55 protein-coding genes and 2 pseudogenes (2 of these 57 only partly in view) are annotated in these 56,047 nt (G+C 60.3%); 22 read left to right on the top strand and 35 right to left on the bottom strand.

Annotated elements, in window-relative coordinates; genetic code table 11:
* From ACR0AO_RS09420 to ACR0AO_RS09410, 3 genes are all read right to left on the bottom strand, one after another.
* Nucleotides 1-1,974, bottom strand: the 5' portion of a protein-coding gene (locus ACR0AO_RS09420; RefSeq protein WP_480602824.1) for a DNA translocase FtsK. 936 nt of this gene lie to the left of the window's left edge; only the first 1,974 of its 2,910 coding nucleotides appear in the window; its start codon is at nt 1,972-1,974; the stop codon falls past the left edge of the window.
* A 14-nt stretch (nt 1,975-1,988) separates the two neighbouring features.
* The gene (locus ACR0AO_RS09415) at nt 1,989-3,170 is read right to left on the bottom strand and encodes an aminotransferase class I/II-fold pyridoxal phosphate-dependent enzyme (RefSeq protein ID WP_480603166.1); all 1,182 of its coding nucleotides are present in this window, start codon (nt 3,168-3,170) and stop codon (nt 1,989-1,991) included.
* A gap of 109 nt (nt 3,171-3,279) precedes the next feature.
* The gene (locus tag ACR0AO_RS09410; RefSeq protein WP_480602822.1) at nt 3,280-4,608 is read right to left on the bottom strand and encodes an amidase; all 1,329 of its coding nucleotides are present in this window, start codon (nt 4,606-4,608) and stop codon (nt 3,280-3,282) included.
* 84 nt (nt 4,609-4,692) lie between these two features.
* Here ACR0AO_RS09410 and ACR0AO_RS09405 point away from each other — a divergent pair, with 84 nt between their 5' ends.
* Nucleotides 4,693-5,919: an FAD-dependent monooxygenase gene (locus ACR0AO_RS09405; protein ID WP_480603164.1), complete on the top strand. Its 1,227-nt coding sequence runs from the start codon at nt 4,693-4,695 to the stop codon at nt 5,917-5,919.
* Between the two features lie 27 nt (nt 5,920-5,946).
* On the opposite strand, the gene ACR0AO_RS09400 is transcribed toward ACR0AO_RS09405, so the two are convergent.
* The 5 genes from ACR0AO_RS09400 to ACR0AO_RS09380 all read right to left on the bottom strand — a co-directional run bounded on the left by ACR0AO_RS09400 (nt 5,947) and on the right by ACR0AO_RS09380 (nt 9,484).
* A complete protein-coding gene (locus ACR0AO_RS09400; RefSeq protein WP_480602820.1) occupies nt 5,947-6,132 on the bottom strand; it encodes a Trm112 family protein in 186 nt (61 codons plus the stop codon).
* Complete coding sequence (locus ACR0AO_RS09395; RefSeq protein WP_480602818.1) at nt 6,129-6,770, bottom strand: LON peptidase substrate-binding domain-containing protein; 642 nt, start codon at nt 6,768-6,770, stop codon at nt 6,129-6,131. Before ACR0AO_RS09395 ends, ACR0AO_RS09400 begins: the two co-directional genes overlap by 4 nt.
* Nucleotides 6,771-6,797: 27 nt before the next feature.
* On the bottom strand, nt 6,798-7,715 hold the full coding sequence (gene trxA, locus ACR0AO_RS09390; protein WP_480602816.1) for a thioredoxin: 918 nt from the start codon (nt 7,713-7,715) through the stop codon (nt 6,798-6,800).
* 85 nt (nt 7,716-7,800) lie between these two features.
* The gene (locus ACR0AO_RS09385; protein WP_480602813.1) at nt 7,801-8,589 is read right to left on the bottom strand and encodes an exodeoxyribonuclease III; all 789 of its coding nucleotides are present in this window, start codon (nt 8,587-8,589) and stop codon (nt 7,801-7,803) included.
* Nucleotides 8,590-8,797: 208 nt separating this feature from the next.
* Entirely contained in the window at nt 8,798-9,484 is a 687-nt protein-coding gene (locus ACR0AO_RS09380) for a response regulator transcription factor (protein ID WP_480602811.1), read from the bottom strand.
* Nucleotides 9,485-9,644: 160 nt separating this feature from the next.
* Here ACR0AO_RS09380 and ribA point away from each other — a divergent pair, with 160 nt between their 5' ends.
* Both ribA and ACR0AO_RS09370 read left to right on the top strand, forming a co-directional pair.
* The gene (gene ribA, locus ACR0AO_RS09375) at nt 9,645-10,739 is read left to right on the top strand and encodes a GTP cyclohydrolase II (RefSeq protein ID WP_480602810.1); all 1,095 of its coding nucleotides are present in this window, start codon (nt 9,645-9,647) and stop codon (nt 10,737-10,739) included.
* Nucleotides 10,736-11,236: a L,D-transpeptidase family protein gene (locus ACR0AO_RS09370; protein WP_480602808.1), complete on the top strand. Its 501-nt coding sequence runs from the start codon at nt 10,736-10,738 to the stop codon at nt 11,234-11,236. The genes ribA and ACR0AO_RS09370 overlap by 4 nt, the downstream gene beginning before the upstream one ends.
* On the opposite strand, the gene ACR0AO_RS09365 is transcribed toward ACR0AO_RS09370, so the two are convergent.
* Together ACR0AO_RS09365 and ACR0AO_RS09360 are read right to left on the bottom strand one after the other, a co-directional pair.
* Nucleotides 11,220-11,879 (bottom strand): YggS family pyridoxal phosphate-dependent enzyme, encoded by a 660-nt coding sequence (locus ACR0AO_RS09365; RefSeq protein ID WP_480603162.1) that lies wholly within the window; start codon nt 11,877-11,879, stop codon nt 11,220-11,222. The two genes, ACR0AO_RS09370 and ACR0AO_RS09365, sit on opposite strands and share 17 nt — an antisense overlap.
* A 109-nt stretch (nt 11,880-11,988) precedes the next feature.
* Entirely contained in the window at nt 11,989-13,020 is a 1,032-nt protein-coding gene (locus tag ACR0AO_RS09360) for a porin (RefSeq protein WP_480602806.1), read from the bottom strand.
* 296 nt (nt 13,021-13,316) lie between these two features.
* Here ACR0AO_RS09360 and ACR0AO_RS09355 point away from each other — a divergent pair, with 296 nt between their 5' ends.
* From ACR0AO_RS09355 to ACR0AO_RS09335, 5 genes are all read left to right on the top strand, one after another.
* A complete protein-coding gene (locus ACR0AO_RS09355) occupies nt 13,317-13,802 on the top strand; it encodes a DUF3576 domain-containing protein (protein WP_480602804.1) in 486 nt (161 codons plus the stop codon).
* A 72-nt stretch (nt 13,803-13,874) separates the two neighbouring features.
* Nucleotides 13,875-16,412 carry a leucine--tRNA ligase gene (gene leuS, locus ACR0AO_RS09350; protein WP_480602803.1) on the top strand — a complete coding sequence of 846 codons (2,538 nt, stop codon included), beginning with the start codon at nt 13,875-13,877 and terminating at the stop codon, nt 16,410-16,412.
* Entirely contained in the window at nt 16,399-16,890 is a 492-nt protein-coding gene (gene lptE / locus ACR0AO_RS09345) for an LPS assembly lipoprotein LptE (protein WP_480602802.1), read from the top strand. The genes leuS and lptE overlap by 14 nt, the downstream gene beginning before the upstream one ends.
* Nucleotides 16,887-17,915 (top strand): DNA polymerase III subunit delta, encoded by a 1,029-nt coding sequence (gene holA / locus ACR0AO_RS09340; protein ID WP_480602800.1) that lies wholly within the window; start codon nt 16,887-16,889, stop codon nt 17,913-17,915. The genes lptE and holA overlap by 4 nt, the downstream gene beginning before the upstream one ends.
* A gap of 81 nt (nt 17,916-17,996) precedes the next feature.
* Complete coding sequence (locus ACR0AO_RS09335; RefSeq protein WP_480602798.1) at nt 17,997-18,593, top strand: glutathione S-transferase family protein; 597 nt, start codon at nt 17,997-17,999, stop codon at nt 18,591-18,593.
* On the opposite strand, the gene ACR0AO_RS09330 is transcribed toward ACR0AO_RS09335, so the two are convergent.
* The gene (locus tag ACR0AO_RS09330; protein WP_480602796.1) at nt 18,560-19,777 is read right to left on the bottom strand and encodes a TIGR03862 family flavoprotein; all 1,218 of its coding nucleotides are present in this window, start codon (nt 19,775-19,777) and stop codon (nt 18,560-18,562) included. The genes ACR0AO_RS09335 and ACR0AO_RS09330 overlap by 34 nt on opposite strands.
* Before the next feature lie 284 nt (nt 19,778-20,061).
* Between ACR0AO_RS09330 and ttcA the strand changes: the two genes are divergently transcribed.
* The 9 genes from ttcA (at nt 20,062) to ACR0AO_RS09285 (ending at nt 28,823) form a co-directional block, all read left to right on the top strand.
* Nucleotides 20,062-20,931, top strand: coding sequence for a tRNA 2-thiocytidine(32) synthetase TtcA (gene ttcA / locus ACR0AO_RS09325; RefSeq protein WP_480602795.1), 870 nt, complete (start codon nt 20,062-20,064; stop codon nt 20,929-20,931).
* 71 nt (nt 20,932-21,002) lie between these two features.
* Nucleotides 21,003-22,544, top strand: a complete 1,542-nt coding sequence (locus ACR0AO_RS09320) for a putative bifunctional diguanylate cyclase/phosphodiesterase (RefSeq protein ID WP_480602794.1) — start codon at nt 21,003-21,005, stop codon at nt 22,542-22,544.
* Between the two features lie 126 nt (nt 22,545-22,670).
* Nucleotides 22,671-24,497, top strand: coding sequence for a membrane protein insertase YidC (yidC, locus tag ACR0AO_RS09315; protein ID WP_480602793.1), 1,827 nt, complete (start codon nt 22,671-22,673; stop codon nt 24,495-24,497).
* Nucleotides 24,494-25,231 carry an MOSC domain-containing protein gene (locus ACR0AO_RS09310; protein ID WP_480602792.1) on the top strand — a complete coding sequence of 246 codons (738 nt, stop codon included), beginning with the start codon at nt 24,494-24,496 and terminating at the stop codon, nt 25,229-25,231. Before yidC ends, ACR0AO_RS09310 begins: the two co-directional genes overlap by 4 nt.
* Complete coding sequence (yihA, locus tag ACR0AO_RS09305; protein WP_480602790.1) at nt 25,228-25,881, top strand: ribosome biogenesis GTP-binding protein YihA/YsxC; 654 nt, start codon at nt 25,228-25,230, stop codon at nt 25,879-25,881. The genes ACR0AO_RS09310 and yihA overlap by 4 nt, the downstream gene beginning before the upstream one ends.
* A gap of 82 nt (nt 25,882-25,963) precedes the next feature.
* Nucleotides 25,964-26,827, top strand: coding sequence for an acetylglutamate kinase (argB, locus tag ACR0AO_RS09300; RefSeq protein WP_480602788.1), 864 nt, complete (start codon nt 25,964-25,966; stop codon nt 26,825-26,827).
* A gap of 57 nt (nt 26,828-26,884) precedes the next feature.
* Nucleotides 26,885-27,679, top strand: a complete 795-nt coding sequence (locus ACR0AO_RS09295) for a sterol desaturase family protein (RefSeq protein ID WP_480602786.1) — start codon at nt 26,885-26,887, stop codon at nt 27,677-27,679.
* Complete coding sequence (locus ACR0AO_RS09290) at nt 27,616-28,329, top strand: ferredoxin (RefSeq protein WP_480602784.1); 714 nt, start codon at nt 27,616-27,618, stop codon at nt 28,327-28,329. Before ACR0AO_RS09295 ends, ACR0AO_RS09290 begins: the two co-directional genes overlap by 64 nt.
* Nucleotides 28,326-28,823: a SixA phosphatase family protein gene (locus tag ACR0AO_RS09285; RefSeq protein ID WP_480602782.1), complete on the top strand. Its 498-nt coding sequence runs from the start codon at nt 28,326-28,328 to the stop codon at nt 28,821-28,823. The genes ACR0AO_RS09290 and ACR0AO_RS09285 overlap by 4 nt, the downstream gene beginning before the upstream one ends.
* 68 nt (nt 28,824-28,891) lie before the next feature.
* Here ACR0AO_RS09285 and ACR0AO_RS09280 read toward each other — a convergent pair whose 3' ends face one another.
* The 22 genes from ACR0AO_RS09280 to ACR0AO_RS09175 all read right to left on the bottom strand — a co-directional run bounded on the left by ACR0AO_RS09280 (nt 28,892) and on the right by ACR0AO_RS09175 (nt 48,375).
* The gene (locus tag ACR0AO_RS09280; protein ID WP_480602780.1) at nt 28,892-29,683 is read right to left on the bottom strand and encodes an amino acid ABC transporter ATP-binding protein; all 792 of its coding nucleotides are present in this window, start codon (nt 29,681-29,683) and stop codon (nt 28,892-28,894) included.
* A 10-nt stretch (nt 29,684-29,693) separates the two neighbouring features.
* Nucleotides 29,694-31,001 carry an amino acid ABC transporter permease gene (locus tag ACR0AO_RS09275; RefSeq protein ID WP_480602778.1) on the bottom strand — a complete coding sequence of 436 codons (1,308 nt, stop codon included), beginning with the start codon at nt 30,999-31,001 and terminating at the stop codon, nt 29,694-29,696.
* Between the two features lies 1 nt (nt 31,002).
* Nucleotides 31,003-32,271, bottom strand: coding sequence for an amino acid ABC transporter permease (locus ACR0AO_RS09270; protein WP_480602776.1), 1,269 nt, complete (start codon nt 32,269-32,271; stop codon nt 31,003-31,005).
* A 133-nt stretch (nt 32,272-32,404) separates the two neighbouring features.
* Nucleotides 32,405-33,421, bottom strand: coding sequence for an amino acid ABC transporter substrate-binding protein (locus ACR0AO_RS09265; RefSeq protein ID WP_480602775.1), 1,017 nt, complete (start codon nt 33,419-33,421; stop codon nt 32,405-32,407).
* Between the two features lie 210 nt (nt 33,422-33,631).
* Nucleotides 33,632-34,339 carry an ATP12 family chaperone protein gene (locus ACR0AO_RS09260; RefSeq protein WP_480602773.1) on the bottom strand — a complete coding sequence of 236 codons (708 nt, stop codon included), beginning with the start codon at nt 34,337-34,339 and terminating at the stop codon, nt 33,632-33,634.
* Between the two features lie 4 nt (nt 34,340-34,343).
* Entirely contained in the window at nt 34,344-35,015 is a 672-nt protein-coding gene (locus ACR0AO_RS09255) for an HAD-IA family hydrolase (protein WP_480602770.1), read from the bottom strand.
* The gene (locus tag ACR0AO_RS09250) at nt 35,012-36,055 is read right to left on the bottom strand and encodes an RluA family pseudouridine synthase (RefSeq protein ID WP_480602769.1); all 1,044 of its coding nucleotides are present in this window, start codon (nt 36,053-36,055) and stop codon (nt 35,012-35,014) included. The genes ACR0AO_RS09255 and ACR0AO_RS09250 overlap by 4 nt, the downstream gene beginning before the upstream one ends.
* Nucleotides 36,052-36,432: a fluoride efflux transporter CrcB gene (gene crcB / locus ACR0AO_RS09245; protein WP_480602768.1), complete on the bottom strand. Its 381-nt coding sequence runs from the start codon at nt 36,430-36,432 to the stop codon at nt 36,052-36,054. The genes ACR0AO_RS09250 and crcB overlap by 4 nt, the downstream gene beginning before the upstream one ends.
* A 304-nt stretch (nt 36,433-36,736) precedes the next feature.
* Complete coding sequence (locus ACR0AO_RS09240) at nt 36,737-38,062, bottom strand: replication-associated recombination protein A (RefSeq protein ID WP_480602766.1); 1,326 nt, start codon at nt 38,060-38,062, stop codon at nt 36,737-36,739.
* A gap of 111 nt (nt 38,063-38,173) precedes the next feature.
* Nucleotides 38,174-38,311 carry a hypothetical protein gene (locus tag ACR0AO_RS09235; RefSeq protein ID WP_480602765.1) on the bottom strand — a complete coding sequence of 46 codons (138 nt, stop codon included), beginning with the start codon at nt 38,309-38,311 and terminating at the stop codon, nt 38,174-38,176.
* Between the two features lie 3 nt (nt 38,312-38,314).
* Complete coding sequence (locus ACR0AO_RS09230; protein WP_480602763.1) at nt 38,315-39,700, bottom strand: trypsin-like peptidase domain-containing protein; 1,386 nt, start codon at nt 39,698-39,700, stop codon at nt 38,315-38,317.
* 67 nt (nt 39,701-39,767) lie between these two features.
* Nucleotides 39,768-40,175, bottom strand: a complete 408-nt coding sequence (locus tag ACR0AO_RS09225) for a hypothetical protein (RefSeq protein ID WP_480602762.1) — start codon at nt 40,173-40,175, stop codon at nt 39,768-39,770.
* Between the two features lie 20 nt (nt 40,176-40,195).
* Nucleotides 40,196-41,086: a DUF2950 family protein gene (locus ACR0AO_RS09220; RefSeq protein ID WP_480602761.1), complete on the bottom strand. Its 891-nt coding sequence runs from the start codon at nt 41,084-41,086 to the stop codon at nt 40,196-40,198.
* Nucleotides 41,087-42,397, bottom strand: a complete 1,311-nt coding sequence (locus tag ACR0AO_RS09215) for a DUF3300 domain-containing protein (protein WP_480602760.1) — start codon at nt 42,395-42,397, stop codon at nt 41,087-41,089.
* A 118-nt stretch (nt 42,398-42,515) separates the two neighbouring features.
* Nucleotides 42,516-42,938 carry a 50S ribosomal protein L17 gene (gene rplQ, locus ACR0AO_RS09210; protein ID WP_480602759.1) on the bottom strand — a complete coding sequence of 141 codons (423 nt, stop codon included), beginning with the start codon at nt 42,936-42,938 and terminating at the stop codon, nt 42,516-42,518.
* Between the two features lie 118 nt (nt 42,939-43,056).
* Nucleotides 43,057-44,073: a DNA-directed RNA polymerase subunit alpha gene (locus ACR0AO_RS09205; RefSeq protein ID WP_480602758.1), complete on the bottom strand. Its 1,017-nt coding sequence runs from the start codon at nt 44,071-44,073 to the stop codon at nt 43,057-43,059.
* Between the two features lie 114 nt (nt 44,074-44,187).
* Complete coding sequence (gene rpsK / locus ACR0AO_RS09200; protein WP_170462414.1) at nt 44,188-44,577, bottom strand: 30S ribosomal protein S11; 390 nt, start codon at nt 44,575-44,577, stop codon at nt 44,188-44,190.
* A 14-nt stretch (nt 44,578-44,591) separates the two neighbouring features.
* Nucleotides 44,592-44,960: a 30S ribosomal protein S13 gene (gene rpsM / locus ACR0AO_RS09195; RefSeq protein WP_480602757.1), complete on the bottom strand. Its 369-nt coding sequence runs from the start codon at nt 44,958-44,960 to the stop codon at nt 44,592-44,594.
* A 203-nt stretch (nt 44,961-45,163) separates the two neighbouring features.
* Nucleotides 45,164-45,808 carry an adenylate kinase gene (locus ACR0AO_RS09190; protein ID WP_480602755.1) on the bottom strand — a complete coding sequence of 215 codons (645 nt, stop codon included), beginning with the start codon at nt 45,806-45,808 and terminating at the stop codon, nt 45,164-45,166.
* Entirely contained in the window at nt 45,805-47,169 is a 1,365-nt protein-coding gene (gene secY, locus ACR0AO_RS09185; RefSeq protein WP_480602753.1) for a preprotein translocase subunit SecY, read from the bottom strand. Before secY ends, ACR0AO_RS09190 begins: the two co-directional genes overlap by 4 nt.
* 109 nt (nt 47,170-47,278) lie before the next feature.
* Nucleotides 47,279-47,752 carry a 50S ribosomal protein L15 gene (rplO, locus tag ACR0AO_RS09180; protein ID WP_480602751.1) on the bottom strand — a complete coding sequence of 158 codons (474 nt, stop codon included), beginning with the start codon at nt 47,750-47,752 and terminating at the stop codon, nt 47,279-47,281.
* 182 nt (nt 47,753-47,934) lie between these two features.
* Complete coding sequence (locus ACR0AO_RS09175) at nt 47,935-48,375, bottom strand: GFA family protein (RefSeq protein ID WP_480602748.1); 441 nt, start codon at nt 48,373-48,375, stop codon at nt 47,935-47,937.
* 141 nt (nt 48,376-48,516) lie between these two features.
* On the opposite strand from ACR0AO_RS09175, the gene ACR0AO_RS09170 reads away from it, so the two are divergent.
* Both ACR0AO_RS09170 and ACR0AO_RS09165 read left to right on the top strand, forming a co-directional pair.
* Nucleotides 48,517-49,668, top strand: a complete 1,152-nt coding sequence (locus ACR0AO_RS09170) for an adenylate/guanylate cyclase domain-containing protein (protein ID WP_480602746.1) — start codon at nt 48,517-48,519, stop codon at nt 49,666-49,668.
* Nucleotides 49,669-49,892: 224 nt separating this feature from the next.
* Nucleotides 49,893-51,158, top strand: a complete 1,266-nt coding sequence (locus tag ACR0AO_RS09165) for a DEAD/DEAH box helicase (protein WP_480602744.1) — start codon at nt 49,893-49,895, stop codon at nt 51,156-51,158.
* A 55-nt stretch (nt 51,159-51,213) separates the two neighbouring features.
* Here the strand turns inward: ACR0AO_RS09165 and ACR0AO_RS09160 are convergent, their stop codons facing one another.
* On the bottom strand, nt 51,214-51,429 hold the full coding sequence (locus tag ACR0AO_RS09160; RefSeq protein WP_480602742.1) for a DUF1127 domain-containing protein: 216 nt from the start codon (nt 51,427-51,429) through the stop codon (nt 51,214-51,216).
* Between the two features lie 220 nt (nt 51,430-51,649).
* On the opposite strand from ACR0AO_RS09160, the gene ACR0AO_RS09155 reads away from it, so the two are divergent.
* Entirely contained in the window at nt 51,650-51,964 is a 315-nt protein-coding gene (locus ACR0AO_RS09155) for an IS66-like element accessory protein TnpA (RefSeq protein ID WP_480603181.1), read from the top strand.
* A 44-nt stretch (nt 51,965-52,008) separates the two neighbouring features.
* Here the strand turns inward: ACR0AO_RS09155 and ACR0AO_RS09150 are convergent.
* A pseudogene (locus ACR0AO_RS09150) lies at nt 52,009-52,134 on the bottom strand (IS3 family transposase); the annotation flags it as partial.
* A gap of 560 nt (nt 52,135-52,694) precedes the next feature.
* Here ACR0AO_RS09150 and ACR0AO_RS09145 point away from each other — a divergent pair.
* Both ACR0AO_RS09145 and ACR0AO_RS09140 read left to right on the top strand, forming a co-directional pair.
* Nucleotides 52,695-53,266, top strand: a pseudogene (locus ACR0AO_RS09145) (transposase); the annotation flags it as partial.
* A gap of 118 nt (nt 53,267-53,384) precedes the next feature.
* A protein-coding gene (locus tag ACR0AO_RS09140) for a tetratricopeptide repeat protein (protein WP_480602740.1) crosses the window boundary here: on the top strand, nt 53,385-56,047 show its 5' portion. It continues 190 nt past the right edge of the window; the window shows 2,663 of its 2,853 coding nt (coding positions 1-2,663); its start codon is at nt 53,385-53,387; its stop codon lies off the right edge, out of view.

Genomic DNA, 56,047 nt, shown 5'->3' with positions numbered 1-56,047 from the left:
GAGTTCCAGCATCTTGGGGTCGATCATGATCAGGCGGCATTCATCCGGCGTCAGCTTGTAGAGCAGCGACAGGATCATCGTGTTGATCGCCACCGACTTACCCGAACCGGTCGTCCCTGCGATCAGCAGGTGGGGCATCTTGGCCAGGTTGGCCACGACCGAGCCACCACCGATATCCTTACCGAGCGCCAGCGGCAGGGCGTGATTGCCATCGCCGAAATCGCGGCTGGCGAGGATTTCGCGCAGCACCACCATCTCGCGGTTGTCATTGGGCAGTTCGATGCCGATGACCGAGCGACCCGGAACGGTCGAAACGCGTGCCGACAGCGCCGACATCGAGCGGGCGATGTCGTCGGCCAGGCCGATAACGCGGCTGGCCTTGAGACCCGGAGCCGGTTCCAATTCGTACATGGTGACGACGGGGCCGGGACGAACGCTGACGATCTCGCCCTTGACGCCGTAGTCATCGAGAACGCTTTCGAGCATACGCGCATTTTCTTCCAACGCCTCGTCGCTGAGATGATGGCGCTGGATGCTGGAGGGGCTGGTCAGCAGGCCAAGTGGCGGCAGCTCGAAATCCGAATGTTCGTCTTCAAAGGACAAGGCCGGTTGCGCCTCGGCCTGCGCCCGGCGCGAAGGCTGCGGCGCACGGCGGACCGGTTGCGCCACAACCGGCTTGCGCGGTTCCGCAACCGGAATTGCCATCCGGGGAGCGGGGGGCTGAAATCCGGCCTCCTCATCGATTAGCGGTTCATCGTCGGCCTCGTCTTCGATGTCTGTCGCAAAACCGTCACCGGCCTCTCCCCGGCCCGGCGCCTCGGGCGCCAGCGCGTTCATGTGCGGTTCAGACTGAAAGGTTTCCGGCGCGGTCACCGGCGGCTCGGGCGGCAGGTCTCCACCGCGGTTCACATTCAGAATCAGCGGGTCCGGGCCGCGGCCACGCCCCTTGGTCAACGGCCGTTCGGGATCGGGCTCGGGCTCCAACGCGCCCGCCGCAACCTTGCGGTTCCGCACGGCGGCGGCAATCTTGGAGCGGATACGGTCATCCCCCGGCATCTCTTCAAAGCCTTGCACCGGCTCGGCTTCGACAAGTTCCGGCTCTGGCATCGCCACCGGGCGGCGGACCAAGCCGGGCATGCGCGCCAGCAGCCCCTGCTTCGGTACCGGTTCCGGTGCCTGCACGTAGTTCTCTTCGACAAGCTCGTCCGTGAATACAGAGTCATCGGCAACGGAAATGTCGGCCGCCATCGCCTGCGTGGCGGCGCGACGCTCGACCCATTGCGCCCGACGGTCGCGCGCCGCCTGCGCGGTCGCCGAGGCACCGCGCCCCAAAAGGGTCATCAGCGCATCATAGCTCATCACCAGGCCCAGCAGAAACGCCCGGAAACCACGTCTTACATCGACCGTCGTGAAGCCAAGCACAAAGACGCCCAGCGCCAGCATGCCGGCGGCCATCGCAAGCGACATCAACTTGACCATGAAGTGTGACGAGATCGGCAGCAGCGTCAGCAGTGCGCCCATCACGGTATCCCCGAACAGACCGCCCAGACCAAAACTGTGCGTCGCGCGCCATGCTTCGCCCGGAACGAGCGTGGCGGCGTAAACAGACACGACGGCGATCCAGATCGGGGCAAAGATCAGACGTGCAATCGCGCGGTCCTCGCCTGAATGAATGGCGAACCGGACGCCCCAGCCGATCAACACCAGCGCCACACCCCAGCTGCCCCAGCCCACGATCATGAACAGGGGCGCGGCAATGGACGCTCCGATCCGCCCCATCCAGTTCTGGACCGGCGCATCCGTCGACACCATCCAATTCGGATCGTCAGGCGTGTAAGAGACGATCATCGCGGCGGCGGCCAGACCCATCAGGACCAGCACGATCCCGATCAACTCCTTGCTCCGTCTTTCGATCGCTGCCTGCATCTTGCTGTCCAGCAGTGGATCGCGGCTGCGCGTGTTGTATGATGCCATGCTACCCTCGTACCTCACGAATAGATGCAGTCGCGGAGTGTGATCAGCCCGCGCTGCAACTCTGTTTTTGGGGTCACCATCGCGACCCTTATGTATCCTTCACCCGGATTTTCGCCGGGCTGTCCCTGAGCGAGATATGCGCCCGGCAGCACCCGGACACCAGTTTCCCGCCAGAGTTTCAGAGCGGCCTGCTCGCCATCGTCCACTGGCAGCCACAAAAAGAATCCGGCTTCGGGCGGCATGTACCCCTGAACGCCCGCGAAAACCTGATCCGCAATGCGATACTTTTCCTGATACAGTGCACGGTTTTCCGTCACATGCGTCTCGTCGGCCCAGACCCGCGCCGCTGCCGCCTGAAGCGGAGAAGGCAAAGGCGCGCCCGAATAGGCCCGCAGCTGTTTCACCCGTTTTATGGTCTCTGGCCCCGAGGCAATCAGACCCGACCGTAGACCTGCAAGATTCGACCGTTTCGACAGCGAGTTGAACAGCGTGATCCGCTCAAGGTCCGCCCCCAACTCCTGCGCGACCGTCAGTATGCCCGCTGGCGCATCGTTGCGGTAAATCTCGGAATAGCATTCATCCGCGAAAATACGGAAATCGTAATGCTCGGCCAGGCGGATAAATTCGGCCCAGTAATCGCGCGAGGCGACAGCCCCCTGCGGGTTGGCGGGCGAGCAGATATAGGCAACAGCGGTACGGTTGAGAACGTCCTCGGGCAGACCCGCATAATCCGGAAGATGCCCGGTTGCGGCCGTCGCCGGAACGAACCGGGGCTCTGCGCCCACGGAAATCGAGGCGACCATGTAGACCTGATAGAACGGGTTCGGGCACAAAACGACCGGGCGCTGACCGTTCTTCTGCTCCGGGCACAGCGCCATGGCCGCGTTATACAGCCCCTCACGCGTGCCATTCAGCGCCATAACGTTGGTCTGAGGGTCCATCGCAACGCCATAGCGGCGTTCGATCCAGTCGGTGATCGCGGTACGCAATTCGGGCGTTCCGTCATTGTCGGGATAGCCCTGAAACCCGGCGGCATTCTCCAGAATCACATCCGTAACCCATTGGGGAAATGCATGTTTCGGCTCGCCAATTGTCATATGCACGGCATCACCGCCCGGCTCGTGATGATCGAGCAAGGCGCGAAGACGCGGGAATGCATATGCCGGTAGGTTCGAAAACCGCTCGGGGAAATCCATCATTACTGCCTCAATACCGGGATCGTTGATCGCCCCGTTTGCCCTCAAATTACAGACCCGGCCCCGGCGCGTCCAGCGAAAGCGGTTTCGAAACAGGGAATTGTGGCATTCAGGCCAAAGCAGTTTCCGCAGCGGCGCCAAGGCGCAACAACATTTCCTCGGAGTTCGGGTGCCCCAGAAGCATCAGCCCGCATCCCGGAGTACCGGTTGGCAGCGTCAGCGCGGCCAGCCCCATCAGATTGCCAATGCGCGTATTGCGCAGCGCCAGCAGGTTCTCCGTCACGTAGTAGTCATGATCATTCATCAGCCGGTCCAGATTCGGCGGCATGATCGGGGCCGTCGGCGCCAGCACCGCGTCAAACCCGGCCGTGGCCGCATCCCAGGCGGCCCTGCAGCCTTCCAGCTTGGCCCAGGCCGCAACATAGTCGGAGCCCGAAAAGTTCTTTCCTTGCCGGAACCGCTCCAATATCTCGGGGTACATCGCCTCGGGATTGGCCTCGATCACATCGCGCCAGAGGCCATAGGCCTCGGTGGTGTAAAGCACGCCGGCCAGAGGCATGACATGCGGCAATTCCGGTACTTCCAGTGGCACGACCTGCGCCCCGGCATCCGCCAGTTTGCGCAGCGATTCCTTGTATGCCGCGCGTGGCGCATCGCGCAGATCATCCAGCGCAACGGTTTGCAGGCTGGCGAACCTGCGCCCTTTCAGGGTCGCCTCCCGCAAATCGGCGGGTGAACCATTTTCCAGAAGCGCCAGCATCTGCGCCGCATCCTCGACGGAGCGCGCCAGCGGACCCACAGTGTCAAATTTCAGGCAAAGCGGAACGGCACCTTCCAGGCTCAGCCGCCCCGCGGTCGTCTTCAACCCGACCAAATCGTTCCAGGCCGCCGGAATGCGCACCGAGCCTCCGGTGTCAGAGCCAATACCGCAAGCCGCAAGACCCCAAGCCACCGACGCCGCCGCGCCTGAGGATGAACCGCCGGAAACAGCGGCCTCGTCATGGATGCAGGGCGGTGTTCCCATGACCGGATTCAGACCCAGGCCGGAAAAGGCCAGTTCGCTCATGTGAGTCTTGCCCAAACAGACTGTACCCATCGCGGAGGCATTGTGCAAAACAACCGCATCCGCATCCGGCACCCGGCCCGTCAACAGGGCGGACCCTGCTTCGGTCGCGATGCCAGCCGTGTCGAACAAGTCCTTCCAGCTGATCGGCACGCCGTCCAGCAGCGACCGGCGCAGGCCGAGATTGGCGCGGTCCCTGGCGGCCTTGGCTTCGGCGCGGGCGCGGTCATGCGTCACCCGCGCATAGATCCGGTCGCGGAAAGGATGCGCGTCGATGGCCGAAAGGTAGACTTCGGTCAATTCAACAGGATCGATCGCGCCCTTGCCGATCCCACGCCCCAGATCGCTTGCCGTCATGGTCAGCCAGTCGCGCATTTCATCCTCCCGGTTTACTTGCTGGCGACGGTAGCGACAGGACAACCCATGGACAATCCCGTTCGCGCACGCATATTGCGGGCCATGACAGAAGTTTCGGATATCCTGATTGTTGGCGGCGGCCTGAATGGCCCGGCATTGGCATTGGCACTGGCCCAGACCGGGCATTCAGTCACACTGATCGATGCCTTGGCTGAAGACATTCGACAGGATGCCGCTTTTGACGGCCGCGCCTATGCGCTGGCTCTGGCATCGCAGAGGTTGCTCAAGGTAATTGGCGTCTGGGATCGAGTGGCGCAGCACGCGCAACCCATGCTGGAAATCAAAGTAACCGATGGCAATGCCGGGGCCGGCCCCTCGCCATTTTTCATGCATTTCGATCATGCCGAGATCGAAGAAGGCCCGATGGGCTATATGGTCGAGGACCGCCATCTGCGGCAGGCTTTTCTTCGGGCGGCTGCGGAAGAAGCCCGAATCACGCAAATCAGCGGCAATGTCGTCGTGTCGCAGGAAACCGGCCCAAACGGCGCCGCCGTGTCATTGGACGACGGCACCCGATTGAGCGGCAGGATGCTGGTTGGATGCGACGGGCGTCGCAGTGGAACCGCCCGGCGCGCCGGCATCAAGCGCACCGGGTGGGATTATGGCCAGACCGCACTGGTCTGCGCCATTGCGCATGAATTGCCGCATCACGGCATCGCGCATCAGTTCTTCATGCCGCCGGGGCCGCTGGCCATTCTCCCGCTGAGCGGCAACCGCAGTTCCATCGTCTGGAGCGAGCGCACCGAAATGGCGAAACGGATCAACGCCATGTCTAATTCGGACTATTTGCAGGTTCTGCGCCCCCGCTTCGGCGATTTTCTGGGTGAGATCAGCCTGGCGGGCGACCGGTTCACCTATCCCCTGAACCTGACCATCGCCAATTCCTTTGTCAGCGAACGTCTGGCGCTTGTGGGAGATGCCGCCCATGGAATGCACCCGATCGCGGGTCAGGGCCTGAATGCGGGTCTGCGGGATGTAGGGGCGCTGGCCGAGGTTCTGACGCTGGCGGGCCGACGTGGCGAAGACATCGGCGCAACGCTGGTGCTGGAGCGATATCAGGAATGGCGCCGGTTCGATACCGCGACGCTGGCGCTGGCGACGGATGTGTTCAACCGGCTGTTTTCCAACGACAACCCGGTCCTCCGACTGGGGCGGGACATCGGCATGGGCATCGTGGGGTCGCTGCCCGGCCTGCGCCGGGGCTTTGTGCGCGAAGCGGCCGGGTTGACCGGCGACCTGCCAAAGCTGTTGCAGGGCCGTGCAATCTAGGCGTGCTTCGCCAAATTGGGTGTCCGGTCACTCCAGAACCCGCGCCTCATCCACCAGCATGACCGGAATGCCGTTGCGGATCGGAAAGGCCAGCCCTGCCGCTTTCGAGACCAGTTCCTGCCGCGCCGCATCATATTCCAGACCCGCGTGGGTCTGAGGACAGATCAGCGCCTCTAGCATGCGACGGTCGAAGGAAGGCTGGGTTTCGGTCATTGCAGTGTTTCCTCGTTGGAGCCGCCGCGCAGGGCGAATTCGATCAGTGTGACCAGAGTTTCACGGCGTGTCGCCAGACAAGGCGCTTCGAGAAGCGCCTGCTTGTCTTCCGGATCGAAATCCAGAAGCATCGACAGCGAGTTGACCAGCAACTCGTCATCGGCGTCTTTCAGAGTTTCCCAGTCGGTCGACAACTGCCGGGCGGCAAAAAAGCGTTCCAGCAAGCGCAGAAAACGCGTCCGGTCAAATTTCTGATCCCCTTCGGCGCGGCCAAGATCGCGCTCGAACCCGTCCCAGGACACCGAGCAGCGGCGGTACGGGGAAAAGGCATCCAGTTCGGATTTGATCCGGAACCGGGAAATCCCGGTCAGCGTGATCAGATAGCGGCCATCCTCGGTCTCCGAGAATTGCGTGACGCGCCCCGCACACCCGATCAGATGCAACTTGTCGGCCTTGCTGTGGCACGGGTTCGGTTGCACCATGCCGATCAGCCGTTCGGAGGTCTTGAGCGCATCATCCAGCATCTGCAGATAACGCGGTTCGAATATATGCAGCGGCAACCGCGCCCGGGGCAGCAGCAGCGCGCCCGGAAGCGGAAATACGGACACCGTGTCCGGCAGGTCGGCAGGGTGCATCATGTACCCGAGTGTAGCTCTGAACGGAAATTAGGCAAATATCATCGAGCTGAGTTTGCGCCGCCCGTTCAGAACAACAGGATCGTTGGGCTTCAGCGCGTCGAAGATCGTGAAAAGCTGGGTCTTGGCCGCCCCGTCGTTCCATTCCCGGTCCCGGCGGAACAGTTCCAGCAGTTGCGCCACCGCCTCTTCGACATTGCCGTTGGCGTGCAGCGCCTGAGCGAGATCGAAACGCGCCTGATGGTTGCCGGGCTCAGCCTCGACCACTGCATTCAGTTCGGCAACAGGGCCGGCATCGGCGGCCTGACGCGCCAATTGCAACTGGGCGTGCGCGGCCTCGATCTCGGCCGAATTTGAAATCTCGGCGGGCGCACCGTTCAGAATCGCCTCGGCCTGATCCAGATCGCCCAGCGCGATATGGGCACGTACGAGACCGCCATAGGCGCCGGCATGTGCCGGATCTTCGCCCAGAATGGCCGCAAAGGTTTGCGCGGCATCCACGGCCGCGCCTTCGGCCAGCATCTCTTCAGCCGCCTGAACGGCCTCATCGAGTTGGCCACCCGGACTTTCGCCACCGGCCTTTTCGATGACCTTGTCGACGAACCCCTTGATTTCAGACCCGGGAAGCGCCCCCTGAAAGCCGTCAATCGGCTGACCTTTGTGAAAGGCATAGACGGTCGGGATCGATTGAACACGCATCTGCGCCGCAATCGTCTGGTTTTCGTCCACATTCACCTTGACCATCTTCACCGCGCCTCTGGCGGCAGTTACGGCATCTTCCAGCGCCGGACCCAGCGTCTTGCAGGGGCCGCACCACGGTGCCCAGAAATCGACGATGACCGGAACCTCCTGCGATGCGTCAACGACATCGGCCATGAACGTGGCCTCGGTTCCGTCCTTGATCAGATCGGTTGCGGCAGGCGCACCTGCGCCGTTCAGTATGTCCATGCTTTCACTCTCCGGTTCGAACTTGGCTCTTATATGCCGCCGCGCAATACGGAAACCAAGAGCAGAGTCGCATTCTCTGCATCATTCACAAATCAAATGTTGCGAATACCGGGGCATGATCGCTGGGTTTTTCCCATCCGCGCGCGTCGCGCAGGATGCGGCTGGAATGGCCCGCGTTCGAAATGTCCGGCGTCGCCCATACGTGATCGAGCCGGCGCCCTTTATCCGCCGCATTCCAATCTCGCGCGCGATAGGACCACCAGCTGTAAAGCTGCCCTTCGGGGATATCCTGCCGCGTGATGTCGACCCAATTGCCCGCATCCTGTGTCTCGGCCAGGTGCTCGACCTCGATCGGCGTGTGCGAGACGATCTTGAGAAGCTGCTTGTGTGACCAGACATCGTCTGCGCGCGGGGCAATGTTCAGGTCACCCACGAGGATGGATTTTTCCGGCCGGTCCGTGCGGAACCAGTCGCGCATGCCGGTCAGATAGTCGAGCTTTTGCCCAAATTTCTCATTGACTTCGCGGTCCGGCACATCGCCGCCCGCAGGAACATAAAAGTTTTGGATCGTCACGCCGTTTTCCAACCGTCCGGCGATATGGCGGGCATGGCCGAGTTCCGCAAAATCCTTGTCGCCCACATCTTCGATCGGCAGGCGCGACAGGATCGCGACGCCGTTATACCCCTTTTGCCCACGCGCAATCATGTGATTGTAACCCAGTGCGGCGAACCCCTCCGAGGGTATCTTTTCCACAGGTGATTTGCACTCTTGCAGGCACAGAACATCCGGGGATTCCTCCTGCAGCAACTTCAAAACGATAGGTTCGCGCAAACGCACCGAGTTAATGTTCCATGTGGCAAGTGTGAAGGGCATCGGCCGGCTCTCCTGAATTAGCGTTCGCGCAACTTATCGCGCCGACCACCGGCGTGCCACCGGAAACGGCGTGACCAAAAAAAACCCCGGCACTAGGCCGGGGCAGTCCAACAGGGAGGTGCATGTCATGACCCGGACATGCGCGGGTTAGGAAGACATTAAAGTTACAACCAAGGTATCACTTTGATCGAAGTCAATCCACACCCAGTTACGAAACAAGTCTATATCCACCGGATTCTGTGACCAAAAGGCGAGCATTTGAGGGGTCCGGCTCGATTTTTTGCCGCAAACGATAGATATGTGTCTCCAGCGTATGGGTCGTTACGCCCGCATTATATCCCCAGACTTCGTGCAAAAGAACGTCACGCGGCACAACCCCATCGGTTGAGCGGTACAGGAACTTGAGGATATTGGTTTCCTTCTCGGTCAGGCGAATCTTTCGCTCATCCTCGGTCAGCAGCATTTTCATCGCAGGTTTGAACGTATACGGCCCAAGCGCGAAAACCGCATCTTCGGACTGTTCGTGCTGCCGCAGCTGCGCGCGGATCCGGGCCAGAAGAACAGGGAATTTGAAAGGTTTGGGGACATAGTCGTTGGCACCGGCATCCAGGCCCAAAATCGTGTCGGCGTCACTGTCATGGCCGGTCAGCATGAGAATCGGGCTTTTGACGCCTTGCTTGCGCATCAGCCGGCACAACTCGCGCCCGTCGGTGTCGGGCAGGCCCACATCCAGAATAACCAGATCATAAATCGCCTCTTTGGCGCGTTCCAGCGCACTTTGACCGTCCGACGCTTCGAACACATCAAAGTCCTCGGTCATCACAAGCTGTTCACTGAGCGCTTCGCGCAAATCCTCGTCGTCATCAACCAGCAGGATTTTCTTGAGTTGAGCCATTTACCGGTCCTCCTTACCTTTTTCATCACTTGATGGTGCAACACGCAATCGGCAAGAATTACTGCAACTCTCTCACGCCCTCGTGTCTCGTTTTCGGTAATTGTTTCACTTTTGCCGCGTGAAAGAATAGATGAAACGCAGAACGTTACAGGATGATGCAATGAGTCTCTTTCCGGACATCACCGAGCTTTTGGCGCGGGCGCGGGCCGATCTGCGTATGGGCGTGCCGGTCGTGCTGACCGACGGCACCGGATTTTGCGTGCTGGCGCTGGCGGCCGAGGCCCTTGGCGCACAACGATTGGCAGATCTCCGTGCATTGGGCGGATCGCCGGTGGTTGCCATCACAGGACGACGCGCGGAAACGCTCAAGGCGCGCGCTTATGACGGGGACCTCGCGCGCGTGGTTCTTCCGGCTGATGCGGATCGGGCATGGGTGCAGGCCATCGCCGATCCGTCGGACGACCTGAACGCGCCGATGAAGGGGCCGCTTATCAGCGAACGGCAGGGCAATGCCAACCTTCACCGTATCGCCATCGCTCTGGCCAAATCCGCGCGTCTGCTGCCCGCGGCGGTCGTCATGCCGATCGCCGACGGGGCGGCCTTTGCGGCCTCGAATGGTCTGACCTGCATTGATCACGCGCGCGCCGCACCCCATCTGGCGGATCGAAGCCCCCTGCGCGAGGTGGTAGCGGCGCGGCTGCCGATGGAAGTGTCCGAAGCGGGCCGGTTGCATGTTTTTCGCCCGGATGACGGTGGCGAAGAACACTATGCCATCGAAATCGGCCGTCCGGACAGGGAAACGCCCGTACTCGCGCGGCTGCACTCGGCCTGTTTCACCGGTGATCTCATGGGCAGTCTGAAATGCGACTGCGGGCCGCAACTGCGGGGCGCTCTGGCCCAGATGGGCGCCGAAGGTGCGGGCGTTCTGCTCTATCTCAACCAGGAAGGGCGCGGAATTGGTCTGGCCAACAAGATGCGCGCCTATTTCCTGCAGGATCAGGGATTCGACACGGTCGAGGCCAATCACCGGCTTGGCTTTGAGGATGACGAGAGGGACTTTCGGCTTGGGTCGGATATCCTGAAGTCGATGGGGTTCAAATCGGTTCGACTGCTGACCAACAACCCTGCCAAGATCGCGATGATGGAGCGCACGGGAATCGCCGTCACCGAACGCGTCCCGCTCAAAGTTGGCGAAACCGCGCATAACCGCGGGTATCTGGCGACCAAGGCAGCCAAGTCGGGCCATCTTTTGTGACCCCGTTCGATCTGGTTCTCAGCCCGAAAGGCGTTCGGTTTCGGGGGCGGCACTTTCCCTGTTCGATCGGGAAAGGTGGCCTGAGCGACGACAAGCGCGAGGGCGACAGAGCAACGCCGACCGGCATCCACCGGATCGTCGGAGTGCTTTATCGACCGGACCGGATCAACCGCCCTGTCCCCTGGGCCCGGCCTATAGGCCCGCGTGATTTATGGTCGGATGACGTCCGGGATGCGTCCTATAACCATCTGGTCCAGAGCCCCTGCGAGTCCAGCCACGAACGCCTGCGCCGTGCCGACCCCCTCTATGATCTTGTTCTGATTACCGATTGGAACTGGCCGGACGCCGTGCCGGGACGCGGGTCGGCCATATTTGTGCATCAGTGGCGGCGTCCGGGATACCCGACCGAAGGATGCGTGGCATTTCGCCGCGAACATCTGCGCTGGATCGCCGAACGCGTGGTGCCGGGAACCCGTCTGATCATCCCCCGAGTTTGACGCGCTCGCCAAAAATCGCGGACCCGACGCGGACATGCGTGGCGCCCAGCGCGATGGCGGTTTCGAAATCGTCGCTCATACCCATCGAAAGTCCAACCAGACCGTTGCGTTCGGCGATCTTGGCCAGCAATGCGAAATGCAGCGACGGCTCCTCCTCGATGGGCGGAATGCACATGAGGCCACGAATGGGCAGGTCCAGCGCACGGCATTCCGCAACAAACGCGTCGGCCTCGGCAGGCATGACACCGGCCTTTTGCTCTTCCTCACCTGTATTCACCTGAATGAACAACTCCGGGCATTTGCCGATTTCCTGCGCCAGACGCGCGACGGTTTTTGCCAGTTTCGGGCGATCGACCGAGTGGATGGCATGGCAAAGCTCCATTGCCTGTCGGGCCTTGTTGGTTTGCAAGGGGCCGATCAGGTGCAGATCTATTCCGTCGTATCTTTCCATGAAAGCCGGCCATTTTCCCGCGGCTTCCTGCACACGGTTTTCGCCGAAACACCTGTGACCCTGCTTCAAAACCTCCTCGACACGCTCGTTCGGTTGAACCTTGGAAACCGCAATCAGTTTGACGGAACCGGCAGGGCGGTCTGCGTCGGCTTCAGCCTTTGCGATACGGTCGGTGATGTCGTGCAAGGGCATGGTCATCCTCGTTCTGCTCTTTGGCGGCAGAAAAACACCATGTGGGCTCAAAAGAAAAGGGCAGGTCCGAAGACCTGCCCAAATTCAGTACCGTCAGACGGTGTACAGCTTAGAAGCTGAAGTACACACCGGCCTGAACCTGGTTGCTGTCAGCAATAGCCGAGTCAACGTAACCGGCAACAAAGGTCACGCCGCCACCCAGATCGTACTGGTAGTTCACGCCCCAGCTGGTGCCGTCGTCGGCGAGGATTGCGGAACCACCCGAGTCCAGGTTGTTCGAGTCAGCATTCTGAATCCAGACCAGCAGGTTGCTGGCGGAACCGATGTCCATGTTACCCGAAATGGTGACTGCGTCGGCTGCTTCGGTCTGGCCGTATGCGATCTGAGCGCCGAACTGGCCCCAGTCACCACCGGCCGCGATCAGCCACAGACCGTCGTTCAGCTCTTCGCCGGTGTCGGCAACCGGGCCGTCCGACGACGACTGGTATGCGCCAGTGACGAAGTAGTCGTCAAAGGAGTAGGTCAGCATGACAGCGGTACGCTGCTCGCCGTCTGCGCTGCCAGCGGTGCTGCCACCGTTCAGCTGCGAATACGACACTTGACCGGTGAAGCCACCGACGGTGTACAGTGCTTCAACACCGTTGGTGCCGGAACCGGCCGACGAGAACGAGTCCCAACCTGCGGCGATGATCGGCAGGCTGAAGAAGCCCATGCCGTCAATACCGGTGCCAACCGAGATGGTGGGCAGGTACAGGCCGGGTGCGTTGTCGATCGCGCCCCAGATGTTGCCGACGTTCACACGCAGACCTTCGTAAGCAACGAAGAACATCGGAGCGTTCCAGTTGGCGGTACGAGTTGCCTCAAAAGGAGGAGTGGCAGTAGAGGAAGTGGTACCGCCGTCACGGTTTTCGGCCTGCGCACGCAGACGGGCACCAAATGCCACACCGCCATCGGTTTCGGCCGACATGTCGAACTGCAGACGCAGACGGCTGGTGATGTTGGTTTCCGATACGCCGACAACGTCTCCGTTGGCGTCGTTATAGTCCAGACCAAAACGGCCATAGCCGCTGATGCGAACTTCTGCGGCGGCCATGCTTGCGGTGGCGATCAGCGCAGTCGTTGCGAAGAGAACTTTTTTCATCGTGTTTCCCTCGGTTTTCAATCATTCGCCCAAACCGGAGAATCCGGCGTGGGTATGGACAGGGGTTTCGCTCTTTCCCCCCTGTTTTGGCAAGTCTTGTGACTGGCGCCGGGGTCAAAGTCGTCAAGGATGGTGCAGCTTTGCCACAGTCTGAATCGTCTCCGCTTCCGGCAATCTGTGAATCCGGCTGATGCCCAACTGTTTACCAACCATGGCGGAAACGCACTTGCCCGCACTTTTGGACAAGAATAGAGTGGCCGCGGTTTTGGAACTCGGGACTGGAGACACCCTTGCAGATGCGCCTCAAATTCATTTTGCCCATCACGCTTGCCATGGGTGTCGCTGCTTGCGGCTCGAACCCGTCAGCCACATCGGCGCCAGTTCCGGAAGATGCAGTAAACTTTAACGATGACATCTTGGCGGCGAAGTCCGAAAGCAGGTCATCGTTCTGGGATCTCTTTGGCTCCGACGAATCCGAGCGCGCAGGCAACGTCAACAAATACCTGTGGGCGGCCTCGTTCGACGTGCTGAATTTCCTTCCGGTTCAATCTGTTGATCCGTTCACAGGCGTGATCGTCACCGGATATGGCAGGCCACCCGGCGGCGGTCGTTCCTATCGCGCCACGGTGCATATCAAGGATCCGGCGCTTGATGCGCGGTCCTTGTCGGTGTCGCTGCAAACCAACGGCGGCGGGGCTGTCAGCCCCGCAACCTCGCGCGCGGTCGAAGATGCGATCCTGTCGCGCGCGCGCCAGCTACGCATTGCCGACGACAAACTCTAGAATTCGGCACAAAATCGCTCTATCACCGCGCCGGGTTCCTACCCGGCGTTTTCATTCACGAAGGACCGCACGATGTCGCGCTACTCCGCCACCGAAATCGAAGCAAAATGGCAAGAAGCCTGGGACAAGGCCGGGATTTTTACCGCCAGCCACAAGACGGATAAGCCGAAATACTATGTGCTTGAGATGTTCCCCTACCCTTCGGGCCGCATCCATATGGGGCATGTGCGCAACTATACGATGGGTGACGTGATCGCGCGGCACAAGCTGGCGACCGGCCACAACGTGCTGCACCCGATGGGCTGGGACGCATTCGGAATGCCCGCGGAAAACGCTGCAATGGCTATTGGGGGGCACCCTAAAGATTGGACCTATGGCAATATCGCCGACATGCGCGGACAGATGAAGCCGCTGGGCCTGTCGATCGACTGGTCGCGTGAATTTGCCACCTGTGACCCGGAATATTACGGCCAGCAACAGGCGCTGTTCCTGGATATGCTTGAGGCCGGCCTGGTCTATCGCAAGAACGCCGTGGTCAACTGGGACCCGGTCGACATGACCGTGCTGGCCAACGAACAGGTGGAAAACGGCCGCGGCTGGCGCTCGGGCGCCTTGGTGGAACGGCGTGAGCTGACACAGTGGTTCTTCAAGATCTCGGACTATTCCGAGGAATTGCTGAATGCGCTGGACACTCTGGACAACTGGCCCGCAAAGGTCCGCCTGATGCAGGAAAACTGGATCGGCAAGTCGCGCGGTTTGCAATTCGGCTTTGAACGTACCGATGGCGGAGAGCCGATCACCGTCTATACGACTCGCCCCGACACGCTGTTGGGAGCCTCCTTCGTGGGCATCTCACCCGACCATCCGATTGCAAAGCAATTGGAAGCCGAGAACCCAGAAGTCGCTGAATTCGTGGCGGAATGCCGCAAGGGCGGCACCACCGAAGAGGCCATCGAAACCGCCGAGAAGCTGGGCTATGACACCGGCATCCGCGTCAAACACCCGCTTGACCCGAGCTGGGAACTGCCGGTCTGGATCGCCAACTTCATCCTGATGGACTATGGCACCGGCGCGATATTTGCCTGCCCGGCCCATGACCAGCGCGACCTCGATTTCTGCCGTAAATACGGCCTGCCCGTGGTCGATACCTTCTTTGCGCTGGATGACGACACGCCGGTCGACAAGATCGCTTTTGTCCCGCCCAAGACCGAGAAAGTCCGCTGGGTGAACCATTTCGCGGGCCTGACCGAGGCCACCGGTGACGAGGCGATCAACGCCACTGTCGATTTCGCCGAAAAGGCCGGCTGGGGCGAAGGCGTCACCAAATACCGCCTGCGCGACTGGGGCCTCAGCCGCCAGCGCTACTGGGGTTGCCCGATTCCCGTTGTTCACTGTGACAGCTGCGGTGTGGTGCCCGAGAAGAAAGAGAACCTGCCGGTTCGCCTGCCCGACGACGTCACCTTTGACAAGCCGGGCAACCCGCTGGACCGCCACCCAAGCTGGCGCGATTGTACCTGTCCGAAATGCGGAGCCCCAGCCAAGCGCGAGACCGACACAATGGACACCTTCGTCGATTCGTCGTGGTACTTCGCCCGCTTTACCGCGCCGCGCGCGGAAACGCCCACCGATCTGGCCGAGGCCGAATACTGGATGAATGTCGATCAGTATATCGGTGGTATCGAACACGCGATTCTGCACCTGCTCTATTCGCGCTTCTTTGCCCGGGCGATGCAGATCACTGGCCACCTGCCCCAAAAAGCCATCGAGCCCTTCGATGCGTTGTTCACCCAAGGCATGGTGACGCATGAAATCTACCAGACCCGCGACGCCAAGGGTCGCCCTGTCTATCACCTGCCCGAGGATGTAACTGACGGCAAACTGGCCGACGGTACCCAGGTCGAGATCATCCCCTCGGCCAAGATGTCGAAATCCAAGAAAAACGTGGTCGACCCGGTCAGCATCATCTCGGCCTTTGGCGCGGATACCGCGCGTTGGTTCGTGCTGTCCGATTCGCCGCCCGAACGCGACGTGGAATGGACCGCTGCGGGTGCAGAAGCAGCCTATAAACACCTGAACCGTGTCTGGAACCTCTGCGACAAGATCGGCGCCATGGACCCAGATGCCAAAGGCGAAGGGGATGAGGACCTGCTGCGTGAGATGCACAAAACCATCCGCGACGTGTCGCTGGGTGTCGAAAGCTTCGGCTTCAATGCGGCCATCGCCAAGCTTTATGCCTTCACCAATACGCTTGCAAAATCCAAGGCAGGGGCTGCGGCCCAGAAGCAGGCAATCAAAACACTGGCACAGCTTATGTCGCCGATGACACCGCATCTGGCCGAAGATATCTGGGCGCATCAGGGCGGAGAAGGTCTGGTGGCGGTCGCCCCATGGCCTGTCGCAGACGAGACGATGCTGATCGACGACACGGTCACCCTGCCGATCCAGATCAACGGCAAGCGGCGCGCGGAAATCAGCGTGGCCAAGGATCTGGACAAGACGCAGGTTGAAAAAATCGCGCTCAGCACCGAAGCTGTGCAAAAGGCGCTGGATGGGAACGCGCCGAAAAAGGTGATCGTTGTACCGGGCCGGATCGTGAATGTCGTCGTTTGACCGCAGAACCCTACTGATGCTGCCGCTGGCGCTGGCCGCCTGCGGGTTCCAACCCGTCTACGCACCGGGCGGGACCGGATCGGAACTTTATGGAAAGGTCGAGGTTTCGGCCCCCGACTCTGTCGATACCTATCTTCTGGTGGAAGACCTTGAGCAACGGCTGGGGCGCAGCGCCGTCTCGGGCAGCGAATACAAGCTCAAGGTCGACATCTCGACCTTCAGCCAGGGTGAGGCCATTACCTCGACCAACGAAACAACCAGATACACGATCGTTGGCAAGGTGAACTATGCTCTGACCCGGTCGGAAACCGGAACGGTCGTTGCATCAGGCGATGTCGAAAACTTTGTCGGCTATTCCGCAACCGGCTCGACCGTCGCGACATTGGCTTCGGAACGCGATGCGCGCAAGCGACTCATGACGATATTGGCCGACCAGCTGACGACACAGCTTTACGCCACCGTAGACGTTACGGCATGAAGCTCAGTTCCCGCGAGGCCGAAGGATATTTCTCCAGACCGGACTCCGGCAAGGCGGGGCTTCTGATCTATGGCGCCGACGCGATGCGGGTGGCGCTCAAGCGGCAGCAGGTGATTGCCGCTCTGCTGGGGCCAAATGCCGAAGAAGAAATGCGCCTGACCCGGATACCGGGCAGCGATCTGCGCAGCGATCCCGCGCAGTTGCTGGACGCCGTCAAGGCCGTCGGGTTCTTTCCCGGACCGCGCGCCGCTTTCGTCGAGGATGCATCCGATGCTGCTGCCCAGTCGATTCTGGCAGCATTGGAAGACTGGTCACAGGGCGATGCCCAGATCATCGTGACTGCGGGGCAGTTGAAGGCCAGTTCCAAGATTCGAAAAGCGTTCGAGGCGCACCCCAATGCCTATGCGGTGGGAATCTATGACGATCCGCCCTCCCGATCCGAGATCGAGCGGCTGCTGGCGCAGGCCGGGGTGGCCAATATTCCCCGCGATTCGATGGCCGTTCTGACGGATCTTGCCGCGGAACTGGGTCCCGGAGATTTCTCGCAGACCGTCGAAAAGCTGGCGCTCTACAAGCGCGGTGACACCTCGGAACTCGTCCTCGCGGATATCGCGGCCTGCGCCCCGCAATCCACCGAAGCCGCGCTGGACGATGTCCTGAACGTGGTCGCCGAAGGCCGAGCGGGTGAAATCGGCCCGCTGATCCGCCGGTTGCAGGCACAGGGAACCAACGCGGTCGGTCTTTGCATCGGGGCGACCCGGCACTTCCGGACGCTCTATACCTGCGCCGCCGATCCCGGTGGTGCTGCTCAGGGGATCGGCAAGCTGCGGCCGCCGGTCTATGGCAAACGCCGCGACAGGATCCTGCGACAGGCCCAGAGCTGGGGCGCGCGCAAACTGGAAACCGCGCTGACGGTTCTGACCGACACGGATCTTGCCCTGCGCTCGGCCGGTCAGACGGCGCCGGCCATGGCTCTGGTCGAAAGGGCGATGATCCGGCTGGCGATGCTGGCGCGCTCACGCTGAGGTGATCTGACGGAGCGTCCCACTTGACGCGCGCGCTGCCGCCCTCAGATTGATGCGTGAACCGATCGGGGGACTATCATCATGTACAAGATTTATGGTCGCATCAAAACCCGCGCCTCACGCGTATTGTGGCTGCTCGAAGAGCTGGAACAGGAGTATGAACTCATCGATGCCGGCCCCCACGACCCACAGGTCCGGGCACTGAATCCGTCCGGCAAGGTTCCGGTGCTGGTCGACGGCGAGACGGTCATCACCGACAGTTCCGCGATCATGACCTATCTGGCCGACAAACATGGGCATTTCACCCATCCGGCAGGGTCCAGGGAACGCGCCGAACAGGATTCGCTGTTTCACGCTCTGCTCGACGAATTCGACGCGGTCCTGTGGATGGCCGCCCGACACAAGTTCGTTCTTCCCGAAGACAAGCGGGTTGCTCAGGCCATCGAGACCGCGAAATGGGAATTTGACCGAAACTGCACGCGGATGGGCAAGCGTTTCAAGGGGCCGTTCCTGCAGGGTGCACAGATGACGATCGCCGACATTCTGTGCGTGCATTGCCTGAGCTGGGCGCAAAACGCGGACTTTCCGGTGAATTCCGATACCCTCGCGGCCTATGCCAGCGAAATGCGCAGGCGTCCTGCCTTTCAGCGAATGGGAGCCTTGGCGCAACCGGCCTGATCTGCCCCGGTCCGTTGCAGCCACGAAACGGCGGACCGACCGGCCCACCGCCCTGTGGCAAAGCAACCTGTCAGCAGGTAACCACCGGTGGGCGCTTCCCAATCAAGCATCTCCCCGGCACAGAAAACGCCGGGCACTTCCCGGAGCATCAAGCCATCGTCGAACGCGGCCCGGCTGACACCGCCCGCTGTAGAGATCGCCTCGTCAAGCGGGCGCAGACCTGCGTGGCGAATGGGCAAAGATTTGACAAGCCGCGCCAAATCCTGCCCGACGGGCAGCGGTCTTCCGAACTCCATAAGCAAGGCGGTTCGCACCGGCCCCAGGTTCAATGTCTTACGCAGGTGGTTTGAAAGGCTGTTTTTGCCCCGCGGCTTGTCCAGACGCCGTACCAGATCTTCAAGCGACAGCCCGGGCAGCAAATCCATATACAAGGGCGCCCCCTCACGAACCGCCTTGCAAACAGCGTATATGCCGCCACCTTCCAATCCACGCGCAGATATCACCGCTTCGCCACGTGTTCGCGCCTCGCCCGCTGACAAGGCGACACCCTTGACCGGTTCGCCGAACAAAGTCCGCATATGCCCGGACCACTCAACCAGCAGACCGGCATTTGCCGGGGCGAATTCGGTAAGCTGCACACCCCGCCCGGCCAACAATGGCGCCCATGCCCCGTCTGATCCCAGGCGCGACCAACTGGCCCCGCCCAGCGCAAGCACCGTGACATCGGCAGCAACAAGTTCCCGGCCATCGGGCGTGTCCAGAGCCAATGCCCCATCGTCCCATCCGGCCCAGCGGCAGCGCGTTCGAATCCGGACACCCAGCCCGTCCAGATGCGCCAGCCAGGCCCGCAGCAAAGGTGACGCTTTCATCGCGACCGGAAACACCTGCCCGGTTGAACCGGTGAAGATTTCCTGTCTCAGCCCCCGCGCCCAATCCTGAACCGCCCGGGCCTCCATGTCCGAGATGATCGGGCGCAACCAGTCGGCGGCATCGCCATAAGCGCCCATGAACTCTTCGAACGCTTCATCCTTGGTCAGGTTCAGGCCCGATTTGCCCGCCATAAGAAACTTGCGCGCTACGGATGGCCTGGCTTCGGCCACCAGAACGGAATGGCCTGCCCCGGCCAACTCCCCGGCCGCCATCAGGCCCGCCGGCCCGGCACCTATCACAACGGCCTGCGCCATCCGCTTTCCTTTTCTTGGCCATTGGCACCTTGGGATGGTCTTGCCCACGCACTTGGCTCGATTTTCCGGCATACCGCTCTATCCGAACCGGGCTCAGAGGTCGGGTCACGCTTGCCATCTACCGGGTTATAGAACCCGGGGATGCATCTGGCGATTGCGTTTTCGACTGATCTGCACGAATGGCGGCCCGAAGTTTCACAACCCATTGCCCAGGCTTCCAAACGGGAAACCGGCGGCGATTGCCCGCCCTTGCCCGGTTCCTGCAAACCCTGTAGAGCCAGCCCATGTTTGACGAACCCGAAGATATCCACCCGCTGTTTGCCGGCGCGCCTTCGACCACCGAGTTCAAGAAGCTGCGCAAACGAATCGTACGGCAGACGCGCGAGGCGATTGAACAATACGGCATGGTGGAACGCGGCTCCAAATGGCTGGTTTGCCTGTCCGGCGGCAAGGACAGCTATACCCTGTTGGCGGTTCTGCACGAGTTGCAGTGGCGCGGCCTGCTGCCGGTCGAGCTGCTGGCCTGCAATCTGGATCAGGGTCAGCCGGGTTTTCCCGCAACCGTCCTGCCCGAATTCCTGGAACGCATGGGCGTGCCCCACCGGATCGAATATCAGGACACCTATTCGGTAGTGGTCGATAAGGTGCCGCAGGGGCGGACCTATTGCGCGCTGTGCTCGCGGCTGCGGCGCGGCAACCTGTATCGGGTCGCCCGGGAAGAGGGGTGTTCCGCCGTGGTACTGGGGCACCATCGCGACGACATTCTGGAAACCTTCTTCATGAACCTGTTTCACGGCGGGCGTCTGGCCACAATGCCGCCCAAGCTGGTCAATGAAGAGGGCGATCTGTTCGTCTATCGCCCACTTGCGCATGTGGCCGAGGCCGATTGCGAGAAATTCGCGGCCCAGATGAACTATCCCATCATCCCATGCGATCTGTGCGGCAGCCAGGACGGGTTGCAGCGCCAACAGGTCAAACAGATTCTGGATCAGTGGGAAAAGAACGCACCGGGCCGCCGCCAGGTGATGTTCCGGGCCCTCACCAATATCCGTCCCTCACACATGCTGGATCCGAAACTGTTCGATTTTCAGGGGCTTGTGGCGCAGGTTGGCAAAATATCCGAGAATTCCGACGAAATTCCACTGTTGCGTTAACGTCTCACTTAGAGAGGTTTCCTAGGCTCGGTCAGAGCGTACGTTGCTCGATCACGAGGCCAGGGGAAGCAATGCGGAAACACTCACAGTTCAACCGGATTTTTGAACAGATTTTCCCGGTTCTGACCGGGCCCGCGATTCTCGCCTTTCTTCCCGCACTCACTCTCGGTGCATTCTGGCTGGGTGGCGAGGGTGCCTTGCTTCTGACATCACTGGGATTGCCGCTGATGTTCGCATTTGCCGGTGCCCTGGGACGCTGGCCCGCTGATCCAGGCTTTGCGCGCGACAGCGTGACTGGCCTGATGCAGCGGGACGAGTTTCAAACCAAGGCAACGGAACTGCACGGCAACCTGCAGGTCAGTGGGCGGCAATCGGCCTGTTTCATCGTGGTTCTCGACGATCTCGACCGAATCGAACAGCGACACGGTGCCTTGGCCGTCGACACAATCGTTCAGCGCAGTGGCGAGCGCATTTTGGCGGCGTTGCGCAGTCAGGATATCGTCGCCCGCATCGGAAACGCCAAATTCGCGGTATGTGGCTCGCCTGTCGGCCGTCTGGATCTGGAACATTGCATCCAGATGGCGGGACGTATCCAAAGCCAAGTCGAAGATCCGGTATCACTGGATGGGACAACCGTCTATGTCTCGTGCTCTGTCGGGTTCTGTCTGGACCGGCGTGCGCCCGGTCAGGGCGCGCAGGACTGGATCGGCGCCGCAGTGGCCGCCTCAAACGAAGCCAGACGAAACGGCCCCTCCTCGATCCGCGCCTATTCCACAGACACACATAAGAAAATGAGTGCCCGGGCTGATCTGCGGCGCGAAATCCAGCACGCTCTGGGAAGCGGTCAGATCGTTCCCTGGTTTCAGCCTCAGATCTCGACGGACACCGGAAAGCTGACCGGGTTCGAGGCACTGGCCAGGTGGGAGCATCCCACTCGTGGCATCCTTGGCCCCGGCTATTTTCTGACCGCCGCCGAAGAGGCGGGGCTGATGGAACGGTTGGGGGAAAACATCCTGCGCGGCGCCCTTGCGGCATTGACCGCCTGGGATAATGCCGGAGCCGAAGTGCCGCGCGTCGCGGTCAATTTCTCGTCGGACGAATTGCACGATCCCGGTCTGGTCGACAGAATCCGCTGGGATCTGGATCAGTTCGATCTCACTCCTGGTCGGCTCACCGTGGAAGTGCTGGAAACGGTGATCTGCAATACGCCGGGTGACATCGTGGCCCGTAACATCGCGGAGCTGAACAATCTGGGGTGCTGGATCGACCTGGATGATTTCGGCACGGGTCATGCCTCCATCGCATCGTTGAAACGTTTCAAAATCTCGCGGATCAAGCTGGACCGTTCCTTTGTCACCCGGGTTGATCGCGACCCTGCTCAGCGGCAGCTTTTGACGGCGGTCCTGTCCCTTGCCGAACGGCTGAACCTGGAAACCCTTGGCGAAGGCGTGGAAACCGCCGGTGAACATTCGGTTCTCGCGCAACTGGGCTGCGGTCATGTGCAAGGGTTCGAAATCGGCCGGCCGATGCCGTTTGCGCAGACGCTGGATTGGCTGTCCGCCCACAACGCCAAATTGCGCGACACACCGAATATCGGGCGCGAAACGGGGTGAGACATACACTTCCCGGGCGTCTCCTGACCGAATACCGGCAAATTTCGGGGCGAATCTGCTTGACCTTTTGGGCTGCACTCTGTTGAACCCACCGGTGTCAATCAAAGCACAAGGTGGCTGTCCCAGATGGACGATCAGAACAAGAACCTCATCCTCGCAACCGTGCTGAGCTTTCTCGTAATCCTTGTTTGGTTCGTGCTGTTCCCCCCACCGGAACCCGACGCCCCAACCGATGAGGCAGCGATCAGCGCAACTGAAAGCGATGGTGTTCAAACCCCAAGTGCCGTGACAGAGGGTTCGGCCCCCGCGACCAGCGTCGCAGCCGAGGCAGAGCCCGAAGCAGAAACCCCGCGCGTCAAGATTGACACGCCGCGCCTGACTGGCAGCCTGTCACTGTCCGGAGGCCGGATCGACGAACTGTCGCTGAAGGACTATCGGGTATCTCTGGCCGCAGATTCACCGATTGTCGAACTGCTGTCCCCCGTCGGGACGCAATCGGCCTATTATGCACTCTACGGCTGGGCACCGGGCGCAGGCGTCACCGGCACCGATGTCCCCGGGCCCAACACCCTGTGGAGCCTGGAGAAGGGCGAGACACTCAGCGCCGACAGCCCGGTGACACTGGTCTGGGATAACGGCAAGGGCCTGACCTTCCGCCGGACGATCTCGGTTGACAGGAATTATATGTTCACCGTTACCCAGTCGGTTGAAAACGCCTCGCAGGCCCAGGTGGGCATGGCGCCCTATGGCATTCTGGCCCGCCACGGTACCGGCGAAGACGCGGACCTCCCGGGCCTGAAGAACTTCTTCATCCTGCATGAGGGCGTCATCGGGATGACCGACGGAACTCTTTCGGAAATCAAGTACAAAAAAGTGCGCGATTTCGATGTCGACCCGAACGAACGCGTGCAGGCCGAGGTTTTTCAGGTCGAGAAAAGCGGCTGGATCGGCTTTACCGACCACTATTGGATGACAACGCTGATTCCCGATGAAGGCACGGCGTTCAAATCCGCGGCCAAGTATGACGACCGTCGCAAAATTTACCAGACCGAGACGGTCATGCCGACCCTGACCGTCGCCCCTGGAACTTCGGCAGAGGTTACCACGCGGTTGTTCGCCGGCGCGAAAGAGTGGGAAACCATTCGCGAATATCAGGCCGACGGCGTTCAGAAATTCATCGACAGCATCGACTGGGGCTGGTTCTTTTTCCTGACCAAACCGATCTTCTGGCTGTTGCACAACATCAACCAGCTTATCGGCAATATGGGCTGGTCGATCATCGGCCTGACGCTGATCATCAAGGCGATCGTGTTCCCGCTGGCACTGAAATCATATGTGTCGATGGCCAAGATGAAAGAACTGCAGCCACAGATGGAGGCGCTGAAGGAAGCCGCAGGCGACGACCGCCAGAAGATGCAGCAGGGGATGATGGAACTCTACAAGAAGGAAAAGGTGAACCCTGCCGCGGGCTGTCTGCCAATTCTGCTTCAGATTCCGATCTTCTTCTCGCTCTACAAGGTGATCTTTGTCACCATCGAACTGCGCCAGGCGCCCTGGTTCGGCCCGTTCCGGGATCTGAGCGCGCCCGATCCGACCTCGATCATGAACTTCTTCGGCTGGCTGCCCTGGGCCGGGCCCGAGCCGGGCTCGTTGATGGCCACTGTTCTGATCGGCATTCTGCCACTGCTTCTGGGCATTTCGATGTGGCTGCAGCAGAAACTGAATCCGGCGCCCACCGATCCGACGCAGGCGATGATATTTGCCTGGATGCCATGGGTGTTCATGTTCATGCTGGGTAGTTTCGCCAGTGGGTTGGTGGTGTACTGGATCGCGAACAACACGATCACGTTCACGCAGCAATACATCATCATGCGCAGCCACGGCTATACGCCCGACGTGTTTGGCAACATCAAGTCCAGCTTCAAGAAAACACCGAAGACGGGCGGAAAATGAACGGAGCAGTCACCAGCCTCTGGCGGCACCCGATCAAAAGCCATGGCCGCGAAGCCCTGGAAGACGTGACCTTGACCCCCGGGCAGACCATGCCCGGGGATCGCGTTTGGGCGGTTGCCCACGAGATGTCCACAGCGGACGGGACCGAATGGGTGCCTTGCGTGAATTTCAGCCGGGTGTCCAAGATTCCCGCCCTGATGGCCACAACCGCCCGGTTGGATGGCGACCGGGTCACCGTGAGCCACCCAAAGCGACCGGACTTGACTTTTGCGCCCGACACCGAGGCGAGTATGTTTCTGGATTGGGTCCGGCCGCTGATGCCGGAGAACCGGGGCGCGTCCAACCGTATCATCCGCGTGCCGGGTCGTGGCATGACAGACAGTGATTTTCCGTCGGTCACGCTGTGCAACATGGCCTCCCACAGGGCGGTCGAGCAAAAGATGGGACGGGAATTGTCGATTCTGCGCTGGCGCGGTAACGTCTGGTTCGACGGGCTGGCCCCGTGGGAAGAGTTCGATTGGATGAACCGGGACGTCCGGATCGGAGATGCGGTCTTCCGTGTTCGCGAACGAACCGAGCGGTGCTCGGCCACAATGGCAAATCCGGATACGGGCGATCGTGATGCCGACACACTGGCGACACTTGCAACCTGGGGGCACCGTGATTTCAGCGTCCGGGCCGAAGTGATTCAAGGCGGAACTCTCCGCATTGGCGACAAGGTGGAAGTGCTGTGACAAGCCTGCCGTTCCCGCTTGCCGAAGACCCCGATGCGCTGGCTCAGGAAGCCGGGCGCAAACTTTTTGCAGGACAGTCGGAATTCCTCAAGGGCGTGGTAGCCATGTCCGGCCTGCCCGATCCCGACCGGCTGGAGGTCTGTTTCGCGGGCCGATCGAACGTGGGCAAATCCAGCCTGATCAACGCGCTGACGGGCACCAAGGGGTTGGCTCGGGCCTCGAATACGCCGGGACGTACACAGGAAATCAACTTTTTCACCCAAGGCCCCGATCTGTATCTGGTCGACCTGCCGGGCTATGGCTATGCCAATGCGCCGCTCAAAGTGGTGGAAAAATGGCAAAGACTGCTGAAACAATATCTCAGCGGGCGGCAGACCCTGCGCCGGGCTTTTGTCCTGATCGACGCACGTCATGGGGTGAAACCGGTCGATGACGAAATCATGAAGCTGCTCGACACAAGTGCTGTGGCGTTTCAGTGCGTGCTGACCAAGGCCGACAAGGTCAAGGCCAATGACCGGGCAAAAATCCTGGCCCAGGTTCGCATCGCATTGGCCAAACATCCGGCGGCCTTTCCCGAGATCGTTCTGACGTCGTCGGAAAAAGGCGACGGGATTGCGACGCTACGCTCAATCATCGCGCATCTGGAATAGGGGGCATGGTCTTTTGGGGATCACAAGGCCTTGGCAGCCCGTCATAAAGGCCCTAACACGGTTCGCCAAAGGGACCTATGCCATGAAGACACGAGACATGAACCGGGACTGGATCGCCACCGCCGCCACACTGAACAGCGCCCTGCCCTATCTGCAGCGTTACGACGGCGCCATTGTGGTCATCAAATTGGGCGGCCACGCCATGGGCAGCGACGAGGCGATGGAAAGTTTCGCCCGCGATGTGGTGCTGATGCGTCAGGTCGGGGTGAACCCGGTGATCGTGCATGGCGGCGGGCCGATGATCAACGCAATGCTAAGCAAGCTGGATATTCAGTCCGAGTTCGTGAACGGCAAACGCGTCACCGATCAGGCCACTGTCGAGGTGGTGGAAATGGTGCTGTCGGGTGTGGTCAACAAACGCATCGTGCAGGCTATCAATGGGCAGGGCGGCATGGCGGTGGGCCTGTCGGGCAAGGACGCCAATCTGATGATCTGCGATCAAACGGATTCGTCGCTGGGCTTTGTCGGCACACCGTCCGAGATGAACCCCAAACTGCTGCACGATCTGTTCGCCCATGATGTGATCCCGGTGATCGCACCGCTTGGGGCGGGCCGCGATGGCGAGACATTCAACGTCAATGGCGACACTGCCGCGGGCGCGGTCGCCTCGGCACTGAAGGCTGACCGCCTGCTGCTGCTGACCGATGTCTCGGGCGTCAAGAACGCCGCTGGCGAGGTGGTGACCGAGCTCAAGGCCGGACAGATCCGCGAAATGACCCGCGAAGGCACCATCGCGGGCGGCATGATTCCCAAAACCGAGACCGCGCTCGAGGCGCTGCACAGCGGCGTGCGCGCGGTGGTCATTCTGGACGGGCGCGCGCCCAACGCGGTATTGCTTGAGCTGTTTACCGAACACGGAGCAGGATCACTGATCCGCCCTGATTGACGGTTTCGTGACGGGTTCACGCTTGCACTTGGCATTCACATGCCTAACTGTGAATGTATGGAAAATGAAGCCGCTATCCGGCTGGGAATATTCCTGAGCCTTTTTGCCCTGTTCGCCGTGGCCGAGGCGCTGGCACCGCGCCGCATGCGCAATTTGGCGCGGGGGCGCCGGTGGTTGACCAATCTGTCGATCACCCTGTTGAACACAGTATTGCTGCGCGTCATGGCTATCGGATTGCCGCTGCTGGCAGTTGGCGCGGCGATGGATGCGGGGCGCAATGGCTGGGGCCTGTTCAATCACCTGGGCTGGCCCGGATGGATCGAAGTCGCACTTTCAGTTCTGATCCTGGATTTCGCAATCTGGGCGCAGCACCTGATCACTCACAAGGTTCCGATCCTGTGGCGGCTGCACCGGGTGCATCACGCCGACCGCGACATGGATGTGACCACCGCCATCCGCTTTCACCCGATCGAGATCGCGCTGTCCATGCTGCTGAAGATCGGCCTGATCTATCTGCTGGGGCCCAGTGCTCTGGCAGTGCTGATTTTCGAGATCCTGCTGAACGGCACTGCACTGTTCAATCACGCCAACCTGAAACTTCCGCTTGCCGTGGACGCGGTTCTGCGTAGGGTTCTGGTAACGCCTGACATGCATCGCGTTCACCATTCGGTGCTGCGGGCCGAACATGACAGCAACTATGGGTTCGCCTTATCGATATGGGATCGGATGATGGGAACATATGTGGCGCAACCGGGACAGGGGCACGACGGGATGACCATCGGCCTGAAATGGCAGGACAGCCGCCCGGCGCGGCTGGGCTGGAGCTTGTGGCTGCCGTTCCGGGGCAAGTGAGCTATCCCGCGATCGAGACTGCCGCCAATGCGGCGGGGCTGGTTGTGATGGGGGCGCTGCATCCGCGTCAAGGCGGGGCCAAGGGGCTGGATACGGGCACCCTGATCCTGCTGGGGGCGGGGCCATCTTTCTGGGACATTTTGCAAGCTTCACCAGAAGGACAGGACGGCCGCGCCGACCCGATAGACCGCTGGTCCGCCCGCGTCATTGACGGCATGGCTGACAGCTGGGGGGCCGAGGCACGATTTCCTTTTGGCGGGCCGCCCTATGAACCCTTCATTGACTGGGCGTTGAAATCTGGACGCGCCTTTCAAAGCCCGGTGGGCGCGCTGGTGCATGACACAGTGGGTATGATGATATCCTATCGAGGGGCGCTCTGGTTTCGTCAGGAACTGGATATTCCACCGGCACAATCGCCCTCACCCTGCGTCGCCTGCGATGCCCCCTGCGCCACATCCTGCCCGGTCGGGGCGCTGAATTCGCAGACATTCTACAACCTGGAGACCTGTCATCAGTATCTCGATACCGAAGAGGGCCAGACTTGCATGACCGCCGGCTGCGCCGCCCGGCTAGCCTGCCCGCTCAGCCCGGGCGCGGCGCGAGAACCGGCGCAGAACGCACATCACATGCAGCATTTTCACCCCCGATGACCCGTACCTTGATCCTGACCCGCCATGCCAAATCCAGTTGGGACAATCCGTTTCAGGATGATCACGCACGGCCCCTGAACAAACGAGGCCGGAAATCGGCCAAGGCGGTCGGGGCGTGGCTGGCTGAGCGGGGGTGGCGCCCCGATGAGGTTCTCAGCTCGTCCGCACAGCGCACGCAAGAGACGTGGGAACGGATGGACCTGTCCTCCGGGTCAGTCACTTTCACGCGCGAGCTCTTTCATGCCTCCCCGTCCGGGATGTACCATGCCCTGACCGAGGCGCGGGGCGAGACGGTGCTGATGCTGGGCCACAATCCCGGCATTGCCGGTTTCGCCAGTGATCTGGTCAGGGCGGATCCCCCGCATCCTCGGTTCTTCGACTATCCGACCTGCGCAACGGCGGTGATCCGGTTTCCGATCGACGACTGGCGCGAACTCGACCGGCACAGCGGCGAAGTTCTGGATTTTGTCATTCCGCGAGAGTTGCTGGAATAAGAAAAGGGCGGAGAATACTCCGCCCTGCCCGTTGGTCGATAAGGGACCGGGTGTTCCCCGGCCCTGCTTCAGTGCCCCAAAATCTGGCTGAGGAACAGCTTGGTGCGTTCCGATTTCGGATTGTTGAAGAACTCTTCGGGTTCGTTCTGCTCCACGATCTGGCCGGCATCCATAAAGATCACGCGGTTCGCCACCTGACGGGCAAAACCCATTTCGTGCGTCACACACAGCATGGTCATGCCTTCCTCAGCCAGCTCGATCATGGTGTCCAGAACCTCTTTGATCATCTCGGGGTCCAGCGCCGAGGTCGGTTCGTCAAACAGCATGATCCGCGGCATCATGCAGAGCGAGCGGGCAATCGCCACACGCTGCTGTTGACCACCCGAAAGCTGGCCGGGATATTTATCCGCTTGTTCGGGGATTTTCACCTTTTCCAGGAAATGCATCGCGCGCTCTTCGGCCTCTTTCTTGGGCGTCTTGCGCACCCAGATCGGGGCCAGCGTGCAGTTTTCCAGAATGGTCAGATGCGGGAACAGGTTGAAGTGCTGGAACACCATTCCAACCTCGGACCGGATCTTGTCGATGTTTTTCAGGTCATTCGACAACTCGGTCCCGTCCACCACGATCTTGCCCTGCTGGTGTTCCTCCAGCGCGTTCAGGCAGCGGATCAGAGTGGACTTGCCCGACCCCGATGGCCCCGCGATCACGATCCGCTCGCCCTGATTGACGGTCAGATTGATATCGCGCAGCACATGGAAGGACCCGTACCATTTGTTCATGTTGGTGATTTCGATGGCGACCTCGTCGCTCACCTGCATCTTGGAACGGTCGATTTCGCGCTCTACGGCAAGTTGTGACATTGGGCCCTCCTTAGCGATGGCCAGTGTGGAGCTTGCGCTCCAGATACATGGAATAACGGGACATGGAGAAACAGAAGATGAAGAACAACAGGGCGATGAAGCCATAGAGTTCCCATACAATGCCGTTCCAGTTCGAGTCCGCGCGAATTGCGGTGGACAGACCCAGCGGATCCAGAAGTCCGATGATCGAAACCAGCGTGGTGTCTTTGAAAACACCGATAAAGGTCGACACGATACCCGGGATCGAGATCTTGAGCGCCTGAGGCATGATGATCAGCCGTTGTGCCTGCCAGTAGTTGAGGCCAAGCGAATCCGCCCCCTCGTACTGGCCGCGTGGCAATGCGGCAAGGCCACCCCGGATCACTTCGGCCATGTAAGCGGCCGAGAACAGGGTCACCATGATCAGCACCCGCAGGATGATGTCAAAGTTCGTGCCGGGCGGCAGGAACAGGTTCAGCAGGGTCGACGCCACGAACAACAACGTGATCAGCGGCACGCCCCGGATGAACTCGATGAAGCCCACGCAGAGGTATTTGACAATCATCAGGTCTGACTGACGGCCCAACGCAAGTACAATCCCCAAAGGCAGAGAGCAGGCGATGGCCACAACACCAATGGTGATCGACAACATGAAGCCCCCGAATTGACGGCTTGCGACGGGCTCAATCCCGATCGGGATGGTCGAGTTCATGGCACCTACGAAATAGCCCGAGATAATCAGCCACCAGATCAGTGACGCAGCAACTGCGAGAATGATACCCACCAGACTGCTCATCGCCTTGCTGACGAAGGTATAGACGGCCCAGCCGATGACAAAACCCAGAAGTGCCGAAATCGGCCCCCAGATCGTTCCACCCCAAAGCAACCACGGGAAAATGAACGGGTACAGACCCGAGAAGATCAGAAGCTTGGAGGGCACTTTGTCCGCGAACAGGACCGGCGCCAGCGCGACACCCATCAGGATGAAGGCCGCAATCGGACGCCAATACAGTTCTGATGGATAGAATCCCACGATCAGTTGGATCCAGCGTTCGTGAATCACACCCCAGCACGCGCCGGCATAGTGGCCTTCACGGCCCAGCGCGTGCAGAATCTCGCGGCATTCCGACAGCGACGTCGCATCCCAGGTGGGCGAAATCATCCACGGGATCAGACCCATCAGCACCTTGTAGACAAAATAGATCGACAACAGCGTCAGCGCCGAGTTGAACCAGTTCGAAAACAGGTTGTGGCGCACCCAGCCGATGACACCAACCTCTGAGGCTGGCGGCTCCTTCTCGGGGAGCATTTCGGTACGGACATATCCAATGTCAGACATCTTAACGCTCCTTCAGCTTCACAGATTCATTGTACCAGTTCATGACCGCCGAAATGGTCAGCGAAATGGCCAGGTACACCAGCATCAGCAGCAGAACGCATTCCAGCTCGCGACCGGTCTGGTTCATCGTGATGCCACCCAAAGTGCCAGTGATATCCATGTAACCCACGGCAATCGCCAGCGATGAGTTTTTGGTCAGGTTCAGGTAGTTCGAGATCAGCGGCGGGATGATCACGCGCAGGGCTTGCGGCAGGATCACCAGATTCATGATCTTGTTCTGACGCAGGCCCAGAGCCGACGCAGCTTCGGTCTGACCCTTGGATATGGCCATGATACCTGCGCGCACGATTTCCGCGATGAAGGCCGCAGTATAAAGCGACAAAGCCAGCCACAAAGCAATTAGCGAGTTCCGCATATGCGTGCCGCCATTGAAGTTAAATCCCTTCAATTCGGGATAACCCAGGTGGAACCCCAGCGCGAATAGCAGGGCACCGACCGGCACCACGACCACTGCCAGACGCTGCCACCAGGTCACAGGACGATCGCCGGTCAATTCCTGAATGCGATCAGCGCGGTGTTTGATCCAGTTGGACACCCATAGTCCCGCCCCCAGGACGACCAGGAACGCTATCAGATCAAGGCTGACATCAAAGCGCAGGCTTGAATTGCCGAACAGGTGGACATCGCCCAAACCGTTCGAGAACAGGAATTCCGGTACATAAACGCCGCGATTGGTCACGGCCACACTGTCGCCCAGCATCATGCTGGCCTCGGGGTTCTCACCCCTGAATGCTCTTGGCGCGGGTAATGTCTCGATCAGGATCGCCATGATGAACACGATCCAAAGCAGAACGGGCACGTTGCGGAACATCTCGACATAGACCGTCATCAGCCGTGCGACGATCCAGTTATGCGACAGGCGCAGAACACCGATGATCACACCCAGGATCGTAGCTGTGATACAGCCAAGGAACGCAACCACAAGCGTATTGAGCAAGCCCACTAGCGCGGCCCTCAGGTGGGTGTCGCGCGACGTATATTCCAAAAGACGCTGGTTGATGTCATAGCTGGCCGGTTCACCGAAGAACCCGAACTCCACCGGTTTCCCCAGCGCCGCCAGGTTGTTGACTGTATTTGAGATAATCCAGGCTGCCAGAAGCATGAAACCGATCAGTGCGATGACCTGAATGGTCGCTGAGCGGTACCGCGTATCGTAAAGGAGCATGGACAGCCGGAACTGCTCCTTTGGCGGGTCAGTGAGAGTCGTCATGACCTATGTATTCCCCGTGACATCCCGGTTTTTTTGTCAGGCAGGGTTCTTCCCTGCTCCCATTGGCCGGGTCTGTTGTTTTTTATGGGTGCAAAAAGGGCGCAGGTTATACTGCGCCCTTTCCGCGTTGCAATTAACGGAACGGCGGTGCGTACAGCAGCCCGCCTTCGGTCCACTGGGCGTTCAGACCGCGCGCCAGACCGATCGGAGTGCTTTCACCGATGTTCTGGGCAAAGATTTCACCATAATTGCCGCCAACAGCAATCGCGCGCCTGGCCCATTCGGCGTCCAGACCCAGCATCTCGCCCAGAGTACCTTCGGAACCCAGCAGACGGTTGATTTCCGGGTTGTCGGTGCCGGCAGCCATCTCTTCGAGATTGGCCGAAGTGATGCCCGTCTCCTCGGCCGCGATCAGAGCGTTCAGAGTCCAGCGAACCACATCACCCCACTCGTGATCGCCGTGGCGGACCAGGGGGCCGAGCGGCTCTTTCGAGATGATTTCAGGCAGGATCGCATGATCCGCAGCGTTTTCAAACGTGGCACGGGTTGCGGCCAGACCGGACGCGTCGGTGGTATAGACGTCACAGGCGCCAGCCAGGTACTGCTGTTGCGCTTCGGCGTTGGTTTCGATCGGAACCGGCTCGTAGCTCATGTTGTTGATGCGGAAGAAATCCGCCAGGTTCAGTTCGGTTGTGGTGCCGGTCTGGATGCAGACGGTCGCACCGTCCAGTTCCTTCGCCGAGCTTACGCCCAGTGCCTTGGGAACCATGAAACCCTGACCGTCATAATAGTTGACGCCCACGAATTCGAACTTCAGGTCCACGTCGCGGCTGAAAGTCCAGGTGGTGTTGCGGGCCAGCATGTCGATCTCGCCCGAAGCCAGCGCGGTAAAGCGTGTCTTACCAGTGGTGGGAATGAACTCAACAGCAGTCGGATCACCCAGCACGGCGGCAGCCACAGCGCGGCAGACCGCCACGTCGAAGCCTTGCCATTCACCATTGGCGTCGGGGCTGGCAAAGCCTGGTACGCCGGTGGCGACGCCGCAGTTCAGCTTGCCGCGCGCCTTGACGTCGTCAGCGGTGCCTGCGGCAGCTGCGCCAGCAGCCAGACCGGCAATCGTCGCCGCGCCCAAGATTACGGATTTTTTCATTTTTACCTCTTCCTGATTTTCCACCTCTCTACGAGGCGGTTCTACCGGCATTCCCATATGCCGCCAAGGTTACCCAAAAGGTCTCTCCCCTTTAGTGGGCACGAGTTTGGTCGCATTCATCAAGAAACGTCAAGACCAGTATAAGGTAAATCGATGGAGCTTCGCCCCTTATTGACCTTGGGTAAATTAATTTTACCCACACGCACGGGCTTAATCCGACACATCGTAGAATCGCTTAGCGTGCAGAAAGGCAGAACGTTTCACCTCTGCCTGCGCCCGCGCTTCGTCATCGGGACCCCACTGTTCTTCCTGCCATAGTTCATCCAAACGTGAAATGCGCCAAATCTCATCCGGATCGCGCCAATTCCACGCCGCCGAGAATCCGAGAATCAACGAACCCGACAAGCTCACCAGATCGTGAAATGCGGCCAGCTGGAATTCGTTCATGCGATGAACCTTTTTCCTGAGCGCCTCCTGCCCGGCGACGGATTGCGGCTGGTGAACGACGCCGGAAACCGGATTAAGTCTCACCCCGAGATTTTCCTCGGCCCAATCAAGGGCAGGATCCCATTGTTCGGCCTGTCGCGCGACCAGAGTTTCCGGATGTTCGGCCCGATAGCACAGCAAATCCGAATCGCCATAATCGGCCAGCATATCTGCAACTTCGCCATGCTGATGGCGCACCTTGTCAATCGCGGCATTTGCCGAACGGGTGAAAGGCATCGTATTGGGATCAATTGCGGTTTCCTGTGCGTCCCATTCCACGGCCACTGCCTTTGCCATATCAAAGGTCGGCATCACCAAAGCTGCCTTGGCCGGTGTTTTCACCCGCCGCCCGTCGAGTTCGACGGCAAACCCGTCTTCTTCCTCGACCACAACGCTTTGTTTCCAAAACCGTTTCGGTTTCCAGTCACTCATGTTTTCAGTTCCAGAGTTTGTCCAGGACAGGAGAAAGTTGGTCGAAGCTGTCGATGACCCGCACGGCTTGCGAAAGGGCCGAACTGTTGTGATATCCCCAGCTTACGCCAACTCCGGTCACGCTGGCCGCCCGGGCCATTTCCATATCAAAACTGGTATCACCGACCATGACGGTCGCATCGGCCCCAACCCCGGTTTCGCGGCGCGCTGCATCGATCATCGAAGGATGAGGTTTGGACGGATGGTGATCCGCGACCTGACGGGTGACGAAATAGCCGGCCAGTTCATGCGCTTCCAGCAACGCATCCAGCCCGCGCTGAGATTTCCCGGTCGCCACACCCAGCAGATATTCGGGAACCGAGTGCAGGTTTCGCAGCACCTCGACAGCGCCCGGGTAAAGCGGCGAGCTTGCCGCGCCCTGCGCCAGGCGGTTTGCGTGATAGGCTTCCTTGTAGCCTTCGACAAGATTGTGCTGAACGTTCGCCGGTTGCCCGGGCGCCAGCCGCGCCATGGCCTGCGGCAGCGACAGCCCCACAATCGACAGGGTTGCGGCACGATCGGGTACCGGCAGCGACAACGCATCGAATGCGGCATTCATGGCCGACACGATGCTGCCCTGACTGTCCACCAGCGTGCCGTCCACATCGAACAGGATCAGCCGCAAAGATCCGGTCATTGCAGCTCCTCGAACGGGTCTTCGGCGGCAAGGTCTTCGGTCCAGCCGAATGTGTCCCAGCTTTCTTTCATATGATCCGGCAGGTCTGCGGCAATTGTCACCGGCTTGTGCGTTACCGGATGCTCGAACGAAAGCCTGCGCGCATGCAGGTGCAGTTTCTTGGAGATGATACCGCCCAGTTGCGCGCCCCAGCCATCGCCGAGATTTTCCTGCCCGGACCCGCCATATTTTCCGTCCCCGATAATCGGGTGCCCGATGGCCGCCATATGCGCGCGCAGCTGATGGGTGCGGCCGGTCACCGGTTCCATCGCAACCCACGCGGCGCGCCCGGCGACGCGATAGAGCGTGGCATAAAGCGTATGGGCACGCTTTGCCCCTGGCGTTGCGTCGATCTCGTTGAGGTGCACGGCGATCATCTTTTCGCCCTCACCCTGTTTGCCATGGCCTGGCGCCTTGACCAGCCCGGTCTTGATCTCGCCCAGATAGGGGGTCGGTACGCCGGCCACCAGCGCCCAATAGATCTTGCGCGTGTTGCGGTGCCGGAAGGCGGCGGTCAGCCCTTTGGCCGCCTCACGCGTGCGCGCCATCAAAAGAACGCCCGACGTGTCCTTGTCCAGCCGGTGTACCAGCCGGGGTTTTTCGTCATAGCCAAAGCATAGCGCCTCGGACAGGCCGTCCACATGCCGCGTCTGTCCGCTGCCGCCCTGCACCGGCAGGCCCGCCGGTTTGTTGAGCGCCAGAATATGGTCGTCGCGATAGATCACGCAGGACTGTATCATCCTGGCATCCGCGTCCGAAATACGCGGCCTGGGCGCTGGCGGTTTCCGGTCGGCATCCGGCAGCGGCGGCACCCGCACGACCTGCCCGGCCTCCAACCGGGTCGAGGCCTTGACCCGCCCGCCATCGACCCGCAACTCACCCTTGCGGCACATCTTTTCGATCCGGCCCTGCCCGACATGCGGAAATACCCGGCGCAACCAGCGGTCAAGACGCTGATCGGCGTCCTCTTCGCCGATGGTGATCATCTGAACGCCGCTCATGCCCAAAGCCCCCGCCCCAAAACAAGTCCCGCAAACAGTGCCGCCAGTGACAAGATCACCGACAGCCCGACATAGAGAACCGCATACACCACCGCGCCGCGTTCATAGAGCGTCACCGCTTCAAGCGAAAAGGCCGAGAAGGTCGTGAACCCTCCCATCATCCCGGTGACGACAAGCGGGCTGAGGTGGTGCAATCCGCGATGCGCCGCCGCCACCACGAATAACCCCATCAGAAATGAACCGATCACGTTGACGGTGATGATCGCCACCGGAAATTCCTGCGGACCAAGCGCACGCATCACGCCCACACCCGTGAGATAGCGGAGCGTCGCCCCGACCGCGCCGCCCAGCGCAACATGCAGAACCGAAGAAAACATGCGCGATGCTCTCGCGCGCGCGGGCGGCGAAGTCAAGAAGGAAGCGCCGGATCATCCCCGACACCCTGGTTGTGTTTAAGTGCGTTGCGCCCTGCAACAGCCCCCTGAAAGTGGTCCGCCCTCCGGGATGAAAATTTCCGGAAATTTCGAGGATCGGCGAAGGCCGGGAATCCGAACGGCCGACGTGAGCGGGGATATCAACGGGTCCCCGGCGTCGCACATCCGATTGCGGGCTGGTTCGAAAAATCAGCGACGCAGCTCCGAGTGAGGGCACGTAATGGAAACCGTCACCGGCTGTGCATCGTCACTCCGAGCCGGAGTTTCGTTCTTCGCGGAGCCTCGCAAAATATCGTGCCCTTTTGGCAAGTTCCCGCTCGAAACCTCGCTCGACAGGCTGGTAGTGGGTCGGTCGCCTCATCCCCTCCGGGAAATAGTTTTGTCCGGAAAAGGCATCAGGCGAGTCGTGATCATACTGATATCCTTGCCTGAAGCCCAGATCCTGCATCATCTTGGTCGGCCCGTTCACGATACTCAAAGGAGGCGGGAGCGAGCCGCTATCTCGCGCATCCGCACGCGCAGCCTTGTGGGCGACGTATCCGGCATTCGACTTCGGCGCCAACGCCAGATAGATGGCCGCCTGCGTCAACGCCAGATCTCCCTCCGGGCTACCCAGCCTTTCATATGTCTCCCACGCGCTCAGGCAGACACGCGATGCCTCCGGATCGGCCAGCCCGACATCTTCCCATGCAATCATAGTGAGGCGTCGCAGAATGAAACGCGGGTCCTCACCGCCTTCAAGTGCCCGATTGACCCAGTATATCGCCGCCTCGGGATCAGACCCTCTGATCGATTTCTGAATGGCGCTTGCCAGCGCATAGTGATTTTCGCCGGCGCGATCATACTGTGCGGCCCGACGGCTAATTCGCCTTGCAACATCATCGGCGGAATAGGTTGATCCCTGCGGCCAGGAGAGAACGTTTTCGACTGAGTTCAACAGCGCGCGCCCGTCACCATCTGACATGGAACACAGGCAGGATTTCGCCTCATCCGTCAATGGCAGTGCCTGGTCGGTCATTTTCTCAACACGCGACAACAGACCAGCGAGCGCGCTGTCACTAAGCCGCTCAAGCATCATAACCTGGCATCTGCTGAGAACCGCTCTGTTGACGGTGAAAGATGGGTTTTCCGTGGTTGCGCCACAGACAATCACAGTCCCATCCTCCATGACTGGCAGCAACGAATCCAGCTGGGCCTTGTTGAAACGATGAATTTCATCAATGAACAAAAATGTGCCTTGCCCGACTGCGCCTCGATCCCGGGCAGCCTGGAAAACCTTTTTCAGATCGGCGACTCCACTGAATATCGCGCTGATCTGTTCGAAATGAAGTTTTGTTGCCCGCGCCAACAGCCGTGCGATAGTGGTTTTGCCGACGCCTGGCGGTCCCCACAGAATTATCGAAGATACCCGGCCAGCCGCCAGCATAGACCCTAACGGTCCCTCCTTCGACAGCAACTTCTCCTGACCAATTATGTCGTCGAGGCTTTCCGGCCTCAGCAAGTCCGCCAATGGGCGTGTATTGGTTCTGCTGTCTGTGTCTACATTCGCACTGGGTTGACCAAAGAGGTCCATATGTCGCCCCACTTATTTTCTGCCGCCAGTAAACGGGGCTTCGTGGAAGTACTCAGCATCCTCAATAGTCGTTGTTGAGGTGATGTAACAGGTTTGTCTGTGACCGGAGAGCTATGGCGCTGCGTCCAGCCCCAGAACCTTCACCTGCCCGATCACCTCGTCAGGCGATCCGGGCCGCAGCCGGTAGGCCAAAGGCCGGTGTGGCGCGGTCAAGGCTTCGCTGGTGCCTGTGTCGAGCAGACCAGACATGTTTCAGACCCTGAACCGCAGCGACACCCATTGCCCGCGCCGCTGCAAGTCGATGCGGATCCGGCGCCCGGTGTCTGCCAGGGCCCGGCGCACATCTTCCGGGCGCAGAACTTCTTCGCCGTTCACCGCGCCCAATATATCGCCGGGCTGCAACCCCGCCCTTGCGCCAAAGGGGCCGGGATCAAGCACCACTACGCCTTCAAGCGACAGCGGCAGACCCAGACGGGAAATCACCGCCGGATTCAGGCGCGCCACCGTCAGCCCCGGCAGCACCGTTCGCTTGTCCAACACCGTCTCCTCGGCAGACGGGGTGTCGGGAGCATCGGTCATCGCCACCTCGATCTCTGCCCGCTCGCCACCGCGCAGGCGGCTCATTTTCGAAACACCGCCAATCCCGGTCACCGACATACGAAATTTCATCTCGGAGGGCGAATTGACCTCTTCCCCGTCCACATGGGTGATCACATCTCCCACCCGGAACCCGGCCTTCGCGATGGGGCTTTCCGGGTGCAGATCGGAAATCACCACGCCTTCAGGCAGCGCCAACCCCAGGGACTCGGCGATATCGGCGTTCATCGGCTGGCCCGCCATTCCGGCCCAGGGACGCACGAAGGTTTCGTTGCCACTGCGCGCCTGACGCAGGAATTCCGCCACCAGATTGGCAGGAATGGCAAAGCCGATCCCGTTCGAGCCGCCCGAACGGCTGAGGATAGATGTATTGATGCCGATCAGATCGCCATTGACGTCGATCAGCCCACCGCCGGAATTGCCCGGATTGATCGGTGCGTCGGTCTGAATGAAATAGCCCCGTGCGTTCCCGGTCGCCGTCCCCGACCGCGCAAGACCCGAGATAATACCCGACGATACTGTCTGCCCCACGCCGAACGGGTTGCCGATGGCCAGCGCCAGTTCGCCCACTTCGACGTGATCGGAATCGCGCAGCTTCAGGAACGGCAACCCCTCGGCGTCCTGCAACCGCAGGATTGCGATATCGCTTTCTTCGTCCCCCAGCACCACCTCGGCGGTGAATTCGCGCCGGTCCGTGGTCACGACCTGAATTTCCGAGGCCATACCGACAACATGATAGTTGGACACCACATAGCCGTCCCCGGACAGGATCACTCCGGACCCCAGCGAGTTCTGCACCCGGGGCCGTGGCACACCGAAATCACCGCCAAAGAAGTCGCGAAAGAACGGGTCGGAGAACAGCGGGTTCGCGCGCCCCTGGCGGATGATCTTGGCATAGATGTTGACGACCGCGGGCGAGGCCTGTTTGACGACCGGCGCAAACCCCATCGAAATCTCCGCCTGCGATTGCGGCACCCGGGTTTCAGCCGCAACCATCGACGCAGAGACATATGAAAAAGCGATGAGTATCAGGCGGAGCATCGTCAATCCCGTTTACTGGTTTTCAATGGGATATGCGGCCATGTCGGCGTGAATGCAAGCTTGGCTCTCAGCCCTTGCGGCGCAGGAACTTCAACGCCGACCAGTCCGCATCGACCGCGCAGACCTTCACGTCCACCCAACCCAAAGGCAGGATCGCGGCGCGCAGATCGTCCTCGGTGATACCGGCATGCAGCTTCGAAGACTTCTTGGCCCAAGACACCCAAAGCATCCCGCCCTCGCGCAGGCGGGCGATCTGATCGGAAGCGGCCCGGGCCACGTCCTCTTCGCCATGCACAAACAGATGGGCGGCATCCGGTTGCACGGCATCGGCTGCAAACGCCACATCGGTGGCATCCGAGACAAGCTGCGGATAGTGTTCCGGCGGGTTCACGACACGGACAGTCCAGCCCGGCTTGAACCCAAGTTTACGCGACAGGGGTTTGCCGGAATAACCGGCACTTTTTGTGTTCGTCATATTGCCCGTTCGCTGTGTGCCTATTCGACAGGGGACCAGTCCGCGCCGGGATCGTATGCCTTCAGTTCGGCAGTCAGATCCAGCGTATCCGGGCCGAAATCTGCCTGATACACAACCCCGTTCTCGCCGACGACAAAGCTGTGGATGCCCGTTTCGCCGTATTCGGCAGGTACCGCCAACATTGCGTGACCGCCCACAAGGTGATTGCCGGCAAGATAGGAATAGGCGCCTCCGGGCGCATGCGGGCCCTGCTCGTGCAGGATCGTGAAAACATAGCCCATAAACGCGTCGGGTTCGTAATCGGCGTCGCCATCGCTCCATCCCGACATGGCCGCCCGGGCAAGGGCTGCGCCGACATAGCCCTCGCCATCGGGCCAGAACAAGCCATTTCGTTTGCCCGGGTCCGAAATGATCTGCCTGGCGAATTCCATTACGCCGTCGCCGTTCTGATCGACCAGCCGGAACGCGGCCTGCAGATCGACATAGGCGTCCAAAAGCTCGACCACATCCAACTCGTTGAACCCGATCCGGCGCGCCGCGATTTCCTCGAACCCGGCCTCGACGTCAAATTGCCAGCCGTCATCGGTCCGGGCAATCGGAATCGGAAAGGGCCAGCTGTCCTCGCCCAATATGATATCGACGCCCTCCCCATCGGGCTGGAACCGATAGCCCTCGGCATACATCCGCAGAACTTCGGCCCGGTTTGCGGCGTCCTCATCGGGATCGCCGGAACTAAGCAGGTCCCGAGCCTCGTCACCAAAGATCCCGATGACCCGAGCCTGATCCTCGGACCTCAAAGCGGCGACAAAGGCGTCGAGCGCGTCTTGAGGGGTCGGAAACGTTTCGGGGGCGGCAATCGCCGGTCCGGCCACGATGAAAGCGGCAATCGCCGTGCAAGAAATGATACGCATTTAACCTCTCCGCTTTCCTTTGGACGCATGCCCGCGCTGCGATGCTTTCCGGGTTGATTTCCCGCCGCCCTGTTTCTTCATCGCCGCCCCCTTTTGGGCCGAAGGTTTGCGCTGTGTCGCCGCTTTCTTCGATTGAGGTTTCTGCGCGTTCTGCCTGACGGGCTTTGTCGCAGCCGGTTGCTGTTTGGTGCGATCAACAGCCCGTTGTTTCGCCGCGGCCTTGTCCCGGTCGGCAGCTCCCCGGTCGATCTGAGGTTTTTTTCCGTCGCCGCCACTCCGGTTGGACAGGGCGCCACCCGCCACTGCGCCGGCACCCACGGCTGCAGCCGCAGCGGCGGCACCGTCGCGGCTGATATCCGCGGCACCGGATTTGGCCGTCAACTTGCTGCGCAATTCATCCGTGCGGCCATCCTGGCGATCCACCGGCATCGTGCCGGGGCGGCCTTCGGGGCGCTGCCGGTTTGCGATCTTGTCCTTTGCCTGATCCTGGCGGTCGGGGTCGGGTTTCCACCCAACGTCTATGTCGTTGCCGATATTGACATTTCCGTCGACATCTATGTCGATGTCAGGATTGCGGATGATCGGGCCACCACCCCAGCCGCCGCAATTCCCGCATCCCCAGTATCCATACCAATCATCATCGTCATCGAAGATCTCATCGATCAGCGCCACCGCCCCGAATGTCAAAAGCGCGGTTCCGACAATGTCGCCCGTAGAAGGGCCGGTATAAACCGTGGCCGGATCGTATTGCGGCACATAGACCGTCTCGGGATTGGTTGGCACAATGGCGATCGTGTCATCTTCGGCAACCTCGACGGTTTGTTGATCGCCTGAAATCAAGGCCCCGGATTCGATAGCCTGGTCGCGCATGACCTGGACCGCGTCCATCACGTCGTCGGATTGGGCCAGCATGGCGGTGCCCATGGTCTCCGTCCAGTCGATATGGGTCGCCATCTGGCCCACGATCTGCGGAAATGCCGTCGCGAGCACCGCAACCGAGGGGTCCCACCCCATCGCGTCGATTTCCGCCTCAAGCTCAGTCGAGTTGCGTTCGACATTGTCCAGCAGAAACCGTTCGGCCTTGACCACTTCGAGCGGCTGCGTGGCCGCGACGAGTATCTGAATGAGCAGCGTATCGGGATAGAGCGCGACCGGGGCAACAAGCGTCTGAAGCTCGGCATCGGTCAACAACTCCGCTGTCTCGCCCGCAGTTTGCTGATCGTCCTCCTCCGGTGCCGCGGTCGTTTCCTGTGCATGGAGCGGCGTGGACACAACCAGCGCCATGGCGGTGAAAGCAACTAATCTAAACATATCAAGATCCTTCAATTCGTCGAAGGATCACCCAGGTCACCGATTCGGGCAAGACCACGGCAAAGAAAAACCCCCGCGCAAATCACGCAGGGGTTTGAAAACAATAGATGTTTTGTACTTATTCTTCGTCTGCGCCCTCTTCGGAAGCAACGCGGGCCTTGTCAGCCGCGCCTTTGGCGTCGATGTCACGATCAACGAATTCGATGATCGCCATCGGAGCCATGTCGCCATAGCGGAAGCCAGCTTTCAGGATGCGGACATACCCGCCCTGACGTTCGGCGTAGCGTGGGCCCAGAACTTCGAACAGCTTTGCGACGTCCTTGTCTTCTTTCAGCTGCGATGCGGCCTGACGGCGGGCATGCAGGTCGCCGCGCTTGCCCAGAGTGATCAGTTTTTCGATGATCGGGCGCAGTTCTTTTGCCTTGGGCAGAGTTGTTTTGATCTGCTCATGCTCGATGAGCGAGCCAGCCATGTTCGCAAACAGCGCCTTGCGGTGCTCATGAGTCCGGTTCAGGCGGCGGTAACCACGTGCGTGACGCATTTTCTAGTTCCTTCTTTCGCGTTTTGCTTTGTCTGGCCGGCGATGCGTGTCACCGGCTCTCCTTGGGGCGGAAGTGCCCATTTGGTCCCCGGCAGCCCGGGCATTGGGGAAGACGCGCTTAGAACGCGTCTTCGAATTTCTTCGCCAGATCTTCGATGTTGTCGGGTGGCCAGTCCTCGACATCCATGCCGAGGTGCAGACCCATGCCGGACAACACTTCCTTGATCTCGTTCAGCGACTTGCGGCCGAAGTTCGGGGTGCGCAGCATCTCGGCTTCGGTCTTCTGGATCAGGTCGCCGATATAGACGATGTTGTCGTTCTTCAGGCAGTTTGCCGAACGGACCGAAAGTTCCAGCTCGTCCACTTTCTTCAGCAGCAGCGGGTTGAACTCCAGACCATCGTCTTCGTCCTGGCGGCCAGCCGATTCCGGCTCGTCGAAGTTGACGAAGATCGACAGCTGATCCTGCAGGATGCGGGCCGCAAAGGCCAGCGCGTCTTCCGGGGTGATCGAACCGTCGGTTTCGATCTTCAGGGTCAGCTTGTCATAGTCCAGAACCTGACCTTCACGGGTCGGCTGAACGTCATAGGCAACCTTCTTGACCGGCGAATAGATCGCGTCGATCGGGATCAGGCCGATGGGTGCATCTTCCGGCTTGTTCTTCTCGGCCGAGACGTAACCCTTGCCGGTGTTGACGGTCAGTTCCATGAACAGGTCGGCGCCATCATCCAGGTGGCAGATGACGTGATCGCGGTTCAGAACCTCGATACCGGCGCTCTCACTGATGTCACCAGCGGTGACAACCGCCGGACCCTTGGCGTTGATCGACAGGCGCTTGGGGCCTTCGACTTCCATGCGCAGGGCAACCTGCTTGAGGTTCAGGATGATGTCGGTGACGTCTTCACGCACGCCCGCGACCGAGGAGAACTCGTGCAGGACGTTGTCGATCTGGACGCTGGTGATGGCCGCGCCCTGCAGCGAGCTCATCAGAACACGGCGCAGCGCATTGCCGAGGGTCAGACCAAAGCCACGCTCCAGCGGCTCGGCAATCATGGTCGCCTGACGCGCGGGATCGTTGCCCGGCTTGCCATCCAGCTGGGTCGGCTTGATCAATTCTGCCCAATTCTTATGGATCATGTAATCCCTCCATTCCTGTCCGCGCCCCATGACCAACAAGGTGCAGACGCCCGAGGTTCAAAATGACGTGCTGGGGCCGTGCAGAAACACAGCCCCAGCTCAATTCAAAATCGCTTAGACGCGGCGGCGCTTCGGCGGGCGGCAGCCGTTGTGGGCAATCGGGGTCACGTCGCGGATCGACGTGATGTTGAAGCCCACGGCAGCCAGCGCGCGCAGTGCCGATTCACGGCCCGAACCGGGGCCCTGAACTTCGACTTCCAGCGTCTTGACGCCATGTTCCTGCGCCTTCTTGCCTGCGTCTTCTGCAGCCATCTGAGCGGCGTAGGGTGTCGATTTCCGCGACCCTTTGAAGCCCATGGTACCGGCAGACGACCACGAAATGGCGTTGCCCTGTACGTCCGAGATCAGGATCTTGGTGTTGTTGAAGGTCGAATTCACATGGGCGACGCCCGATGCGATGTTCTTGCGCTCTTTGCGCTTGATGCGTGTCTTGTCGCGTGCCATCGGTCAGACCCTCCTTACTTCTTCTTGCCCGCGATCGGCTTTGCGGGGCCTTTGCGGGTACGAGCGTTGGTGTGGGTGCGCTGACCGCGAACCGGCAGGTTGCGGCGGTGACGCAGACCGCGGTAGCAGCCCAGGTCCATCAGACGTTTGATGTTCATCTGCGTTTCACGGCGCAGGTCGCCTTCGACGGTGTAGTTGGCGTCGATATGCTCGCGGATGGCCAGAACTTCGGCATCCGACAGTTCATTGACGCGGCGGGCCGCGTCGATGCCCACGGCTTCGCAGATCGCGTTCGCCGAGGTGTTGCCGATACCGGTGATATATGTGAGGGCGATAGGTACCCGCTTTGCAGTCGGGATGTTTACGCCGGCAATACGTGCCACGTGTCACTTTCCTTTTCGTTGCGGTTCCGTAACTCCAGAACCTTTTTTCACAACGCTTGACCATGGCAGTGTGGCCAGAGGGTCCAGCATCATTTTCGAGGTGGTCCAGACAAACGGAACGAATCCCGCCTGCGTGGTTGATTCCCATAGGGGATGGGGGTCGATATGGGCTTTTGGCGGGGGCGTCAAGCCCCTACCGGAGGTCAACCCAGCACCGCCTCGATCGAGGCGGTGACTTCCCTGATATCTGCCAGTCCGTTGACCGGGCGCAAGTCGCCCTTGGCATAGTAATAGCCGATCAGCGGCGAAGTCTTCTTGTAGTATTCCATCAGGCGGGTGCGCAGGCTGTCTTCGTTGTCATCAGCGCGGCGCACGAATTCCTTGGCCTCGCCGCAATTGGTACAGACGCCGTCGGCGGGGATCGGCTTGGTGATGTCGTTATAGACCTCACCACAGCCCGAACAGGTGGAACGCGCAGTGATGCGTTCGACCAGCGCGTTGTCGTCCACCCGCATCTCGATCACGGTGTGCAGCGACTGGCCCAGCTTGGCCAGCAGCGCGGCCAGTGCGTCGGCCTGGGACAGGGTGCGGGGGAAGCCGTCAAAGATGAACCCTGCGCCCGTCTCGGTGGTCAGCTTCTCTTCGATCAGGCCGATCACGATCTCATCGGTGACCAGCTTGCCGGCGTCCATGATGGCGGCGACTTTCTTGCCCATTTCGGTGCCCGAGGTCTTGGCCTCGCGCAGCATGTCGCCGGTGCTCAGCTGCACCATGCCGCGTGTATCGACCAGGTGACGCGCCTGCGTCCCCTTGCCCGCCCCCGGGGGGCCGAGAAGAATGATGTTCATCTACGAGAAGGTCCCTTCCTGTTACGTTTTTTCCCCTTACCACGCAGCTGGGACTTTTCGATCAGCCCTTCGTATTGATGCGCCAACAGATGGCTTTGCACCTGCTGGATCGTGTCCATGGTCACCGAAACGATAATAAGGACCGAGGTGCCGCCGAAATAGAACGGAATGGCGAACTGACCGCGCAGGATCTCGGGCAGCAGGCAAACGGCGGCCAGATAGGCCGAACCCAGAACCAGCACCCGGTTCACCACGTATTCCAGATATTCGGCGGTTTTCTTACCCGGACGGATGCCGGGAACAAAGCCGTTCTGCTTTTTCAGGTTATCCGCCACGTCATCCGGTTTGAACGAGACGTTGAACGTGTAGAAATAGGCGAAGAACACGATCATGGACGCGAAGAACAACAGGTAGAGAGGTTGGCCAGGCCCAAAATTTGCCAGCAGCCAGGACATGATCGGCCCGTTTGCGGCGCCTGACGAAAACGTCGAGATGGTCACCGGCAGCAGCAGCAGCGAGCTGGCGAAGATCGCCGGGATCACGCCTGCGGGGTTGACCTTGACCGGCAGGTGGCTGGAGCCGCCCTCGTACACCTTCATGCCGACATTGCGGCGCGGGTACTGGATATGGATCTTGCGCAGGGCGCGTTCCATGAACACCACGAAAGTGATGACCACAATCACCATGACGATCACGCCGACGATGACGGCAGGGCTGATGGCGCCGGAACGGCCCGATGCAAAGAACTGCGCCAGGGCGGCGGGAACCTCGGCGATGATGCCGACAAAGATGATCAGCGAGATACCGTTGCCGATGCCGCGCGCGGTGATCTGTTCACCCAGCCACATCAGGAACATGGTGCCGCCCACAAGCGTGATCATGGTCGAAAAGCGGAAATAGAGGCCCGGATCTGTGGCCAGATCGCCAGATTCCAGCGAAACGGCAAGGCCATAAGCCTGAACAGTGGCCAGCGCCACGGTGCCGAAACGGGTATACTGGTTGATTTTCTTGCGGCCCTGCTCACCCTCTTTTTTGAGCTGCTCGAGCGCGGGAACCATAGATGTCAGCAGCTGCACGATGATCGAGGCCGAGATGTAGGGCATGATGCCGAGGGCAAAGATACCCATCCGCCCCAGCGCCCCGCCGGTGAACATCGAAACCATGCCGCCGATGCCCTGCCCCGCCTGCTCCATGAATTCGCGCAGCGCCTGCCCGTCGATCCCCGGCACCGGAATGAAGGTGCCCAGACGATAGACGATCAGCAAACCCAGCGTGAACAGGATGCGGTTGCGCAGATCGGTGGCTTTGCCAAGGGCGGACCAGCTTGTGTTGGCCGCCATTTGTTCTGCTGCTGATACCATAAATCGGTCTCTCTTATGAAAACACCGCCCGGAACCGTTTTCCGGCTCGGGCGGCGTCTTGGAAAACTCTGAGGTCTATGTAAGCGGGTCTTTGCCCGCTCACAAGCGCTTACTCTGCCGCAGCAGCTTTTGTGACCGTCAGCGAACCGCCCGCTTTCTCGACCGCCTCAACGGCAGCTTTCGAAGCACCGGTCACTTCCAGGTTCAGCTTGGCAGACACTTCGCCCTTGGCCAGAACGCGGACACCATCCAGCTTGCGGCGCACCAGACCCGAGGCAACCAGCGCATCCTCGGTGATTGCGGCCGAAGCGTCGAGCTTGCCAGCGTCGACGAATTTCTGGATCAGGCCCAGGTTGATAACGGCGAATTCCTTGCGGTTCGGCTTGCTGAAGCCACGCTTGGGCAGGCGCTGGTACAGCGGCATCTGGCCGCCTTCATAGCCGTTGATGGCCACGCCCGAACGGGATTTCTGGCCTTTGATACCGCGGCCACCCATTTTACCTTTGCCAGAACCGGGACCACGGCCAACGCGAGTGCGTTTAGGTGTGGCGCCAGGATTGTCGCGCAATTCGTGCAGTTTCATATCGCTTCTCCTAAGCCGGATATGACCCCCGAAGCGTGATGGGCCAAACACGGCGTTTCTTGGTTTTGATTCTCGTGTGCCCTCGGGGCCACCGGGGGCGTATAGACGCAAGCGCCGCAGCAATCAAGAGGGCGGCAATCCCGTTGCCGCCCTTGCAGGGTTTTTTGCCCTTATGCCCGGTGTCAGGACGGTGTCGGCCATTCAAAGTCCGGACGCAGGCTGTCATAGACCGGGCGTCCGTCATCGGGTTTGGCATAGCCCTTGGTTTCGTCCCAAAAGGCATGATAGGTCGCCGCCGGAAAACCCGCCACGTCGTACCCCATTACATTTGGTACCGCGACGCGAATGCGTCCTTCCTTGTCGTCCAGCATGATCGCCGCCCCGCATTCCTTGCAGGTGCACAATTCCAGCGGGCCGTCGGGGTTGTCCTTGTTGAATGGCTGCCGGTTCAGCAGTTCCGGGTGGTCAACCGCCAGATCGCCATGGCGGAAAAACGCGACATGGGTGGTTTGCTGTCCTGTCACCGACTTGCAGACATTGCAGTGGCAGGTGTGATTGTCGATCGGGGCGCTGTCGGTATGCGTGTGAACATGATCGCAACCGCCATCAAGAGACTGAGCCATAAATTCCCCCTTTCAATGATTTGCGAAAACTGCCGGCAAAACTGGCCGTCGATTACGTAGGGTAAAGCTATCACAGGTCGGTGATTCCCGGAATTCATTTGCAAAATCGGCCAGGGCGCGTTTCCGTGCTATTTTTCCGGCATGAGCTGGAATCATCAGGTCATCACCAACTGGCTTCTACAAACCGGTGCCACCCTGACCGATCTGGATGCCCTGATCGAGGGGCTGGGAGCGGAAATGTTGCGTGCGGGGGCACCTGTCTGGCGTATTCGATTGGCCATGCGTACGATTCACCCGCTTGCGGCCGCCGTCAGCGCCATCTGGAACCGGGACGCGGATCAGGTCGAAGCCGTGCAAAATCCGCACGGGCTCGAACAGCGCAGCGGTTATGTCGGCAGCCCGCTGGCGCGGATCTCAAAAACCGGTCAGCCGTTGCGGAAAGACCTTACGCGGCTGCAACAGGACGACCATTTGGTATACCACGAATTGCACGCGCAGGGCGCAACGGATTACTTTGGCGTCCCGCTTCGATGCGGCGACCATCTGTCCGGTATACTGGTTATAGCGACAGACCGGGCCGGGGGGTTCGAGGACGCCGATATCCGGGGCATCAAGGCGATCGCGCTTGCCCTTGCCCCGTTATCCGAGGTCCATCGCCTGTCGATCCTGTCCACAGCGGTGACGGCGGCCTATCTGGGCGCGGGCACCAGTCGCCGCGTGCTAGGCGGCGAAATCACGCGCGGCCATATCGACACTATCGAGGCGGCGATCCTGATCAGCGACATCCGGGACTGGACAGGGCTGAACGCCCGGCTTTCGGTGCAGGAGACTGTGACACTGGCCAACCGGTATTTCGAGGTGATCGACGCCGCAGTGACGGCCAATGGCGGCGAGATATTGAAATTTCTGGGCGATGGCGTTCTGGCGGTGTTTCCGTCGGAAGCGGGCCGCAGGGCGGCCTGTGTCCGCGCCCTGGCGGCGGCAAGATCCGCGCGCGAGGCCGACCTGCCGGACAATCTGGAATTCGGAGTCGGCCTGCATTTCGGGCGCGTGCTGTATGGCAATGTCGGATCGACAGGGCGGCTGGATTTCACCGTTCTGGGACAGGCGGTGAACATCGCGGCCCGGATCGAGGCATTGTGCGCCGAAACCGGGCGGCCCGTTCTATATTCCGCCGAGTTTGCCGAACTGTTGGGCGGCGGCCACGACCGGGTGGGAGAATTCAGCCTGAAGGGGTTGGAGCGACCCGCGCTGATCTATGCCCCCGGCCCCATTGCGAAACCATCATGTTGACAAGCGGGTGAATTACCACCATATGCCCCGCTGTGCCTTGTCTGCGGCGTGAGCAGACCGCGCGACCGAAGTATTTATCGTATCCGCGCAGCACCTCATCTGAATCACCACTGATACCCAGATCACGCGGGGGTCGGCGCCATGACGCAGCCGCAGGCAATCCGGCCGGGCAGCAGAGCATCGCGCAACCACGTAACGCAACGCGGCCCCGCGTGGGTCGTGACATGTCATTTTGCGCGGCTACACAAGGCCGCCCCGCCGAAAAGGAACGGCTTTTGGACTTTACCATGCTGGGGCTTACGCCCCGCCTTATCACCAATCTTGAATCTCTGGGCATCTCAGAACCCACCCCGATCCAGAAACAGGCGATCCCGCACGCGTTGAACGGGCGCGACGTCATGGGTCTGGCGCAAACCGGCACCGGCAAGACACTGGCCTTTGGCCTGCCGGTCCTGATGTCGCTGATCCGGCAGGAAGGGCGCCCGGCCCCGAAAACCGCGCGCGCGCTGGTGCTGGCACCGACACGGGAACTGGCAAAACAGATCTCGGATAACCTGCGCGCCTATGCCGAACGTACCTCGGTGCGGGTCGATCTTGTGGTCGGCGGCGTGTCCATGGGGCCGCAGATCAACCGGCTGAACCGGGGCAGCGATATTCTGGTCGCCACGCCGGGCCGTCTGATCGACCTGCTTGAGCGCCGTGCAGTACGGCTGGACGAGACCCGCTTTCTGGTGCTGGACGAGGCCGACCAGATGCTGGACCTCGGGTTCATCCATGCCCTGCGAAAAATCGCGGCGTTGCTGTCGGACGACCGCCAGACCATGCTGTTTTCCGCCACGATGCCGAAGCAGATGGCCGAGATCGCCGCGGCCTATCTGACCGACCCGGTGCGGGTTGAAACCGCACCTCCGGGCCGTCCGGCGGACAAGATCGCTCAGGGCGTGCATTTCGTGGCGCAGACCGAAAAGACCGGCCTGCTGATCGAGATGCTGGACCAGCACCGGGACGAACTGGCGCTGGTTTTCGCCCGCACCAAACATGGCGCCGAACGGCTGATGAAAACGCTGGACAAGGCAGGTTTCGCCGCTGGTGCGGTGCATGGCAACAAATCACAGGGCCAGCGGGACCGGGCGCTGAAACAGTTCCGCGCCGGCGAGCTGCGGATTCTGGTGGCGACCGACGTTGCCGCGCGCGGGATCGACATTCCGGATGTGCGCCACATCTACAATTATGATCTGCCGAACGTGCCCGACAACTATGTCCACCGCATCGGCCGCACCGCGCGCGCCGGGCGCGATGGTCGCGCCGTGGCTTTTTGCGCCCCGGCCGAGATGGGCGAACTGCGCGCCATTCAAAAGACCATGGCCCGCGACATTCCGGTGATCGGCGGCACGCCCTGGGCCTTTGAAGACCCCAAAAAGGATTCGCGCAAACCGCAGAACCAGCGGCGCAGGCCCAACCGGGGACGCCCTCGCAGGAAAGCCGCCTGAACGAAAAAGCGCCCCGGATCGGGGCGCTTTTTTTGCGAGTGGCGAGTGTGGGAAATTACGAGCAGTAGACGTGTTTCCGCGTGATGTCCGCGATGTCGCAGCGGCGAATGCCGATGTCGTTCAATTCGCGGTCGGTCAGACTCTGAAGCTCGGAATAAGTGCGGTTGTATTCAGCGGCGCGGGCGCGGGACAGCATCACGTTTTCGACAAACGCGCGGATGTGTGCGCCGAAAGAGTGGCCGGAATGCGAGATGTTCAGCGTATGTGCCATGTCTTGTTCTCCTTTCAGAATGCCAGGGCGTATTCCCCGGTGCGTGTCGGGTTCCTGTTTTGGACAGAGGACAGATAGGTGCAGCCGTTCACGCCAGCAATCGGTGTTTCGGTCTATCCGGTTTGCGTTTTTTGCATGGCCGGTGAATTGGAAAGTGAACATCCGGCGAAGACACTCTATGGGTAATCGGAAGAAGCGGGAGACTTGTCGGCAATCGTCTATGTCGGGTGTTTCTGTGGCCCAGGTTGCACAGCGCTACGCGGTGAACGCCATTCCGATTTTCAAGTGGCTGCAGGACCCGCGATTTGCACCAGATAGGAATGGCGTTTCGGCCAAGCCTTTGTTCTTGCCAGAAGAGATTGGTTCCGAAGTTTCGGGATCCGTTGACCTGATGCCTGCCTCTGTCGAGCCGGTGCTTGCGCCGACGTCCTCTGGCCGGATCGAGATTGAACTGGCGGGTGGGCACAGAATTCGTGCCGAGGCTGGGTTTGATCCCGAGGTTCTGGCGCGACTTCTCAAAGGGATTATCCATTGATCCCGGTGCCGAGCGACACACGGGTGTGGCTGGCAGCAGGCGTGACGGGCACGGTCCGACAACCGGGCCGGATCAGCCCGCTTCGCCAGATGTTCACAATACGTGGAAGGGGCAATCGGCAGGACAGTGCAGATCGGCTCGACCCCATGCTCGCTGTGATGCATGTCGATGAGCTGGCGAGATTGCTTGCATTGGGTGGCGTTCAGAACGAACAAAGCCGCCCTGGGGCGGCTGGTTCGACAGTGCTGGTTGCGGGAGCAGGCAACCGCCGTTTCCTACCTGCCCTCTCCGCAATCATATAAACCCATGATAGCGCATAGCTAACGGCAACTTTGCGCAGGAAGCGCCCTTTGCAAACTCGGCCGTTTGACGTAACTGGCCGAGGGTTTCTGCTGCGGCGCAGCCCGCCGTTCCGGTCGTTCGCTGCGGCTGCGAAGTTTTGGAACCGGTGAACTTACAAAATGCCGGTCTCTCCTGCTGTTGTTCAACCGACCGTTTGCTGACGCAGCATCCACTCGTAATTGCAGAACGCTCACTGCTGCGTTGCGGCCGATGTCGCCGGACCGGTCATTTAGAGCCGGTCTGAGGGGAGAAGTTCAGACCGTCCTTTCAATTGCGTGATTAGTGAGATGCTGTAACGAGGCCTGCGTCTGGCACGACCGTTGCCACTTGTCAGATCATCACCGCGTGGTCGCCATTCCCGTATTGTCCCCAGGTGGAGGATGACCGGATGAGACTGTATATTGGATTGGATGTAACTCTCGCTAAGACCGCGATTTGCGTGATCAGCGAGCATGGTGAGATAATCAAAGAGGCTGAGGCGACGAGCGATCCCCAGGTTCTGGATCGTTGGCTGGGTGATTTGGTCCACGACATCGTCGCGATTGGCTTTGAGGCTGGCCCTAGGTCGCAGTGGTTGCATCGAGGGCTGGCTGAGTTGGGTTTAGACGCCGTGAAACTCGCCAGGTGAAGGATGCGTTGCAGGCTATGCCAATCAAGATGGATCGGCGAGATGCTGAAGGCATTGCTCGTCTGCTCCATCTTGGCTGGATCCGCCCTGTTCATTGTAAATTCATCTCCGCTCAGGAAAATCGCTCTGTACTTGGCGCTCGAAAAGCCATTCAGCAGAATATGATCGCCTTGGAGATGTCGGCAAGAGGACTGCTACGAAACTTTGGTCTCGAGGTAGGTGCCATCTCTCGCGGTAAATTCGAGGCTCGCATCCGCGAATTGGCGCAAAGCAACCTCATGCTGGAAACCGCAACAGAACCAATGCTACGCGGCAGCGCTCTTGTACAGCGCAGCACTGAAGATGCAGCGCTCCCATAGGGGGAAAACCATTTCAATACCACAATTTTACCTATTGAGGGCTTATTCCGGTGTAATATGAAGCAAAACGCGACTGAATGAGGCTTGGGCCATGCGGAAATTCCTGTTACTTCTAGCGGTGCTTTTTGCCGTTGCTTGGTCGGCGGCAGCCAATGCGGAAGCCTGGACGTCCGAAATCAACGAGCATGACCGCCTGACCTCTATCGCGCTGGTCGAGGGCGAGCGATCCATCATGTTTGCCTCGATCCATCAGCCGAGTGCTCAGTGGCGTTTGTCCTTTCTAATTCCCGGGATTGCGGATGGGGAACGGGTGTCGCTGATCATTCGCGAACTCGACGGCGCACAGACCGTTATGAACTATGAGCCGGGAAGCTATCTTGTCACCGAAGACGCCATGCCTGGCGTGGCAGGGATCAGCGTGACACTGACGCCGATCCTGCGCGAGCTGATGTCAAAAGGGGTCTCGATTGATGCGACCTTCGGCACGCGCTATTACACGTTTTCGCTTTTGCAGTCGTTTGTTGTGGAAGATTTGATTGCCGAACTCGAAACGGACCGGCTTGCTTTACTTGATGACATTCAGCACGGCGCCGCTCAGGCAGAGTCCGACTGCATGCAAGCCGCCATGCGCGGTGAAGGCATGATCATTGATTGCGCTGAGACGGTTGAGATCGCCGCAGTCAACCCGAAGCGTGTGGACGAATTGCTGGATGTGGTTTCCTGGAACGAGTGTCGGTTAACGGACAAGGTCAGTCAGCGTTTGCTTCCCGGCGTTGGGTTTGATGATCCCGGTGAAATCGACGCGATCACTGCCCGTCTGTTCTATTATGACATGGCCCGCCTGCGGCCCACGCCCTCTGGCGGCGCGGTGCTTGAGGTTTTCAGCGGACCCTGCCCGGCGCGCTCCGAAGGGCCCAGTCTGACCGAACAGCTTTTGACCGGTATCGCGGAGTTCAACTGCTCTGTAAGCCGGGGGCAGATGGATGAAATCGCCCGTGATCTGGGTATTCACCTTGCTGAAGTTAACGGGGTTCTGCCGTACCTGCGCAATGATGGAAGCCTGGTCGTCTGGGATGGCGGCACGCAATTCACCATGACTGAGGACGCGTGCAGCGCCTATGGTGGGCAACACGAGATGCAGCACGTCTCTGGCAATGCGCGGCAAACCCCACCTCCCACAGACATCGCCACAAGCGCGCCTTGTCAGAAAACCACGGATGCTGATGAGCGTGTCGCGGCGTGTACGCGCAATTACAAAGCCGCCGAAAGCCATAGCCGTGTTTTGGAAGCGCTGTATCTGCGCGCAACAGCCTATCAGGAACTTGGGTTCCCGGATCTCGCCCTTGCGGATCTGGAAGAGGCCATCGAAAAAGGTGTGTTCGATTTGATCGGCCCTGACGACACAGCCGAGGTCCTGATGGCCAAGGCGCAAGTACACAGCGATCTCGGGCAATACGACGACGCCATCGACGCCTATAGCCGCATTATCGACCTTAACAATTGGGAAGAGGCCCGATTGGCGCGGGCCGACAGCTATGTCGAAACTGGCGCGTTGGAGCTTGCGCGGGATGATCTTGCGCATGTGGTGTTTTCCGTGAGCAGCAGTGATGAGGCGCGCAGCCAGGCAGCCGACATGATCAAAGCCCTTTCGTTGACCAAATACCCGTTCCTGACGCCAGATGAAATCGTGCGTGAATTGCTGTCAAAACCGCTTGCCGAGACGCTGAACAGCCAAAACCCGTATATGTTCAACATTCTTGCGGGCGCTCTCGATTTCGCAGAAACCCAAAACGTCACTTCCGTTTATGATCAGGTGATTTTGGGCGGTAGTTCTGGCGTTCCAGAGGTGTTGTCCATGTCGACAACAGTCCTCGATGTACAAGGGAGCACCGCGTCTGTTTCGACAGAGATCCGTTCCGCAGCAGGTGTTCGACAGCTCCATTTTTTGTTCTCGCCGCAGGATAGACTATGGAAGTTGTTCGATGTCCTCAGCGGTGACGACAATTTACTGGACGAAATCGATGCTGCGGTCACCGGGACTGATGCTCCATCCACATCAAACCAGACGTCCGAAACCGCAGATGTCAAATCAGCCGTCGCCAGTGAGATAATACATGATTGCGATTGGTTCGCAGCGCATCCCGCCGACGCGGAAGCTGTTGTTGCTGCGGGTGTGCCATATGACGACATTATCGCCGAACAGGCCATTCGCGTTTGCGAACAGGCCAACAGCGATTACCCGGGCACGGCGCGGTTCCATTTCCAGCTTGGTCGCGCCTATGACAAGGCCGGGCGCTATGGCGATGCGCATCGCGAATACCGCGCTGCGGCTGATCTGGAATATGCCATCGCCATGAACAACATCGCATATCAGTTTCGCCACGGCGAAGGCGTGCCCCAGGACGCAGTGCGGTCGGCCATCTGGTACGAAAGAGCCGCCGAAGCCGCCCACGCCCCGGCCATGAGCACGATCGCCAAGATCTATGCCAACGGAACAGGCTTCCCAAAGGACGTGGCGCGTGCATTGCACTGGTTCACTATGGCTGCGCGGTTCGGTGACGCGTCTGCCATGAACACGGTCGGCCATTACCACTGGAACGGCATTGGCACGGTAAGAGACCTCAACACAGCGCGAGAGTGGCTGGAGCTTGCGACGGAAAAGGGCAACGCCATAGCGCCTTACAATCTGGCAATCCTTCATGATGAGCCGAGCCTGTCCGGGCAGCGGAACGCGGCGAAGTCCGCCCGCCTTTT

The sequence above is a fragment of the Ruegeria sp. AF8 genome (assembly GCF_056541825.1).
This window is presented reverse-complemented; position numbering and strand designations above follow the sequence as displayed.

What these genes read in the sequence shown, in the direction of transcription:
- ACR0AO_RS09285 (WP_480602782.1), top strand. Translation starts at nt 28,326, where the DNA reads ATGACCCGTACCTTGATCCTGACCCGCCATGCCAAATCCAGTTGGGAC.
- ACR0AO_RS09255 (WP_480602770.1), bottom strand. Translation starts at nt 35,015, where the DNA reads ATGACCGGATCTTTGCGGCTGATCCTGTTCGATGTGGACGGCACGCTG.
- ACR0AO_RS09275 (WP_480602778.1), bottom strand. Translation starts at nt 31,001, where the DNA reads ATGTCTGACATTGGATATGTCCGTACCGAAATGCTCCCCGAGAAGGAG.
- ACR0AO_RS09355 (WP_480602804.1), top strand. Translation starts at nt 13,317, where the DNA reads ATGCGCCTCAAATTCATTTTGCCCATCACGCTTGCCATGGGTGTCGCT.
- rpsK (WP_170462414.1), bottom strand. Translation starts at nt 44,577, where the DNA reads ATGGCACGCGACAAGACACGCATCAAGCGCAAAGAGCGCAAGAACATC.
- crcB (WP_480602768.1), bottom strand. Translation starts at nt 36,432, where the DNA reads ATGTTTTCTTCGGTTCTGCATGTTGCGCTGGGCGGCGCGGTCGGGGCG.
- ACR0AO_RS09235 (WP_480602765.1), bottom strand. Translation starts at nt 38,311, where the DNA reads ATGTCTGGTCTGCTCGACACAGGCACCAGCGAAGCCTTGACCGCGCCA.
- ribA (WP_480602810.1), top strand. Translation starts at nt 9,645, where the DNA reads ATGAGTCTCTTTCCGGACATCACCGAGCTTTTGGCGCGGGCGCGGGCC.
- ACR0AO_RS09405 (WP_480603164.1), top strand. Translation starts at nt 4,693, where the DNA reads ATGACAGAAGTTTCGGATATCCTGATTGTTGGCGGCGGCCTGAATGGC.
- ACR0AO_RS09365 (WP_480603162.1), bottom strand. Translation starts at nt 11,879, where the DNA reads ATGCCCTTGCACGACATCACCGACCGTATCGCAAAGGCTGAAGCCGAC.
- ACR0AO_RS09280 (WP_480602780.1), bottom strand. Translation starts at nt 29,683, where the DNA reads ATGTCACAACTTGCCGTAGAGCGCGAAATCGACCGTTCCAAGATGCAG.
- ACR0AO_RS09190 (WP_480602755.1), bottom strand. Translation starts at nt 45,808, where the DNA reads ATGAACATCATTCTTCTCGGCCCCCCGGGGGCGGGCAAGGGGACGCAG.
- secY (WP_480602753.1), bottom strand. Translation starts at nt 47,169, where the DNA reads ATGGTATCAGCAGCAGAACAAATGGCGGCCAACACAAGCTGGTCCGCC.
- ACR0AO_RS09415 (WP_480603166.1), bottom strand. Translation starts at nt 3,170, where the DNA reads ATGGATTTCCCCGAGCGGTTTTCGAACCTACCGGCATATGCATTCCCG.
- ACR0AO_RS09205 (WP_480602758.1), bottom strand. Translation starts at nt 44,073, where the DNA reads ATGATCCATAAGAATTGGGCAGAATTGATCAAGCCGACCCAGCTGGAT.
- ACR0AO_RS09270 (WP_480602776.1), bottom strand. Translation starts at nt 32,271, where the DNA reads ATGACGACTCTCACTGACCCGCCAAAGGAGCAGTTCCGGCTGTCCATG.
- ACR0AO_RS09160 (WP_480602742.1), bottom strand. Translation starts at nt 51,429, where the DNA reads ATGGCACATACGCTGAACATCTCGCATTCCGGCCACTCTTTCGGCGCA.
- ACR0AO_RS09360 (WP_480602806.1), bottom strand. Translation starts at nt 13,020, where the DNA reads ATGAAAAAAGTTCTCTTCGCAACGACTGCGCTGATCGCCACCGCAAGC.
- yidC (WP_480602793.1), top strand. Translation starts at nt 22,671, where the DNA reads ATGGACGATCAGAACAAGAACCTCATCCTCGCAACCGTGCTGAGCTTT.
- ACR0AO_RS09165 (WP_480602744.1), top strand. Translation starts at nt 49,893, where the DNA reads ATGTCATTTTGCGCGGCTACACAAGGCCGCCCCGCCGAAAAGGAACGG.
- ACR0AO_RS09335 (WP_480602798.1), top strand. Translation starts at nt 17,997, where the DNA reads ATGTACAAGATTTATGGTCGCATCAAAACCCGCGCCTCACGCGTATTG.
- ttcA (WP_480602795.1), top strand. Translation starts at nt 20,062, where the DNA reads ATGTTTGACGAACCCGAAGATATCCACCCGCTGTTTGCCGGCGCGCCT.
- rplO (WP_480602751.1), bottom strand. Translation starts at nt 47,752, where the DNA reads ATGAAACTGCACGAATTGCGCGACAATCCTGGCGCCACACCTAAACGC.
- ACR0AO_RS09380 (WP_480602811.1), bottom strand. Translation starts at nt 9,484, where the DNA reads ATGGCTCAACTCAAGAAAATCCTGCTGGTTGATGACGACGAGGATTTG.
- ACR0AO_RS09260 (WP_480602773.1), bottom strand. Translation starts at nt 34,339, where the DNA reads ATGAGTGACTGGAAACCGAAACGGTTTTGGAAACAAAGCGTTGTGGTC.
- argB (WP_480602788.1), top strand. Translation starts at nt 25,964, where the DNA reads ATGAAGACACGAGACATGAACCGGGACTGGATCGCCACCGCCGCCACA.
- ACR0AO_RS09385 (WP_480602813.1), bottom strand. Translation starts at nt 8,589, where the DNA reads ATGCCCTTCACACTTGCCACATGGAACATTAACTCGGTGCGTTTGCGC.
- ACR0AO_RS09175 (WP_480602748.1), bottom strand. Translation starts at nt 48,375, where the DNA reads ATGGCTCAGTCTCTTGATGGCGGTTGCGATCATGTTCACACGCATACC.
- ACR0AO_RS09170 (WP_480602746.1), top strand. Translation starts at nt 48,517, where the DNA reads ATGAGCTGGAATCATCAGGTCATCACCAACTGGCTTCTACAAACCGGT.
- leuS (WP_480602803.1), top strand. Translation starts at nt 13,875, where the DNA reads ATGTCGCGCTACTCCGCCACCGAAATCGAAGCAAAATGGCAAGAAGCC.
- ACR0AO_RS09225 (WP_480602762.1), bottom strand. Translation starts at nt 40,175, where the DNA reads ATGACGAACACAAAAAGTGCCGGTTATTCCGGCAAACCCCTGTCGCGT.
- ACR0AO_RS09330 (WP_480602796.1), bottom strand. Translation starts at nt 19,777, where the DNA reads ATGGCGCAGGCCGTTGTGATAGGTGCCGGGCCGGCGGGCCTGATGGCG.
- ACR0AO_RS09310 (WP_480602792.1), top strand. Translation starts at nt 24,494, where the DNA reads ATGAACGGAGCAGTCACCAGCCTCTGGCGGCACCCGATCAAAAGCCAT.
- ACR0AO_RS09215 (WP_480602760.1), bottom strand. Translation starts at nt 42,397, where the DNA reads ATGTTTAGATTAGTTGCTTTCACCGCCATGGCGCTGGTTGTGTCCACG.
- ACR0AO_RS09155 (WP_480603181.1), top strand. Translation starts at nt 51,650, where the DNA reads ATGTCGGGTGTTTCTGTGGCCCAGGTTGCACAGCGCTACGCGGTGAAC.
- trxA (WP_480602816.1), bottom strand. Translation starts at nt 7,715, where the DNA reads ATGGACATACTGAACGGCGCAGGTGCGCCTGCCGCAACCGATCTGATC.
- ACR0AO_RS09230 (WP_480602763.1), bottom strand. Translation starts at nt 39,700, where the DNA reads ATGCTCCGCCTGATACTCATCGCTTTTTCATATGTCTCTGCGTCGATG.
- ACR0AO_RS09250 (WP_480602769.1), bottom strand. Translation starts at nt 36,055, where the DNA reads ATGAGCGGCGTTCAGATGATCACCATCGGCGAAGAGGACGCCGATCAG.
- lptE (WP_480602802.1), top strand. Translation starts at nt 16,399, where the DNA reads ATGTCGTCGTTTGACCGCAGAACCCTACTGATGCTGCCGCTGGCGCTG.
- ACR0AO_RS09290 (WP_480602784.1), top strand. Translation starts at nt 27,616, where the DNA reads ATGGCAGGACAGCCGCCCGGCGCGGCTGGGCTGGAGCTTGTGGCTGCC.
- ACR0AO_RS09265 (WP_480602775.1), bottom strand. Translation starts at nt 33,421, where the DNA reads ATGAAAAAATCCGTAATCTTGGGCGCGGCGACGATTGCCGGTCTGGCT.
- rplQ (WP_480602759.1), bottom strand. Translation starts at nt 42,938, where the DNA reads ATGCGTCACGCACGTGGTTACCGCCGCCTGAACCGGACTCATGAGCAC.
- holA (WP_480602800.1), top strand. Translation starts at nt 16,887, where the DNA reads ATGAAGCTCAGTTCCCGCGAGGCCGAAGGATATTTCTCCAGACCGGAC.
- ACR0AO_RS09320 (WP_480602794.1), top strand. Translation starts at nt 21,003, where the DNA reads ATGCGGAAACACTCACAGTTCAACCGGATTTTTGAACAGATTTTCCCG.
- ACR0AO_RS09410 (WP_480602822.1), bottom strand. Translation starts at nt 4,608, where the DNA reads ATGCGCGACTGGCTGACCATGACGGCAAGCGATCTGGGGCGTGGGATC.
- ACR0AO_RS09240 (WP_480602766.1), bottom strand. Translation starts at nt 38,062, where the DNA reads ATGGACCTCTTTGGTCAACCCAGTGCGAATGTAGACACAGACAGCAGA.
- ACR0AO_RS09295 (WP_480602786.1), top strand. Translation starts at nt 26,885, where the DNA reads ATGGAAAATGAAGCCGCTATCCGGCTGGGAATATTCCTGAGCCTTTTT.
- ACR0AO_RS09220 (WP_480602761.1), bottom strand. Translation starts at nt 41,086, where the DNA reads ATGCGTATCATTTCTTGCACGGCGATTGCCGCTTTCATCGTGGCCGGA.
- ACR0AO_RS09400 (WP_480602820.1), bottom strand. Translation starts at nt 6,132, where the DNA reads ATGACCGAAACCCAGCCTTCCTTCGACCGTCGCATGCTAGAGGCGCTG.
- ACR0AO_RS09395 (WP_480602818.1), bottom strand. Translation starts at nt 6,770, where the DNA reads ATGATGCACCCTGCCGACCTGCCGGACACGGTGTCCGTATTTCCGCTT.